The sequence below is a fragment of the Pseudomonas sp. PA-7-1E genome (genome assembly GCF_021605325.1).
Lineage (GTDB): Bacteria > Pseudomonadota > Gammaproteobacteria > Pseudomonadales > Pseudomonadaceae > Aquipseudomonas > Aquipseudomonas fluorescens_BV.
Window position 1 is genome coordinate 226,206 of record NZ_WKFA01000002.1, and the last position, 45,067, is coordinate 271,272.

Below are 45,067 nucleotides of genomic sequence, written 5' to 3' on the forward strand. Positions count from 1 at the left end.
GCCGCGTACCTGCTTTACATTGGCTTCAAGGCCCTGCGCGCCCAGCCGGCCAAGCCTGCGGCCGAGGGCGAGTTGCACCGTGAAGCGGGCGAGCGCACCCCACGCGGCGCGTTTACCGCAGGTTTTGTGACCAATGGCTTGAACCCCAAGGCCACGCTGTTCTTTCTGTCGCTGTTCACCGTAGTGATCAACCCGCACACGCCGCTGGCAGTGCAGGCCGGTTATGGGGTGTATCTGGCGGTGGCGACTGCGTTGTGGTTTTGCCTGGTGGCCATGTTGTTCAGCCAGCAGCGCGTGCGCGCCGGGTTTGCAAAGATGGGTCATTGGTTTGATCGGACGATGGGCGCGGTGTTGATTGCCATCGGGGTGAAACTGGCCTTTACCAGCATGAAATAATCATTTTTCTCAAGTGAGCACCATCCAGATGTGGGAGCGGGCTTGCTCGCGAATGCGGTGCTTCAGTCAAAGATATACCGGCTGACACTCCGCATTCGCGAACAAGCCCGCTCCCACATTGGGTCTCATTAGGTCCTCGGTAATGGCGTAACGCTAGCATTTACTGGCCCCTGCAAATCATTCCTTTGGCTGATTTGGCTGAAACATAAGCGCTCTACAGTGCAGGTCTTCAAGCCAAGACCGTGCAGTCATTAAAGGGATTCTTATGTTGCAGACCCGTGTTATCCCGCCCGCCGAAGGTGCGTACCAATACCCGCTGTTGATCAAGCGCCTGTTGATGTCCGGGACTCGCTACGAGAAAACCCGGGAAATTATCTATCGCGACAAGCTGCGCTATAGCTACCCGACGCTGATCGAGCGCGTCGCTCGCCTGGCCAATGTGCTGACCGAAGCCGGGGTCAAGGCCGGTGACACGGTGGCGGTGATGGACTGGGACAGCCACCGTTACCTGGAGTGTATGTTCGCCATCCCGATGATCGGCGCGGTGATTCACACTATCAATGTGCGCCTGTCGCCAGAACAGATTCTGTACACCATGAACCACGCCGAAGACCGCTTTGTGCTGGTCAACAGTGAGTTCGTGGGGCTCTACCAGGCGATTGCCGGGCAGCTCACTACCGTCGACAAGACCTTATTGATTACCGATGGTGACACCCACACCGCCGAGCTACCCAACCTGATAGGTGAGTACGAAACCCTGCTGGCCGCCGCCAGCCCCACCTATGACTTCGAAGATTTCGACGAAAACTCGGTCGCCACCACTTTCTATACCACCGGCACCACCGGTAACCCCAAGGGTGTGTACTTCACCCATCGGCAACTGGTGCTGCACACCATCGGCGTGGCGACCATCATGGGCAGCGTCGACAGCGTGCGGCTGCTGGGCACCAACGACGTGTACATGCCGATCACGCCGATGTTCCACGTACACGCCTGGGGCTTGCCGTATGTGGCGACCATGCTCGGGCTGAAACAGGTGTACCCCGGCCGCTACGACCCGGAATACCTGGTGGAACTGTGGCGCAAGGAGAAGGTGACGTTCTCCCACTGTGTGCCGACCATTCTGCAAATGGTGCTCAACGCCAAGGCTGCGCAGAACGTGGATTTCGGCGGTTGGAAAATCGTCATCGGCGGCAGCGCCCTGAACCGTTCGCTGTACGAAGCCGCCAAGGCCCGAGGCATTCAACTAACCGCCGCGTACGGCATGTCCGAGACCGGGCCGCTGGTATCCTGTGCTCACCTCAATGATGAGCTGATGGCCGGCAGCGAAGATGAGCGCACCACCTACCGCATCAAGGCCGGTGTGCCGGGGCCGTTGGTCGAAGCGGCAATCATGGACACCGACGGTCGTTTCCTGCCCGCCGATGGCGAAACCCAGGGCGAACTGGTGCTGCGCGCGCCGTGGCTGACTGAGGGTTACTACAACGAGCCGCACAAGGGCGCCGAGCTATGGTCCGGTGGCTGGTTGCACACCGGTGATGTGGCTACGCTGGATGCCTTTGGCGTGATTGATATTCGTGACCGCATCAAGGATGTGATCAAGACCGGCGGCGAATGGATCTCCTCCCTGGCCCTCGAAGACCTGGTCAGCCGTCACCCCGCCGTACGGGAAGTGGCGGTGGTAGGCATTGCCGATCCGCAATGGGGCGAGCGCCCCTTCGCCTTGTTGGTGGTGCGTGAAGGGCATGTGATCGATGCGCGAGAGCTCAAGGAACACCTCAAGCCTTTTGTCGAACTGGGCCATTTGAGCAAGTGGGCGATCCCGAGCCAGATCGCCGTTGTTACTGAAATTCCCAAGACCAGTGTCGGCAAGCTCGACAAGAAACGTATCCGTGTCGACATCATCGAATGGCAGGCCAACAACAGCACGTTCCTGTCCACGCTTTAAACCCTCTCGCCGCGCCCGTTCGGGCGCGGCAATGCTCTATATCAAGCCTTTACTTGTGATTTGCCGAATTTCAGCCATCCTTCCCGCGTCGACCTTCGTCGGCGTGGCGAAAGGGTTGTGGCAGACAGGTTGGTGATGCAAATCACACTTTAGAGGGATCAAGCACTACCCCCCTCTGGCTATAGTCCCTTTCAGAGTTTTTCGCGGATGTTGCGCTTCGAGCCATGGAGGCTCGGTGGCGATGCGGCATTGGAATCGTTGTATCCCGGCCGTTACATCTGAAGAAAGGGCTCACTGCCATAACAATAAAATATGCACATGGAGTAGCGTCGATGACCTCAGTAAACCAGTTCTGGCGCCGGGCAAGACTGCCCCTGGCCGTCAGCCTCGCTTCTACGCTCGCCGGGCCGGCATTCGGCGTCAGTTTCAACATTGGTGAAATCGAAGGGAGCTTTGACTCGTCGCTTTCCGTGGGGGCGAGCTGGTCCACGGCCAAGCCCAATCGTGACCTGATCGGTGCCAACAACGGCGGCAAGGGCCTGTCCCAGACCTCCGATGACGGGCACTTGAACTTCAAGCGCGGCGAAACGTTCTCGAAGATCTTCAAGGGCATCCACGACCTGGAACTGAAGTACGGCGACACCGGTGTGTTTGTGCGGGGCAAGTACTGGTACGACTTCGAACTCAAGGACGAAAGCCGTCCGTTCAAGGACATCAGCGACAACAACCGCAAGGAAGGTGTCAAGTCTTCGGGCGGGCAGATTCTCGATGCATTCGTCTACCACAACTACTCGATTGCCGATGCGCCGGGTTCCGTGCGTTTTGGTAAGCAGGTCGTGAGCTGGGGCGAAAGTACCTTCATCGGCGGCGGCATCAACTCCATCAACCCGATCGACGTGTCGGCGTTTCGCCGTCCGGGGGCCGAGATCAAGGAAGGCTTGATCCCGGTGAACATGTTCTACGTGTCCCAGTCGCTCACCGACAACCTGTCGGCCGAGGCGTTTTACCAGCTGGAATGGGACCAGACCGTGACCGATAACTGCGGCACGTTCTTCTCGCAGCCGGACGTGATCTCCGATGGTTGCAGCAATAACCTGCGGGTACTGAACAAGCGTTCGACCATTCCTGCCGCCGCCCTGCCGACCCTGGGTGCCTTGGGGGTGGACGTGAACAGCGAAGGCGTGCTGGTGCGCCGTGGGCCGGACCGTGATGCCCGCGACAGCGGCCAGTTTGGCGTGGCCATGCGCTACAACTTCGAACCGCTGGATACCGAATTCGGCGCCTACTTCATGAACTACCACAGCCGTGCGCCGATCTTCAGTGCGCAGGGCGCGCCATCGGCGGCCTACACGCGTCCGCTGGGGCCACTGGGGGCCTTGCGGCCGTTGATCGTGGCGGGTAGCTCGAACTACTTCGTCGAGTACCCGGAAGATATTCGCCTCTACGGCCTGAGCTTCTCCACCACCTTGCCTACCGGCACCGCCTGGAGCGGTGAGTTGAGCTACCGTCCGAATGCGCCGGTGCAGTTGAGCACCACTGACATTCTGTTCGCCGGCGTCACGCCGATCCCCGGCTTTGGCAATGCGTCCGTGCTCAAGGGCACGCCAGGCCAAGACCTGCACGGCTACAACCGCAAGGAAGTCACCCAGTTCCAGACCACTTTCACGCACTTCTTCGACCAGGTCATGGGCGCCAGCCGCCTCACCACCGTCGGTGAAATCGGCGTGACCCACGTGGGTGGCCTGGAAAGCAAATCCCAGGCTCGTTACGGCCGCGATCCGGTGTTCGGCCCAGGCACGCTGCCAGGTGGGTTCTGCAACGCCCTCAACAACTCCACCGCCAACGGCGCCGGCTTGCCCAACGCTGCTGGCCTGAACACCAATTGCAATAACGACGGCTATACCACCGCAACGTCATGGGGCTACCGCGCCCGTGCCATCTGGGAATACCCGGACGTGTTCGCAGGCGTGAACCTCAAGCCCAACGTGGCCTGGTCCCACGACGTCAAAGGTTACTCGCCAGGCCCTGGCGGCAACTTTGAAGAAGGTCGCAAGGCGGTCAGCCTGGGCCTGGATGCCGAATACCAGAACACCTACACCGCGAGCCTGGCGTACACCAACTTCTTTGGTGGCAAGTTCAGCACCGTGGATGACCGCGACTTTGTCGCCTTGAGCTTCGGCGCCAACTTCTAAGCACACTCTTTTCAAGTGGCATGTATTCAGGAAGACCAGAGCATGAAAATAACAAAAAGTCTGTTGCACGTGGGTGTGCTTGGGCTGTCGATCCTGGCGAGTAACGTCATGGCGGCAGTCTCGGCAGATGAAGCCGCCAAGCTCGGCACGACCCTGACCCCGATGGGCGCCGAGATGGCCGGTAACGCGGCCGGCACCATTCCAAAATGGTCGCCATTGCCGACCAATGCCGGCGCGGTGGACGCCCGTGGTTTCCTCGCCAACCCGTATGCCAGCGAGCAACCGCAGTTCACCATCACCGCGCAGAACGTCGAGCAGTACAAAGACAAGCTGGCCCCCGGGCAATATGCGATGTTCAAGCGTTACCCGGACAGCTTCAAGATGCCGGTGTACCCGACCCATCGCGGCGCCACCGTACCGGCCGAGGTCTTTGCCTCGATCAAGAAAAACGCCACCACCACCAACCTGGTGTCCGGCGGCAACGGCCTGGAAAACTTCGAAACCGCCGTCCCGTTCCCGATTCCCAAGAGCGGCGTTGAAGTGATCTGGAACCACATCACCCGTTATCGCGGCGGCAGCGTGACCCGCCTGGTTACCCAGGCCACCCCGCAAACCAACGGTTCCTATAGCCTGGTGTACTTCCGCGACCAGTTCGTGTTCCGCGACAAGATGAAGGACTTCGATCCGAAAAACCCAGGCAACGTGCTGTTCTACTTCAAGCAGCAAGTGACTGCGCCAGCGCGCCTGGCCGGTGGTGTACTGCTGGTGCACGAAACCCTGGACCAGGTCAAAGAGCCGCGTTCGGCCTGGGTCTACAACGCCGGGCAGCGCCGTGTGCGTCGGGCGCCGCAAGTGTCCTATGACGGGCCGGGTACTGCCGCCGATGGCCTGCGCACCTCCGATAACCTCGACATGTACAACGGTGCGCCGGACCGCTACGACTGGAAGCTGGAAGGCAAGAAAGAGATGTACATCGCCTCCAACAGCTACAAGGTCGACGATCCCAAGCTCAAGTACGCCGACATCATCAAGGCTGGCCACATCAACCAGGACCTGGCTCGCTACGAGCTGCGCCGGGTCTGGCACGTGGTCGCCACCTTGAAGGAAGGCCAGCGCCACATCTACGCCAAGCGTGACTTCTACATCGACGAAGACACCTGGCAAGCAGCGGTGATCGACCACTACGACGGTCGCGGCCAACTGTGGCGCGTTGCCGAAGCACATGCCGAGAACTACTACGACAAGCAAGTGCCGTGGTACGCCCTGGAAACCCTCTACGACCTGCAGTCCGGCCGCTACCTGGCCCTGGGCATGAAGAACGAAGAGAAGCAGGCCTATGACTTCGGCTTCACCGCCAGCACCAGCGACTTCACCCCAGCGGCCCTGCGCCAGGACGGCGTTCGCTAACTGATCGCTCTCACGCTCTGCGTGGGAGCGCTTCCCGTGACGCTCTGCGTCACGCCTCAAAAGTCGACGCGCAGCGTCGAAGTCTGTATTCCTACGCAGAGCGTGGGAACGATCATTCCTGGATGGGCGCGTTGTTTTTGAGCGCTTCGCGAGCAAGCTCGCTCCTACTTCTTTCCCGGAGGCTGGACGGGATATTTCTTGTCGCAGTTCTTTTTCAGCCATTTGTTGCAAAGATCTACAATCCCGCCGCTTTTACCGCTAGTCTGCGGACATCTGCAATGCCGACAACAGCCTTCTACAAGAGCCCGGCGATGACTGATCTGTCCCGAACCCATGGGCCTGCCAGTGTGGTGATGCCGACCCTGGAAGGCCGCTTCTACCGGCCCCCGCTGCCTGACGGCTACGTGCTGCGCCCGCGCCTGTGCGAACGGCTGAATGCGGGCCTTGATGGGCGACTGTTGCTGGTCAGCGCGCCCGCGGGGTTTGGCAAGAGTTCGTTGGCGGTGGAGTTCTGCCAGGGCTTGCCTGCCCAGTGGCAAAGCCTGTGGTTGGGCCTGAGCCCTCGGGACAGCGACCCCGGCCGTTTCCTGGAGCGGCTGCTCGACGGCTTGCAACAGTATTTCCCGCAACTCGGCGCCCAATCCCTGGGGTTGCTGAAAATGCGCCAGCGTCACCAACCCTTTGCCTTCGAAGAATGGCTCGATGGCCTGCTCGACGAACTGGCAGTGCACCTGTCTGCACGTTCGCCGTTATTGCTGGTGCTGGATGACTATCACCTGGCCCAAGGCCCGGTGCTGGATCGCTGCCTGCAGTTTTTTCTCAATCATTTGCCTGATGGCCTAGTGGTGCTGGTCACCAGCCGGCAGCGTCCGGACTGGCACCTGGCACGCCTGCGCCTGTCGCGGCACCTGTTGGAACTGCATGAGCAAGACCTGCGCCTGACCCATGACGAGTCCCTGGCGGTGCTGGATGGACACGGCGATGCATTGCGCGGCGAGGCGTTGGAAAACCTGATCCGCCGTAGCGAGGGCTGGGTCGCCGGCCTGCGCTTCTGGCTGTTGGCGGCCTCCGAAGCCGGCAGTGAGAGCGCCTTGCCGCAAAGCCTGCACGGTGGCGAGGGTCTGATTCGCGATTACCTGCTCGAAGAAGTCATCGACTGCCTGCCTGCGGAGGTGCAAGCGTTCCTGTACGACACCGCACCTCAGGAGCGCTTTTGCAGCGAACTATGCGACGCCGTCCGCGAGGCCCATGACAGCGCAGAAATCCTGCGCTATTTGCAGGCTCATCAAGTGTTCCTGGTGCCGTTGGATGAGCAGGGCCATTGGTACCGCTACCACCACTTGTTCTCCGACCTGCTGCGCACCCGCCGCGAGAAAAGCGCCACCTTGCCGCCGGCCAGTTTGCACTTGCGCGCCTGTCGCTGGTTTAACGCCCAGGGCTTGATCGACGAGGCGGTGGAGCAGGCGCTGCGGGCCGGGCATCTGGATGTGGCGGCGAACCTGGTGCAGAACCTGTCCGAAGAGCAACTGCTGGCAGAGCAGAATGTGGGCATGCTGTTGCGTTGGAAGATGGATTTGCCCGACAGCCTGCTGATCAGCACGCCACGTTTGATCGTGCTGTATAGCTGGGCGTTGGGGCTGGCGTGCCAATTGGATGCGGCACAGGAGCTGTCCAGTTACCTCAGCCGCTTCCTGCCTGCCCCGTCGGCCACCGCGCAAAAATCCATGTTGGCCCAGTGGTTGGCGCTGAGCGGGATTATTGCCCGTGGGCGTGGGAACCGTGAGCTGACCCAGCGCTATTGCCAAGAGGCGTTGGAAAGCCTGCCGCAAAAGCGTTACGGCCAGCGCCTGATGTGCCTTTCGACCCTGTCCAACCTGGCGATCGTCGATGCCGACCTGTGGCGCGCCCGTGGCCTGAACCGCGAATCGTTGGAACTGGCGCAGCGCGTCGGTAACCCCTTGTTTGAAGCCTTGGCCCATTACGACCGGGCCCGGGTACTGCAGGCGCGGGGGGAGATCCTGCGTTCCCTGGATGAAGTCCGTCAGGGCCTGGAGCGCTTGCATGGGCTCGCCTCCCAACGCCTATATGCCGTGCGCGCGCGCCTGTCGCTGTACGAAGGCTACCTGCTGCTGGTGCGTTACCAGCCCGAGGCCGGCCTGGCGCGTTTGCGCGCCGGCCTGGCCGAGGCCCGTGCCTGCCGCGATATCAGCGTGCTGATCGGGCACTGCGTCATCGCCAGCTTCGAAGGGCGGCGTAGGGAGTTTGCCAATGCTTTTGCCGAACTGGCCGAGGCCGAGCGCTTGATGCACATCTGGGATGTGCCGCCGATCTATTACCTGGCGATGATCACCCTGATCAAATGCGAGTTGTGGCTGGCCCAGGGGCGCACTGACCTGGCCGACGCCTGGCTGGCCCGCCTGGGGCAGACCTACAACGGCGAGCACGCCGCGGCGGCCCCCGAGTTTCATCCGCACCTGCCGCAACATATCGAGCTGCAACAAGCTGCGCTCGATGCCACGCGCCATCAGCCCGACAGCGCGCTGCAACGCCTGGAAGCGTTGGCCCAACAGGCCCATGACAGTGGGCGCCAGATGATTGCCCTGATGGCGCTGGTCCAGCAGGTGCAGTTACTTCTGGATAATGGCCTGGAAGCCAAGGCCCGGCCGGTATTCGCCCGTGCCCTGGAAGCCGGTTCGGGCGGTGCGTTGCAGCCGTTTCAACGGTTGTTGGAGGGTTATCCGCAGTGGATACGCGATCAGTTGGGCAAGGATTCCCATGGGCTGCTCAATCAGAGCTTGCTGGCGTTGCTGCCCCAAGCCAGCGCAGTTGAAGCCACACCTCAACAGGAAACCCTCAGCACTCGAGAGCTGGCGGTGCTGCAACTGATTGCCCAAGGCTGTTCAAACCAGGAAATCAGCAACCAGCTGTTCATCTCCCTGCACACGGTGAAGACCCACGCCAGCCATATCAACAGCAAGCTCGGCGTGGAGCGTCGTACCCAGGCGGTGGCGCGGGCCAAGGCCATGGGGTTGTTGGCCTGAGCCCTGGGTTTATGGCGTGGTCGGGCAGCCTTTGAGTGAGGTGTCGACGGTCTGATTGATCAGCGCCGCGAAACGCTTGAGGTTGTTCTGATGCGCCACCACCAACTCGTCGATGCTCGGCCCGGCAGGTGATTGCAAGGTGGTGCGGCAGGTCAAGGCCGGGCGATCGCCATTGACTTGCCTCACGCGCCAGCGCACATCGAGCAATGCGTACTGCCCCGGTACCGAGTCAAACCGCTGCACGTCTACGCGCAAAGCCACGGCTTGCCGGGCATTGCTGTTGGCTAATTGATCCACCAAGGCGCTCCTCAGTTCATCGGCGAGGGTGGCGGCCCACCACTGGGTTTCAAGAATCGCCAGGCCGCTGTCGCCCTGGCGGATCACGATCTGCGCGCGGTCGACCTGAGGCGGCACGCTGATGCTCTCAATGCGCACACCGCCGGCCTCTGCTCGCGTACTCGGGCTCAAGTGCGCCGGGGTCAGGGTATGAAAAGCGATGGGTTCACTGCGGCAGGCACCGAGCAGCAGCAGGGTGCTCAGCAACGTGATCTTCAACGGCAATGTCATGGCGGCTCCAATGGTCATTTGCGGGGTGGCCCTTGCAGGTCCGTCGGTGCGGCGTTATCGGGGCGGCCGCGAATCAGCGACTCCGGATGCCGGCCCAGGTAATCCGAAAGCTCGCGCAGGGAGCGCGACATGCGCCCCAACTCGTCGAGGGTCTGGGTCAGTTGTTCACGCTGCGGCGAGTCTTCGGCCAGGGTTGAACTGGCCGATTGCAGGGTCTTGCTCACGTCGGCCAAGGTCGTCTGCACACCCGGCAGCGTCTTGGCGTTGAATTGCGCCAGGCCCTTGCGCAGTTCGACCAGGCTGGCGTCGAGGTTGCCGGCAATGCGCTCGACAGGCAGTTGGCTGATCTTGTTGACGATGCCTTCGAACTTCTCTTGCAGTTGTTCCAGGTTGCCCGGGATCGTGGGGATGCCCACGGGGCGCTGGTTCGGGTCGAACGCGACTTTCTCGGCCTTGGGGTAGAAGTCCAGGGCGATGTACAGCTGGCCGGTCAGCAAGTTACCGCTGCGGGCCTGGGCGCGCAGGCCGTTTTCGATGAAGGTGCCGATCAGGCGTACGCCGGCTGCCTCATCGTCAGGGTTATTGTTCATGGCCTTGAGCAACTTGGTGTGGGCCTCGCCGAGCAGTTGCGGGTAGATCACGATGCCGACATTGACCGGGAAGGTGCGTTTCTTCGCATCGAAATCCAGGTTGATCGATACAACCCTGCCGAACTCGACGCCGAGGAACTCCACCGGCGCGTCGACTTTCAGCCCACGCAGGGCCTGATCGAAGCGCAGAACCATGTATTGCCCCTTGCCGTTGGGCGGGGCGAGGGCGCTTTGCTGGTCTTCGAACAATTCAAAGCTGCGACTTTCTTCGGCCGGTTTGTCATTGGGGTTGTAGGGCGGCGCCTGGAAGGCGATCCCGCCCATCAACATGGAGGACAAGGATTCGGTTTTCAGCGCGAAGCCATTGGCACCGACGCTCAAGTCGACGCCGCTGGCATTCCAGAAACGCGTGTTCTCAGTGATGTACACATCATTGGGCGCATGCACAAAGATTTCGACATTCACGCCCTTGCCCTCGTTGTCCAGCTCATAGGCCACTACCTGGCCCACCGGGATCTTGCGGTAATAGACGGGGGAGCCGATATCCAGGGAGCCCAAGGCCTGGGTGTGCAGGGTGAAGCGCTTGCCCGGCTCGCCGTAGGTGATGGGCGGCGGGTTTTCCAAGCCGGTGAAGTGTTTGGCGCGAGTCTCGGACTGGCCAATGTCTGCGCCGATGTAGTCGCCGGACAACAACGTGTCGATGCCCGACACGCCGCCTGCGCCGATACGCGGGCGCACCACCCAGAATTTCGAATCTTCGCGGGTGAAGCTTTCGGCCTGTTTGACCAGTTCGACGGTGGCATTGACGCTTTTCTGGTCATCACTCAGGGCCACGGCGGTTACCTGGCCGATCACCACGTTGCGGTATTTGACCTCGGTTTTGTTGGCAACCAGCCCGCTGCCGGTCTTGAAGTTGAGGACGATGGTCGGCCCTTGTTGCATGACGCTGTGAATCACCAGCGAGATCCCCACCAGTACGGCGACAATCGGCACGATCCAGACCAGCGAGACACTGAAGCGACGCGTCTTGATCAGGGGTTGCCCCGCAGGGGTGTCAGCCTTGGATGAGCTCATCCGAGGTCTCCTCGTTATGTGGATTTTCCCAGATTAGCCGGGGATCAAAACTCATGGCCGCCAGCATCGTAAACACGACCACCAGGCCAAAAAACAGAATGCCCAGGCGCGGTTCGATCGTGCCCAGGGCTTGAAACTTCACCAGCGCGGCCACCAGGGCAACCACGATGACATCGAGCATCGACCAGTAGCCGATCAGTTCGATAAACCGAAACAGCTTTGAACGCTCCTTGCGCGCCCACTGGCTATTGCGCTGCACGGTGACCAGCAGCAGCCCCAGCGACAGGAACTTGATACCCGGCACGGCAATGCTGGCGATGAAAATGATCAGCGCAATGTCCCAGGCGCCATGCTGCCAGAACTCCAGCACGCCACTCATGATGGTGCTGTCTGCGCCCGAGCCGAGCATGGTGGTGTTCATCACCGGCAGTAAGTTGGCCGGGACATAAAAGGCGAGGGCGGTGAGCATGTAGGCCCAGGTTCGGGTCAGGGACTGCACCTTGCGCCGATGCAGTGCGGCGCCACAGCGATCGCACTCGGTGGGCTCAAGGCGCATGTCGCAGGGCTGGCCGCAGGTATGGCACAGGCACAGATTCAGCTCGCGGGCGGTGGGCGGTGAATTCATACGGTGTCCCACAGGTCGCGTACATCGCGCCCGGCAATGCGGATCAGCAACAGGCTCAGGGCGGCCAAGGCGAACAGGCCGGTGCCAGGGATCACATCCAGCATGCCGGCCAGCTTGAAGACCGCGACCATCGCGCCCAGCAGGCACACCTCCAGCATGCTCCAGGGCCGGAGTGCTTCGAGCCAGCGCATGCACAGCTTGAATGCCGGCGAGCGCTTGCCGGCCAACGCGAAACTCAGCACCCAGATCAGCAACAGCAGCTGAAACACCGGCGCGATAATGATGGAAATCGCCGCGACCAAAGCAATGAACGTAATCGGCCCCAGGCTCAATGCAACGACTGAATCCCAGAGCGTGGCGCTGTTTTTCAAGCCCTGCAGGCTGATGCTCATCACCGGATAAAAGTTCGCAAAGGTCCACAGCACTGCGGCGGTCACCGTCAGGGCGAGGCGTTGCTGCACCGACAGGCCGTTATAGCGCTGCAGCACGCCAGAACAACGCACACACAGGGCTTTTTGATGTTTGGCGAGCGTGACTTTCTCGTACACGCAGTCGCAGTGTTCGCAGATGATCTGTTGATTCGCCATGGGTGTTGCTCCAAATGCGACTGACTGCAGCAGGGGATTTCAATGGCGCTTGCGTAGCTTAGCAGCGGATGGACCGCGTAATCGACTCCTTCCAGAGCAGGGCCAAGCTACACCATACTGCACTTGGAACGCGCCAGAGAGCTTGCAGGACACCCATGACTATTGAAAAACAACCGTTGATTCGCGAAACCTTTCCCGTCGGCCCGTTGCAGTGCAACTGCACCATCATTGGCGACCCGATCACTAAAAAAGCCATCGTAGTCGACCCCGGTGGCAATCACGAGTTGATCCTGGCGCGCCTTGATGCGCTGGGCCTGAAGGTGGTGAGCATTATCCACACCCATGCTCACCTCGATCATTTCCTCGCCTCCGGCCAATTGAAAGAAAAGACCGGCGCCACGCTGCATCTGCACAAAGATGATCAATTTCTATGGGACAACCTGGAAATGCAATGCCAGATGTTTCGCGTGCCCTACGTCCCGGTACCGTCGCCGGATCGCTGGCTGGAGCATGACGAAGAACTGGCCTGCGGCTGTGGCGTAGCCTTGCACACCCCAGGGCATACGCCGGGCTCGATGAGTTTCTGGTTCGCCGAGGCCAAGCTGTTGATCGCCGGCGATACCTTGTTTCGTCGCGGCGTAGGGCGCACGGACTTATGGGGCGGCGACCAGGCGACGATCGTGCGGTCGATCAAGCAGCGCTTGTATACGCTGGACGAGGGCGCGACGGTGGTCACTGGGCATGGGCCGGATACGTTGCTGGGCGATGAGATGCGGGAGAATCCTTTCGTGCGTGCGTGATGGGTTGTCGGCTCTGATACAAAGCGGTACAGACACACAGACACAGGCCCGAGCCAAACACAGCTATGCTTTACGCACCCTCCACGGAATTTTTGCCGTTTGTCGCGTTCCAAACTCGGCACAGGTCCATTGCCAATGTCCTCTGCATCACAGAATGCAAAAGTAGGAGCTTCCTTCATGTTCACTCCGCGTCGTCTGCTTGTTGTCGCTACCGCCGTAGCCCTGTTGTCTGGCTGCGCTTCACCTAACCCTTATGACGGCAGCCAGGGACAGGCCAGCAATGGTTCCGAAAGCGGCATGAGCAAAACCGCCAAGTACGGCGGCCTCGGTGCACTGGCTGGTGCATTGGCCGGTGCGGCCATCGACCATAACAACCGTGGCAAGGGCGCGCTGATTGGCGCAGTCGTTGCGGGTGCCGGTGCGGCGGGCTATGGCTACTACGCCGACCAGCAAGAGAAAGAGCTGCGTGAAAGCATGGCGAACACCGGGGTCGAGGTGCAGCGCCAGGGTGACCAGATCAAGCTGATCATGCCGGGCAACATTACCTTCGCCACCAACTCGGACGCGATCTCCAGCAGCTTCTACCAGCCGCTGAACAACCTGGCCAACTCTCTCAAGCAGTTCAACCAGAACACCATCCAGATCGTTGGCTACACCGACAGCACCGGTAGCCGCCAACTGAATATGGACCTGTCCCAGCGCCGTGCGCAGAGCGTGGCCAACTACCTGACCTCCCAAGGCGTCAATGGTGCCAACCTGAGCGCACGCGGTGCCGGCCCGGATAACCCGATTGCCAGCAACGCCGACGTGAATGGCCGTGCGCAGAACCGTCGCGTCGAAGTCAACCTCGGCCCGATCCCTGGCCAGCAATACGGCCAGCCTGGTCAGCAGCAGGCGCCACAGCAGAACAACCAGTTCCAGGGCAATCCGTACCAGCAATACCAGTAAACCCTGGGCACTAAAAAGGGCGCCGTGCAGTCAATGCACGGCGCCCTTTTTTGATCGTTCTCACGCTCTGCGTGGGAATGCCCGCTCGGACGCTCCGCGTCCCACTGATGGCGCAAAAGTCGAGGCTTGTGCGGTGACGCGGAGCGTCACGGGATGCGTTCCCACGCAGAGCGTGGGAACGATCATTGCCAGCAACGCCGACGTGAATGGCCGTGCCCAGAACCGTCGCGTCGAAGTCAACCTCGGCCCGATCCCTGGCCAGCAATACGGCCAGCCTGGTCAGCAGCAGGCACCACAGCAGAACAACCAGTTCCAGGGCAATCCGTACCAGCAATACCAGTAAACCCTGGGCACTAAAAAGGGCGCCGTGCAGTCAATGCACGGCGCCCTTTTTTGATCGTTCCCACGCTCTGCGTGGGAATGCCCGCTCGGACGCTCCGCGTCCCATTCTTGGCGCAAAAGCTGAAGCTTGTGCGGTGACGCGGAGCGTCACGGGATGCGTTCCCACGCGGAGCGTGGGAACGATCAGGCAGCTTCGATCTACATCAGTCGATGTATTCGAATACCTTGACGATCTTCTGTACGCCCGACACACCTTGCACCAGGTTGGCGGCGCGGGTGGCTTCTGCCTGGGTCAGCAGGCCCATCATGTAGACGATGCCGTTATCGGTGACGATCTTGATTCGCGAGCCTGGCACTGCACTGTCGGTCAGCATCTGGGCCTTGATCTTGGTGGTCAGCAAGGCATCGTTGCTGATGGCCAGCAGAGTGATCGGGTCCATGACCTGCAGTTCGTTGTGGACCTTCTTGACGCGTTGCACGCCGGCAGCGGCTTGCTCGGCCTGGGCCTTGAGATCGGCGCGGGGTGTTTGGCCTGCCAGCAGGACCACGCCGTTGAAGCTGGTCACCACGATGCGCGAGGCACCGTTGCCCAGGTCGTTAGCAGCCTTGGCGACGTTGACCTTAACCTTGGTTTCGATCAGCGAATCATCAATGGTGCTGCCGAAGGTGCGCGTGCCCCGGTCGTCCTGAATAGGGGTGTCCCGTGTAGCGGTGATAGCCGAGCTGCAGCCGCTGATGGCGACGCACAGCGTAATGGCCAAAAGACTGAGGCGATTAACGGTCATTCTTCACTCCCGAACAGTTGGCTGTCGATCAGATCGCACAGGCAGTGGATCGCCAGCAGATGAACTTCTTGGATACGTGCAGTGACATTGGCCGGGACGCGAATCTCCACGTCCTCGGGCAGCAGCAGCGAAGCCATGCCGCCGCCGTCGCGACCGGTCAAGGCTACGACAATCATTTCGCGATCATGTGCGGCCTGGATCGCTTGAATAATATTCGCCGAGTTGCCGCTAGTGGAAATCGCCAGCAATACATCGCCCGGCTGGCCTAGGGCGCGGATCTGCTTGGAGAAGATTTCGTTGTAGCTGTAGTCGTTGGCGATCGAAGTGATCGTCGACGAGTCGGTGGTCAATGCAATGGCCGGCAGGCTCGGGCGCTCGCGTTCGAAACGGTTGAGCAGCTCGGAGGAAAAATGCTGGGCATCGCCGGCCGAACCACCGTTGCCGCACGAAAGCATTTTGCCTTCGTTGAGCAAGGCATTGACCATGACCTGACTGGCTTGCTCGATGTGCGGTGCAAGTACGTCCATCGCCTGTTGCTTGGTGTCGATGCTGGCCTGGAAAAGCTGGCGAATTCGGGATTGCATGTCCATCTGTGTGACCTTAAGTAGCGCGGCTGTTTGGCACAGGTAATGTGCAGCCCGCAATGCAAAGAGCAAAAGTGAGTGGTGAGGGTGCCCGGCGAATCAGCTGTCGAAGGCATTTTTAAGCCAGGTCAGATCAGCTGTGCCTGACGGGGTGCTTTCCATGGCAACCACATCGAAACGGCAGGGGCGGTCAGCCCAGTGATGCTCTTTTTGCAGGAAAAACTGCGCAGCGAGTATCAGCTTTTGACGCTTGCGCTCGTCGATACTGGCGAGCGCGCCACCCCATTGTGCGTGTTTTCTGTAGCGGACTTCGACGAATACTACTGTATCGCCGTCAAGCATGACCAGATCAAGCTCGCCGCGTTTACATAACCAGTTCTGCGCCAGAAGGCGCAGACCCTGTTGTTGCAGGTAATCGAGCGCATGCAGTTCGGCATCCTTGCCGCTTTGTGCGCTGGACCGCTGGGGCATCAGCGTGGGGTATCGGGCAGGCGCTGTATTTCGCCGCCGACGAACTTCGCCCACGGCATCTGGCGGTCCACGCGCTGGTTGGCGCTGATGCCCAGGTTGCCCGAGAGGCCGTCGACACGGGTGTCAGGCAGTGCCTTGAGCTGGCCCAGGCGTGGTGCCAGGCGGTAGGCATCGACGCCCATTGCGTAGAGGCGGCCCAGGCTGCCATTGGCTTGCGGCCATTGCGCCGCAACCTGGTTGCGCAGTGGGTCGGTGGTGTTGAGCAACCAGGGGGTTTCGCAGAACATCACGTTGGTCATGTCCAGGTACTGGTTACGGTCACCGCTGGCACTGAACACGTGGGAGGTTGCGTACACCGGCACATCGCCGGCGTATTGGAAGTTCAGGGTCGGCTTGATCTGCTGGGCCAGTTGTGGCGTGACAGCCAGGAAGATGAACTCGATGTCCTGGCGACGCGAAGGCTGGGCGGCTACGTCGGTGCCTACTGTGCTTTGCAGGCTCTTGGCGCGGCCTTCGCTCTTGCGCAGTTGGAACAGATCGGCGATCTGCTGGGCCAGGGCAACAGGCTGATCGACATATTCAACGCCCATGACAGTGCCGCCATTGGCTTCCCAATCCTGGCGGAACGCTTTGTAGACGCGCTCGCCCCATTCGCCACGGGGCACCATGGCGGCGGCACGGTGCAGGCCGTCGGCACGTGCACGGCGCGACACTTCGCGGGCTTCGTCTTCAGCGGCCAGGCCGAACTGGAACAACTGCGCCGGGCCTTGATCGGTCTCGCTGTAGTTCAGGGCGAGGGTGGTGATCGGCAGCTGCGGGCGTGCGCTGAGTTGCTTGACCAGCGGTTTTTCCAGCGGGCCGACCACCAGTTGCACGCCGGCGGCCTGGGCCTTGGCGTAGAAGTCGTCGAGGGAGCCCAGGCGCGAGCTGTCATAGAACTCGATGACCGGTGGCTTCTGCCCGGCTTGTTCAGCCTGGTAGTGAGCCGCCATGAAGCCTTCGCGCAGCGCTTTGCCCACAGCCGCCAGCGGCCCTTCCTGCGGCAGCAGCAGGGCGATCTTGTTCAGGGGCTGGCTGGCCAGTTCCTTGAGCTTGGTCAGCGGCGCTGGCAGTTGCACTGCAGCCGGGTGGCCCGGGTTCTGTGCGCGCCAGGTGTCGATGGCGGCTTGTTGTTGCTCCAGCGTACCGGCGCCCTTGACCGCCTGGGCCAGGGTGATCCAGCCATCGAGTGTCGGGTTGCCAGTGGCTTGCAGCTGTTCGGCTGGCAACGCGGCAATCAATACCCAGATGGCCTCGTGGTTGCTGTTGGCAGCCTCACCCGTCAGCAGGGGCGCCATGGACACCCGCTCGCGAGCGGCGGCGAGGGTCTGCCCATCGGCTTCATAGGCACGTGCATGTACGGTACCGGTGCGGATCTGCTGGTCGGTCGGCAGTTCCTTCAGGCTTTGCAGGCTGGGGTGGTTCAGCGCTGCCAAAGCCGCCTTGGGCTGGTTGCGCCCCATGGCCAGTTCTGCGGCCAGGGTGCTGGCAAATACTTGCGCGGCTGGCTTCAGGGCGTCCAGGGGCACTTGCGCAAGGATCTGCGAGGAGCGGCCGGGGTTGTTCTGCTGGTAAGCCAGGTCCGCCGCGCTCAGGCGCAGCAACGCGGCTTTTTCTGGCGTCTTGGCGTTCGTCGCCTGTTCGAGCAGTTGCTCGATACTGGCATCGGGCGTGCGTGGCAGTTCGCCAAGACTGGAGGAGGGCGAACTGGCGCAAGCAGCCAGCAAGGCAGCGAGGCAGAGGGCGGAGAGCAGCCGCAGGCAAGCGATCATGTAAGTGTTCCTGATACCGATCAAATTAGCGTGGAAGTGTACCCAAGCACTGGCCCAGGCGCGATGTTCATGGCGTTAAACCGTGGATTTAGGTCGTGCAAATGTTGTGTTTAGCTAATGGTGGCTGAAACGGCATCGGCCGTGATGGCATATTTTCAAGGCGTCTACGCGCTACAATGTGGCTTTTGCCAACCATCGAGGTGTGCGCTTTGACTGCTCCAGGTCTTTTGAATTCCACTGCTGGCTCGCTTTTTGTGGTGGCGACGCCCATTGGCAACCTGGACGACATCAGTGCCCGGGCGCTGAAAGTGTTGCGCGAGGTGAAATTGATCGCGGCAGAAGACACGCGGCACTCCCAACGGTTGATGCAGCATTTTGGTATCAGCACGCCATTAGCGGCCTGCCACGAACACAACGAACGTGAAGAGGGTAGCCGCTTTATCACACGTCTTTTGGCGGGTGATGACGTCGCGCTGATTTCCGACGCGGGCACGCCCCTGATTTCCGATCCTGGTTACCACTTGGTCCGCCAGGCCCGTGCCGCAGGTATCAATGTAGTGCCTGTTCCGGGAGCCTGCGCGCTGATTGCTGCATTATCGGCCGCCGGGTTGCCCTCGGACCGCTTTATCTTCGAAGGCTTCCTGCCCGCCAAGGCTGTAGGGCGTCGGGCGCGTCTGCAGGCACTTAAAGAAGAACCGCGCACCTTGATCTTCTATGAGGCTCCGCATCGTATCCTTGAATGCCTGCAAGACATGGAGCTGGTGTTCGGCGGTGAGCGCCTGGCCTTGCTGGCCCGAGAGTTGACCAAGACCTTCGAAACCCTCAAGGGGTTGCCGCTGGAGGAGCTGCGAGCGTTTGTCGAGGGCGACAGCAATCAACAACGTGGTGAATGCGTGGTGCTGGTAGCAGGCTGGACCGCGCCGGAGAATGAAGATGCGGTGGGCAGCGAGGCCATGCGCGTCCTCGATTTGTTGCTCAAGGAAATGCCACTCAAGCGCGCCGCCGCCCTGGCAGCGGAAATTACCGGCGTGCGCAAGAACGTGTTGTATCAGGTCGCGCTCGATAAGCAGAAGGCCGAATAGTTCCTGGGGCAAATCTGTATTTCGTCTGAACGTGATGGCAATGCCGCACTTTTAATACTTGTCCTCAAGCCGCCGTGCCGTTAACCTGCGCGGCGGAGAGTCGATTGGACAGTCGCTGCCCTCTATGAAAATTAGGGGGGGGAGGAAAGTCCGGGCTCCATAGGGCGAAGTGCCAGGTAATGCCTGGGAGGCGTGAGCCTACGGAAAGTGCCACAGAAAATAACCGCCTAAGCACTTCGGTGCCGGTAAGGGTGAAAAGGTGCGGTAAGAGCGCACCGCACGACTGGCAACAGTTCGTGGCTAGGTAAACCCCACTTGGAGCAAGACCAAATAGGGTCCCAAGGCGTGGCCCGCGCTGGGACCGGGTAGGTTGCTAAAGATGTCCAGTGATGGCCATCGTAGACGAATGACTGTTCAAGACAGAACCCGGCTTACAGATCGACTCTCCACCTTTTTTCCTTGCGTTCGAATCTCGTGCGCAAACCCGGTAGTAACGCAAGAATCCCTCCCTGCCAAATCATTGGCAGATGCATCTTCGTAATACCAAAAAAATCTTACTCTTAATAAATTACTTTAACTTTAGCCTCTAGCTCTCTGAGCCATTTGCCGTTGTTGAGTCAAAAACATCGCCAAACTCTCGTTTCTCCTCCTTTTGCACTCCTAAATCTCCGTTCTGTAAGGCTTTTCCTTGAATACGCGCCTTGACGGTGTGGTGGGCGCATTCCTATAGTGTGCGCAAGTGGCGGAAAGTGGCACAAAGTGGGTTTTTTGAACGTAAAACGCTAAAATTTGGAGAAACGCATCTGTGTTTCGCGGAGCTAACGCTATCAGTCTCGATGCAAAAGGCCGTCTCGCCATGCCGAGCCGGTATCGTGACGAGCTCATTTCGCGAAGTTCAGGGCAGTTAATCATCACGATTGACGCCGTTGACCCCTGTTTATGTGTTTACCCTCTCGATGAGTGGGAGTTGATTGAAACCAAGTTGCGCGCGCTGCCTTCATTGCGTGAAGAAAACCGCCGCCTCCAGCGTTTGCTGATCGGTAATGCCGTCGACCTTGAGCTCGATGGCAGCGGTCGTTTCCTGGTGCCGCCGCGACTGCGCGAGTACGCCAGGCTCGACAAGCGCGCAATGCTGGTAGGCCAGCTGAACAAGTTCCAATTGTGGGACGAAGATGCCTGGGATGCTGTGTCTGCAGCGGACCTGGCTGCTATTCAACAACCGGGCGCCATGCCTGATGAACTGCGTGATTTGATCCTGTGACTATTGATAGCGGCTTTAACCACATCACCGTACTGCTTGACGAAGCCGTTGAGGCTCTCGCCGTACGTGCCGATGGCTGCTATGTCGATGGCACATTCGGCAGGGGCGGGCATAGCCGGTTGATACTCAGCCAGCTCGGGTCCGACGGCAAACTCCTCGGGTTCGACAAAGACCCTCAAGCGATTGCCACCGGGCAAGCGCTAGCGGCCGAAGACGGCCGCTTTGTCGTTGTGCAGCGCAGCTTTGCCGAGCTGGGCGCCGAAGTCGGCGAGCGCGGTATGGCGGGCAAGGTGGCCGGGGTTCTGCTCGACCTGGGCGTGTCTTCGCCACAGCTCGACGACCCGGAGCGCGGCTTCAGCTTCATGAACGACGGCCCCCTCGATATGCGTATGGACCCCACTCGTGGGGTCAGTGCCGCACAGTTCATCGCCACCGCGCCGGTGGAAGAAATCGCCCGTGTGTTCAAGGAATACGGTGAAGAGCGCTTCGCCGGTCGAATGGCGCGTGCCGTGGTCGAGCGCCGCGAAATCCAGCCGTTCGAACGCACCGCTGACCTGGCCGAAGTGCTCAAGGTCGCCAACCCTGCCTGGGAAAAGGGCAAGAACCCGGCCACCCGCGCATTCCAAGGGTTGCGCATTCACGTCAATAACGAATTGGGCGATCTGGAGGCTGGCCTCGAGGCGGCGCTCGACGCCCTGGAAGTGGGCGGTCGCCTGGTGGTGATCAGCTTCCACTCCCTGGAAGACCGGATCGTCAAACTCTTCATGCGTCGTCTGGTAAAGGGCGAGTCCGATAACCTGCCGCGTAACCTGCCGGTGCGTTTCGAAGCCTTCGTGCCGAAAATCAAAATCCATGGCAAAGCGCAGTTCGCTTCCGAAGCCGAACTCAAGGCCAACCCACGTTCCCGTAGCGCCGTCATGCGTGTTGCGGAGAAATTGCGGTGAGCAAGCTTTTCGCCAAGCCCCTCCCGGGCGGCAGCTTCTTTATGTTGCTGCTGTTTGTCGGCGTGCTGGTGTCCGCGATAGCGGTGTCCTACAGCGCCCACTGGAACCGTCAGTTGCTCAATACCCTTTACGGGGAATTGAGCGTGCGCGACAAAGCCCAGGCAGAATGGGGCCGGTTGATTCTTGAGCAAAGCACCTGGACGGCCCACAGCCGTATCGAAGTGCTGGCTACCGAACAGTTGAAGATGCACATCCCAGGCGCGGCTGAAGTTCGCATGGTGGCGCCATGATGAAACTCGAAGGGGCACTCTACCCATGGCGCTTTCGCCTGATGCTCGGCTTGCTGGCATTGATGGTGGGCGCGATCGTCTGGCGCATCTTCGACCTTCAGGTCGTCGACCGCGACTTCCTGATCGGCCAGGGTGACGCTCGCAGCCTGCGGCACATCCCGATTCCTGCACACCGTGGCCTGATCACCGACCGTAACGGCGAGCCTCTGGCCGTCAGTACCCCGGTGACCACCCTGTGGGCCAACGCCAAAGAGCTGCAAGTTGCCAAGGACAAGTGGCCTGAACTGGCCGCTGCCCTCGGGCAGGACCGCAAGGCCTTGACCGAACGCCTGGAAGCCCAGGCCAATAAAGAATTCATCTACCTGGTTCGTGGGCTTACCCCTGAGCAAGGCCAGCAAGTGCTCGATCTCAAAATTCCCGGCGTCTACGGCATCGAGGAATTTCGGCGTTTCTACCCGGCCGGTGAAACCACCGCGCACATGGTGGGTTTCACCGACATCGATGACCACGGCCGCGAAGGGGTCGAACTGGCCTATGACGAATGGCTGGCTGGGGTTCCGGGCAAGCGCCAGGTCATCAAGGATCGGCGCGGCAGGCTGATCAAGGACGTCCAGGTCACCAAGAACGCCAAGGCTGGCAAGCCCTTGGCGTTGTCGATTGACCTGCGCCTGCAATACCTGGCCAACCGCGAACTGCGTAACGCGATCATCGAGAACGGCGCCAAGGCCGGCAGTCTGGTGATCATGGATGTGAAGACTGGCGAGATCCTCGCCATGGTCAACCAGCCCACCTACAACCCGAACAACCGCCGCAACCTGCAGCCGGCGATGATGCGTAACCGCGCGATGATCGACGTGTTCGAACCCGGTTCCACCATGAAAGCCATCTCCATGAGCGCTGCCCTGGAAACTGGCCGCTGGAAACCCAGCGACAAGGTCGAGGTTTACCCAGGCACCTTGCAGTTGGGCAAGTACACCATTCGTGACGTGTCCCGCACCGAGGGGCCAGTGCTGGACCTGACCGGCATCCTGATCAACTCCAGTAACGTCGGCATGAGCAAGGTTGCTTTCGATATCGGCGGCGAGACCATCTATCACCTGGCGCAAAAGATCGGCCTGGGGCAACCCACCGGCCTCGACTTCCCGGGCGAGCGAGTCGGTAACCTGCCGAACTACCGCGAGTGGAGAAAAGCCGAGACTGCCACGCTTTCCTATGGCTACGGCCTGTCGGTGACCGCCATCCAGTTGGCCCACGCGTTCTCGGTATTGGCCAATAACGGCCGTATGGTTCCGCTGAGCCTGATCCACGTCGACGAAGCGCCAAAAGCCACCCAAGTGATCCCGGAGAACGTCGCCAAGACCATGCAAGGCATGCTGCAACAAGTGATCGAGGCACCGCGTGGCGTATTCCGCGCCCAGGTGCCGGCGTACCACGTTGCTGGCAAGTCCGGTACGGCGCGTAAGACCTCGGTGGGCACCAAGGGCTATGCCGAAAACTCCTACCGTTCGTTGTTCGCCGGCTTCGGCCCGATGAGCGACCCACGCTATGCCATCGTCGTGGTCATCGACGAGCCTAGTAAAGCCGGCTACTTCGGTGGCCTGGTTTCGGCGCCGGTGTTCAGCAAAGTGATGTCCGGCACCCTGCGCTTGATGAATATCACGCCGGACAACCTGCCGCCGACGCAACAAGCCAACGCTGGTCCACCGGCTGCCGCTGTTAAAGCCAATGGAGGGCGCGGCTGATGTCTCTTAGCCTGAACAAGATTTTTGCCCATGCCGGCCACGATCTGCTTATTCGTGAGCTGACGCTGGATAGCCGTAATGTACGCGCCGGTGACCTGTTCCTGGCGGTACCTGGCGGCAAGCTCGATGGCCGTGCGCATATCGCCGATGCCCTGCAACGCGGTGCGGCTGCGGTCGCCTATGAAGTGGAAGGCGCCACCGTGCTGCCGATCACCGATGTGCCGTTGATTCCGGTCAAGGGCCTGGCAGCGCAGTTGTCCGACATCGCCGGGCGTTTCTACGGTGACCCGAGCCGTCAACTCAACCTGGTGGGCGTGACTGGCACCAACGGCAAGACCAGTGTGACCCAGTTGGTTGCCCAGGCTTTGGACCTGCTGGGTCAGCACTGCGGCATCGTCGGCACCCTGGGCACCGGTTTCTATGGCGCGCTGCAAAGCGGCCTGCACACCACGCCAAACCCGATTGCCGTACAAGCGACCCTGGCCGACCTGAAAAAGGCCGGTGCCAAGGCGGTAGCCATGGAAGTGTCTTCCCATGGCCTGGACCAAGGGCGCGTCACCGCACTGGCTTTTGACGTGGCCGTGATGACCAACCTGTCCCGCGATCACCTCGACTACCACGGCACCATGGAGGCGTACGCCGCCGCCAAGGCCAAGCTGTTTGCCTGGAATGACCTGAAGTGCCGGGTGGTCAACCTCGACGACGCATTCGGCCGCCAACTGGCGGGCGAAGGGAGCGACGCGCGCCTGATCAGCTATAGCCTGCAAGATGCCAGTGCCTACCTGTATTGCCGCGAAGCCCAATTCAATGATGAAGGCGTGCGCGCCACATTGGTGACGCCGCAGGGCGAGCACCACTTGCGCAGCACCTTGCTCGGGCGGTTCAACCTGAGCAACGTGCTCGCCGCTATCGGTGCACTGCTGGGCCTGGACTATGCCCTGGATGAAATTCTGCGCGTACTGCCAAAGCTGGAAGGCCCGGCTGGTCGCATGCAGCGCCTGGGTGGCGGTACACAACCGCTGGTGGTGGTCGATTACGCCCATACTCCGGACGCCCTGGAAAAAGTCCTCGAAGCGCTGCGCCCACATGCCAAAGGCAAACTGCTTTGCCTGTTCGGTTGCGGCGGTGATCGCGATCGCGGCAAGCGCCCGTTGATGGCCGAAATTGTCGAGCGCTTGGCCGATGGCGTACTCGTCACCGACGATAACCCGCGCAGCGAAGACCCGAGCCAGATTTTCGACGACATCCGTGTCGGTTTCAAAGACGCCTCCAACGTCACTTTTGTGGCTGGTCGCGGCGCCGCCATTGCCCAGTTGATCGCCGGTGCCGGCGCGGACGACGTAGTGGTGCTCGCGGGTAAAGGCCACGAGGACTATCAGGAAATCAACGGTGAGCGCCATGCCTTCTCCGATCTGGTCGAGGCGGATCACGCCCTGACCGCCTGGGAGGTCGCCCATGCTTAAGGCGATGACGTTCAGCGAACTGGCCCAGTCCCTGTCGGCCCGTGTGCTGTCGAGCGACTGCACATTCACTGGCGTCAGTATCGACAGTCGTAACATCCAGCCGGGGCAGCTGTTTGTCGCCCTGGCCGGCCCGCGTTTCGATGGTCACGACTACCTCAACGACGTTGCCGCCAAAGGTGCCGTCGGTGCCTTGGTGCAGCGTGAAGTGGCCGATTCTGCCTTGCCGCAATTGCTGGTAGCCGACACCCGCCTGGCCCTGGGCCAACTGGGTGCGCTTAACCGTGCTGCTTTTGATAAGCCGGTGGCGGCCATTACCGGTTCCAGCGGCAAGACCACGGTCAAGGAACTGCTTGCTGGCGTCTTGCGTACGCGCGGGCCGGTACTCGCGACCCGTGGCAACCTGAACAATGATTTCGGCGCACCGCTGACCCTGCTCGAACTGGCCCCGGAACACACGGCGGCAGTGATTGAACTGGGGGCTTCGCGCATCGGCGAAATCGCCTATACCGTGGCGCTGACCCAGCCTCACGTGGCGATCATCAACAACGCCGGTACCGCCCATGTCGGTGAGTTCGGCGGCCCGGAAAAAATCGTCGAAGCCAAGGGCGAAATCCTTGAGGGCCTCGACGCCTCGGGCACTGCGGTACTGAACCTGGATGACAAGGCCTTCGAGACTTGGCGTGTACGCGCCGCCGGTCGCAAGGTCCTGACGTTTGCAGTGCTGAATGCCGCAGCCGATTTCCACGCCTCCAACATCAATGTCGATGCCCGTGGCTGCCCGTCCTTCACCTTGCACACCCCGCAAGGTGATGAGCACGTGCAGTTGAACCTGCTGGGCAACCACAACGTCGCCAACGCCTTGGCCGCCGCCGCTGCCGCCCATGCCCTGGGCGTGTCGCTGTTCGGCATTGCCACGGGCCTGGGCGCGGTGCAGCCGGTCAAGGGCCGCACTGTGGCGCAACTGGCTGGCAACGGCATGCGCGTGATTGATGACACTTATAACGCCAACCCGTCCTCCATCAATGCCGCTGTGGACCTGCTCACAGGCTTCGATGGGCGCAAGGTGCTGGTGCTGGGCGATATCGGCGAGTTGGGCGATTGGGCTGAACAAGGCCACCGTGAAGTCGGCGCCTATGCCGCCGGCAAAGTGGATGCGCTCTACGCCGTTGGCACGAACATGGCCCATGCGGTCAACGCTTTCGGCCCTGGCGCGCGGCATTTCGCAAGCCAGGCCGAGCTGATCCAGGCGTTGACGGCGGCTGAACATGACAAACACACAACCATTTTGATCAAGGGATCGCGCAGCGCGGTGATGGAAAACGTCGTCGCAGCCTTGTGTGGCTCAAGTACGGAGAAACATTAATGCTGCTGCTGCTGGCTGAGTATCTGCAACAGTTCCACAAAGGCTTCGCGGTCTTCCAGTACCTGACCCTGCGCGGGATCCTGGGTGTGCTGACCGCGCTGTCTTTGTCACTGTTCCTGGGGCCGTGGATGATCCGCACCCTGCAGAACCTGCAAATTGGTCAATCGGTTCGTAACGACGGCCCGCAGTCGCACCTGTCCAAGTCCGGCACTCCGACTATGGGCGGTGCGCTGATCCTGTCGTCCATTGGCGTCAGCACCTTGCTCTGGGCCGACCTGCATAACCGCTACGTGTGGGTGGTGTTGCTGGTGACCCTGCTGTTCGGTGCCATCGGCTGGGTGGATGACTACCGCAAAGTGATCGAGAAAAACTCCAAGGGGCTGCCAAGCCGCTGGAAGTATTTCTGGCAGTCGGTGTTCGGCCTGGCCGCCGCGATCTTCCTGTACACCACCGCGCCAAGTGCCGTGGAAACCACCTTGATTATCCCGATGCTCAAGGATGTGAGCATCCCACTGGGTGTCGGTTTTGTGGTGCTGACCTACTTCGTGATCGTCGGCTCCAGCAACGCGGTGAACCTGACCGATGGCCTCGACGGCCTGGCGATCATGCCGACGGTGATGGTGGGCGGCGCGCTCGGCATCTTCTGCTACCTCTCCGGTAACGTGAAATTCGCTGAATACCTGCTGATCCCTTATGTACCGGGCGCCGGTGAGTTGATCGTGTTCTGCGGCGCCTTGATCGGTGCCGGCCTGGGGTTCCTGTGGTTCAACACCTACCCGGCACAAGTCTTCATGGGCGACGTCGGCGCACTGGCGCTGGGCGCAGCCTTGGGCACCATCGCGGTGATCGTTCGCCAGGAAATCGTGCTGTTCATCATGGGCGGTGTGTTCGTGATGGAAACCCTGTCGGTGGTCATCCAGGTGGCGTCCTTCAAGTTGACCGGGCGTCGTGTGTTCCGCATGGCGCCGATTCACCACCACTTTGAACTCAAGGGCTGGCCTGAGCCACGCGTGATTGTCCGCTTCTGGATCATCACCGTGATTCTGGTACTGGTCGGCCTTGCCACCCTGAAACTGAGGTAGAAACGAGTGTCCCTGATCGCTTCAGACCACTTCCGCATCGTTGTCGGCCTCGGCAAGAGCGGCATGTCCCTGGTTCGCTTCCTGGCGAACCGGGGCACGTCGTTTGCCGTGGCCGATACGCGGGAAAATCCACCGGAGCTGGTCACGCTGCGCCGTGACTACCCGCACGTGGAAGTGCGTTGTGGCGAGCTGGATGTCGAGTTTCTGTGCCGTGCCGACGAGCTCTACGTGAGCCCGGGCCTGGCCCTGGCGACACCGGCCCTGCAAGCGGCTGCGGCCCGTGGCGTGAAGCTGTCTGGCGATATCGACCTGTTCGCACGCAACGCGAAGGCGCCGATCGTGGCCATCAGCGGCTCCAATGCGAAAAGCACCGTCACCACTCTGGTCGGCGAGATGGCGGCTGCGGCGGGCAAGCGTGTGGCCGTCGGCGGCAATCTTGGCGTGCCGGCGCTGGATTTGCTCAGCGACGACGTCGAGTTGTACGTGATGGAATTGTCGAGCTTCCAGCTGGAAACCACCCACGACCTGGGCGCTGAAGTGGCGACGGTATTGAACGTCAGCGAAGACCATATGGACCGCTACAGCGGCCTGCCGGCTTATCACCTGGCCAAGCACCGGATCTTCCGTGGCGCCAGGCAATTTGTCGTCAACCGTCAGGATGCCCTGAGCCGTCCGCTGATAGGCGAGGGCATGCCCTGCTGGACCTTCGGCCTGGGCAAACCGGACTTCAAAGGCTTCGGCATTCGTGAAGAGAACGGCGAGAAGTACCTGGCGTTCGAATTCCAGAACCTGATGCCGGTACGCGAACTGAAAATCCGTGGCGCACACAACCAGTCCAATGCCCTGGCGGCCTTGGCGCTCGGTCACGCGGTTGGCCTGCCGTTCGACGCCATGCTCGCGAGCCTGCGCACCTTTGCCGGGCTTGAGCATCGCTGCCAGTGGGTGCGCGACCTCAATGACGTCAGCTATTACAACGACTCCAAAGCCACCAATGTCGGTGCAGCCCTGGCGGCCATCGAAGGCCTGGGGGCCGATATCGACGGCAAGCTGGTGCTGATCGCCGGTGGTGATGGCAAGGGTGCCGACTTCAAGGACCTTAAAGCGCCAGTGGCCGCCCATTGCCGCGCCGTGGTGCTGATGGGCCGCGATTCGGACCTGATCGCCGCCGCCCTCGGTGACGCTGTACCGCAAGTACGCGCAGCTTCCCTGAACGACGCCATTGCCCAGTGCAAAGCCCTGGCCCAGCCTGGCGATGCGGTGTTGCTGTCGCCCGCCTGCGCCAGCTTCGACATGTTCAAGAACTATGAAGAGCGCGGCCAACTGTTCGCCCGCGCCGTGGAGGCTTTGGCATGAGCCTCAACCTGAGAAACATCATCAAGCCATACCCGTCGCCGATCATTACCGGGCGCGGCATTGACCTTGATTTCCCAATGCTCGCCGGTTGCCTGGCGCTGCTCGGCCTGGGCCTGGTGATGATCACTTCAGCGTCCTCCGAAGTGGCCGCCGTGCAGTCGGGCAACACGCTGTACATGATGATCCGCCACCTGGTGTACCTGGTGATCGGCCTGGGCGCCTGCATTGTCACCATGATGATTCCGATTGCCACCTGGCAGCGTCTGGGTTGGCTGATGCTGATCGGTGCGTTCGGCTTGCTGGTCATGGTGATCGTGCCCGGCATCGGCCGCGAGGTGAACGGTTCGATGCGCTGGATCGGCTTCGGCGCGTTCAACGTGCAGCCTTCGGAAATCGCCAAGGTGTTCGTGGTGATCTACCTCGCCGGTTACCTGGTGCGCCGTCAGAAAGAAGTACGCGAAAGCTGGATGGGCTTCTTCAAGCCGTTCATCGTGCTGCTGCCCATGGCTGGCCTGCTGCTGATGGAGCCCGACTTCGGCGCCACGGTGGTCATGATGGGCGCTGCGGCGGCCATGCTGTTCCTGGGTGGGGTCGGGCTGTTCCGCTTCACCTTGATGGTGGTGCTGGCAGTCGCGGCCGTGACCATCCTGGTGCAGGCGCAACCCTACCGGATGGCGCGTCTGATTACTTTTACCGACCCCTGGTCCGACCAGTTCGGCTCCGGCTACCAGTTGACCCAGGCGCTGATTGCCTTCGGTCGCGGCGAGTGGCTGGGTGTGGGCCTGGGCAACAGTGTGCAGAAGCAGTTCTACCTGCCGGAAGCCCACACCGACTTCGTGTTCTCGGTATTGGCCGAAGAGTTGGGTGTGGTGGGTTCGCTGTGCACCGTGGCATTGTTTGTATTCGTCTGCGTGCGCGCCATGTACATCGGCTTGTGGGCAGAGAAGGCCAAGCAGTTCTTCGCCGCCTACGTTGCCTATGGATTGGCCTTCCTGTGGATCGGCCAGTTCCTGATCAACATCGGTGTGAACGTCGGCCTGCTGCCGACCAAGGGCTTGACCTTGCCGTTCCTCAGTTACGGCGGCAGCTCGTTGGTGATTTGCTGCGCCTGTCTCGGGTTGTTGCTGCGTATCGAGTGGGAGAGTCGCACCCACCTGGGCAGCGAAGAGATGGAGTTCAGCGAGAGCGACTTCGCCGAGGAGCCGACCCATGGGCGCTAACGTGCTGATCATGGCGGGCGGTACCGGGGGGCATGTGTTCCCGGCCCTGGCCTGCGCCCGTGAATTCCAGAACCGTGGCTACACCGTGCACTGGCTGGGTACGCCCCGTGGCATCGAAAACGAATTGGTGCCCAATGCCGGTTTGCCGCTGCATTTGATCAACGTCACCGGGTTGCGCGGCAAGAGCAAGTTGTCATTGCTCAAGGCGCCGTTCGTGTTGCTCAAGGCGGTCATGCAGGCGCGCAAGATCATTCGCGAGTTGAAGCCGGTGTGTGTGCTTGGCTTTGGTGGTTATGTGACCGGCCCTGGTGGCGTTGCGGCGAAACTCGCGGGCGTGCCGGTGATCGTCCATGAACAGAACGCCGTCGCCGGTACCGCCAACCGCCTGCTGGTGCCATTGGCCGCGCGGGTGTGTGAAGCCTTTCCGAAAACCTTCGCCGCCTCCGACAAGCTTCGCACCACCGGTAACCCGGTGCGTACCGAGCTGTTCATGGCCATTGCGCGTGACGCGCTGGCGGGGCGCAAGGCTCACCTGCTGATCCTGGGCGGAAGCCTGGGTGCCGAGCCACTGAATAAATTGCTGCCTGAAGCCGTTGCGCAACTTCCTGAGGATGTGCGCCCGGAGATCTTCCACCAGGCCGGCAAGAACCACGATGAAGTCACCGCCGCGCGTTATCGCGAGGCCGGTGTAGAGGCCGATGTACAGCCCTTCATCAAAGACATGGCCCAAGCCTATGGCTGGGCCGACCTGGTGGTCTGCCGCGCTGGTGCGCTGACCGTCAGTGAACTGGCGGCCGCCGGTCTGCCGTCCTTGCTGGTGCCTTTGCCCCATGCCATCGACGATCACCAGACCCGTAACGCCGAATATTTGGCCGGGGAGGGCGCTGCCTTCCTGCTGCCGCAAAGAACGACTGGCGCCGCCGATTTGGCCGCACGCCTGACCGAGGTTTTGATGCAACCGGAACGACTCAACAGCATGGCGAGCACCGCAAGCCGCCTGGCCAAACCTGACGCAACCCGCACCGTGGTCGATATCTGCCTGGAGGTGGCCCATGGTTGAGAATCAGAAAGCCATGCCGCAACCCGAGATGCGCCGCATCCGTCGTATTCACTTCGTCGGTATCGGTGGCGTGGGCATGTGCGGGATTGCCGAAGTGTTGCTGAACCTGGGCTACCAGGTGTCCGGCTCGGACTTGAAAGAGTCGCCGGTCACCGAGCGCCTGAAGTCCTTTGGCGCACAGATCTTCATCGGCCACCGTGCCGAGAACGCCGCCGAGGCTGACGTGCTGGTGGTGTCCAGCGCCGTGAACACGTCCAACCCGGAAGTGGCCACCGCCCTTGAGCGCCGTATCCCTGTGGTACCGCGTGCCGAGATGCTTGCCGAGCTGATGCGCTATCGCCACGGCATCGCCGTGGCCGGTACCCATGGCAAGACCACCACCACCAGCCTGATCGCCTCGGTGTTCGCCGCCGGTGGCCTGGACCCGACCTTCGTCATCGGTGGCCGCCTGAATGCAGCTGGCACCAATGCCCAACTGGGTACCAGCCGCTACCTGATCGCCGAAGCCGATGAAAGTGACGCGAGCTTCCTGCACTTGCAACCGCTGGTCGCCGTCGTCACCAACATCGACGAAGACCACATGGCGACCTACGACGGCGACTTCAACAAGTTGAAGAAAACCTTCGTCGACTTCCTGCACAACCTGCCGTTCTACGGGTTGGCGGTGGTGTGCCTGGACGACCCGGTGGTGCGTGAAATCCTGCCCCAGGTCAAACGCCCTACCGTGACCTACGGCTTCAGCGAAGACGCCGACGTGCGCGCAATCAATGTGCGCCAGGAAGGCATGCAAACCTTCTTCACCGTGCTGCGCCCCGATCGCGAGCCGCTGGACGTGTCGGTGAACATGCCGGGCAACCACAACGTGCTGAACTCTTTGGCGACCATCTGCATTGCCACCGATGAAGGCGTCAGCGATGAAGCCATCGTCGAGGGCCTGTCGCGCTTTGCCGGTGTGGGCCGTCGCTTCCAGGTCTACGGCCAACTGCCGGTTGAAGGTGGTGACGTGATGCTGGTGGACGACTACGGCCACCACCCGACCGAAGTTGCGGCGGTTATCAAGGCCGTGCGCGGCGGCTGGCCGGAGCGCCGGCTGGTGATGGTGTACCAGCCGCACCGCTACAGCCGCACCCGCGACCTGTACGACGATTTCGTCAATGTACTGGCCGATGCCAACGTGCTGCTGCTGATGGAAGTCTACCCGGCCGGTGAAGAACCGATCCCGGGCGCTGACAGCCGCAAGCTGTGCAACAGCATCCGCCAGCGCGGCCAGTTGGACCCGATCTACATCGAGCGTGGTGTGGACCTGGCGCCTATCGTCAAGCCGCTGTTGCGTGCTGGTGACATCCTGCTGTGCCAGGGGGCCGGTGATATCGGTGGCCTTGCGCCCAAATTGCTGGCGAGCCCGCTGTTTGCAGCCGCCGCCAAGGGGAAGTCGAAATGACCACTGATTACGGCTCCCTGTTTTCCACCCTTGCGCCTGCCGACTTCGGTCGCGTGGCCGTGTTGTTCGGCGGCAAGAGCGCCGAGCGCGAAGTGTCGCTCAAGTCCGGCAATGCGGTGCTTGAGGCGCTGCAAAGTGCTGGCGTGAACGCGTTCGGTATCGATGTGGGCGATGACTTCCTTGCCCGCCTGCAGGCCGAGAAGATCGACCGTGCCTTTCTCATTCTTCACGGCCGCGGCGGTGAAGACGGCAGCATGCAGGGCCTGCTCGAATGCGCCGGCATCCCTTACACCGGCAGCGGCATCCTCGCGTCGGCCTTGGCGATGGACAAGTTGCGCACCAAGCAGGTGTGGCACAGCCTGGGCATTCCGACCCCACGTCACGCCGTACTGTGCAGTGAAGACGATTGTATTTCTGCGGCCAAGGAACTGGGCCTGCCTTTGATCGTCAAACCAGCCCATGAAGGCTCCAGTATCGGCATGGCCAAAGTGAACTCGGCCGCCGAATTGATCGACGCATGGAAAGCGGCAAGTACCTACGATTCGCAAGTGTTGGTGGAACAGTGGATTTCCGGTCCCGAGTACACCATCGCCACCCTGCGTGGACAGGTATTGCCGCCCATCGCTTTGGGCACGCCCCACACCTTTTATGACTACGACGCCAAGTACCTGGCTTCCGATACTCAGTACCGGATCCCGTGTGGGCTCGAAGCAACCAAGGAACAGGAATTGATGGACCTCACGGCGAAAGCCTGTGAGGCGCTGGGTATCGCCGGTTGGGCGCGGGCAGACGTGATGCAGGATGACCAAGGGAATTTCTGGTTCCTTGAAGTCAACACCGCACCGGGCATGACCGACCACAGCCTGGTTCCCATGGCAGCCCGTGCCGCCGGTCTGGATTTCCAGCAGTTAGTGCTGGCGATCCTGGCCGACAGCATTGAGCCAAGAGGCTAAACACATGAACGGCGCATCGCTTCGTCATCAGCCCCCACGAGCACCGAGCCGCAAGCCGGTGCCACGGGGTGCAAGCCGAATGGTGGCTAAAGAGCCGATGTCGGCGCGCCTGCCAAAAGCCAACTTTGGTTTTATCAAGGCGCTGTTCTGGCCGGTGCTGCTGGTGGTGCTGGGCTTTGGCACGTACGAAGGCGCGCAGCGTCTGTTGCCGTATGCCGACCGGCCGATCACCAAGATCAGCGTGCAGGGCGACTTGAGCTACATCAGCCAGCAAGCGGTACAGCAGCGCATCGGCCCATACCTGGCGGCGAGCTTCTTTACCATCGACCTGGCCGGCATGCGCTCGGAGCTGGAACAGATGCCGTGGATCGCCCACGCCGAAGTTCGCCGAGTATGGCCGGACCAGGTCACGATTCGCCTGGAAGAACAACTGCCCGTGGCCCGTTGGGGCGATGAAGCGCTGTTGAACAACCAGGGCCAGGCGTTCACTCCGCGTGAGCTGGCCAACTATGAACACCTGCCGCAGCTGTTCGGGCCGCAGCGGGCGCAGCAGCAAGTGATGCAGCAGTACCAGGCCTTGAGCCAGATGCTGCGGCCACTGGGCTTCTCCATTGCACGCCTGGAATTGCGTGAGCGGGGCAGCTGGTTTTTGACGACCGGGGCAGGCAGTTCCGGCCCGGGCATCGAGTTGTTGCTGGGACGCGACCGCTTGGTGGAAAAGATGCGCCGCTTTATTGCCATCTATGAAAAAACCTTGAAAGAACAGATTACGAACATTGCGAGCGTCGACCTGCGTTACGCCAACGGCCTGGCCGTCGGCTGGCGTACACCGGCTGCGCCCACGGCAGCACAACCCGCTGTCGCGAAGAATTAAGAAGAGGCAGGACCCATGGCAAACGTGCAAAGCGGCAAAATGATCGTCGGTCTCGATATCGGCACCTCCAAGGTGGTGGCGCTGGTGGGCGAGGTCGGGGAAGACGGCGCGATCGAAATCGTCGGTATTGGCACGCATCCGTCCCGGGGCCTGAAGAAGGGCGTGGTGGTGAACATCGAGTCCACCGTGCAATCGATCCAGCGCGCCATCGAAGAAGCGCAGCTGATGGCCGGTTGCCGGATTCACTCGGCGTTCGTCGGCGTGGCTGGCAACCACATCCGCAGCCTGAACTCCCACGGCATCGTGGCGATCCGCGACCGTGAAGTCAGCTCGGCCGACCTTGAGCGCGTCCTCGACGCTGCCCAGGCCGTGGCGATCCCGGCGGACCAGCGCGTGCTGCACACCCTGCCGCAGGACTACGTGATCGACAACCAGGAAGGCGTGCGCGAGCCCCTGGGCATGTCGGGCGTTCGCCTGGAAGCCAAGGTCCACGTGGTGACCTGCGCCGTCAACGCCGCACAGAACATTGAAAAATGCGTGCGCCGCTGCGGCCTGGAAATCGACGACATCATTCTCGAGCAGTTGGCCTCGGCCTACTCGGTCCTGACCGACGACGAAAAAGAACTGGGCGTGTGCCTGGTGGACATTGGCGGCGGCACCACCGACATCGCGATCTTCACCGAGGGTGCGATCCGTCACACCGCCGTGATCCCGATTGCCGGCGACCAGGTCACCAACGACATCGCCATGGCGCTGCGCACACCGACCCAGTACGCCGAAGAAATCAAGATCCGCTACGCCTGCGCCCTGGCCAAGCTGGCCGGTGCCGGCGAGACCATCAAGGTGCCAAGCGTGGGTGATCGTCCACCTCGCGAGCTGTCGCGCCAGGCCCTGGCCGAAGTGGTCGAGCCACGTTACGACGAACTGTTCACCCTGATCCAGGCTGAACTGCGCCGCAGCGGCTACGAAGATTTGATCCCGGCCGGCATCGTGCTGACCGGTGGCACCTCGAAGATGGAAGGCGCGGTCGAATTGGCCGAAGAGATCTTCCACATGCCGGTGCGCCTGGGCGTGCCCCATGGCGTGAAGGGCCTGGGCGACGTGGTGCGTAACCCGATTTATTCCACCGGTGTGGGCTTGCTGTTGTACGGGCTGCAAAAGCAGACCGACGGCATTTCCCTGTCGGGCCCGAGCATCCGTGACAGCTACCGCAGCGACGACGAGGCGAAAGCGCCATTGTTCGAGCGGCTGCAGGCTTGGGTAAAAGGCAATTTCTAAAGATTTACCGCGACACCGCAACACCCGCAATAAGCAGTAGGCGAAAAAACTAGAGAAAATGAAAGGAGAGGGAACATGTTCGAACTCGTAGACAACATCCCCGCTAGCCCGGTTATCAAAGTAATCGGTGTCGGCGGTGGCGGCGGCAACGCTGTCAACCACATGGTCAAGAGCAACATTGAAGGCGTTGAGTTCATCTGCGCCAACACTGATGCCCAGGCGCTCAAAAGCATCGGCGCCCGGACCATCCTGCAATTGGGCACCGCGGTGACCAAAGGCCTCGGCGCTGGCGCCAATCCGGAAGTTGGCCGTCAAGCCGCCCTGGAAGACCGCGAGCGTATTGCCGAAGTGCTGCAAGGCACCAACATGGTGTTCATCACCACTGGCATGGGCGGCGGTACCGGTACCGGTGCGGCCCCGATCATTGCCGAAGTGGCCAAGGAAATGGGGATTCTGACCGTTGCTGTCGTGACGCGTCCGTTCCCGTTCGAAGGCCGCAAGCGCATGCAGATCGCCGACGAAGGTATCCGTCTGCTGTCTGAAAGCGTCGACTCGTTGATCACCATCCCCAACGAGAAATTGCTGACCATCCTGGGCAAGGATGCCAGCCTGCTGTCCGCCTTCGCCAAGGCTGACGATGTACTGGCCGGTGCCGTTCGCGGTATCTCCGACATCATCAAGCGCCCAGGCATGATCAACGTCGACTTTGCCGACGTACGTACTGTCATGAGCGAAATGGGCATGGCGATGATGGGCACTGGCTGCGCCAGCGGTCCGAACCGTGCACGCGAAGCCACCGAAGCGGCCATCCGCAACCCGTTGCTCGAAGACGTGAACCTGCAAGGCGCACGCGGCATCCTGGTGAACATCACCGCCGGTCCCGACCTGTCCCTGGGTGAGTACTCCGACGTGGGTAGCATCATCGAAGCCTTCGCTTCCGAGCACGCCATGGTCAAAGTCGGTACCGTTATCGATCCGGACATGCGCGATGAGCTGCATGTAACCGTGGTTGCTACCGGCCTGGGTGCGAAAATCGAGAAGCCTGTGAAGGTCATCGACAACACCCTGCACACCAGCCAGGCCAGCCAGGCAGCTGCCGCTCCAGCCCCTGCTCGCCAGGAACTGCCGTCGGTCAACTACCGTGACCTGGACCGTCCGACCGTGATGCGCAACCAGGCTCAGGCCGGTGCTGCGGCGTCCCGTAGCCCGAATCCGCAAGATGACCTGGACTACCTGGACATCCCGGCATTCCTGCGTCGTCAGGCCGATTAATGGAATGTATCAGGGCTATGAAGGTGATTGGTGTTCAGCAAAGGTCTGGTCTGCTATTATCGCCAGCCTTTGTTGATACCAGTTCGCAATTTGCGCTGAAGCGGTCCAAGCCATGATTAAACAACGCACCCTGAAGAATATTATTCGTGCCACAGGTGTAGGTCTGCACTCCGGGGAGAAGGTATACCTGACCCTCAAGCCTGCACCTGTCGACACCGGCATCGTGTTTGTGCGTGCCGACCTGGACCCTGTGGTGCAGATTCCTGCTCGCGCGGAAAACGTTGGCGAAACCACTATGTCGACCACATTGGTCAACGGTGACGTCAAAGTGGACACGGTGGAGCACTTGCTCTCGGCCATGGCTGGCCTGGGCATCGATAACGCCTACGTCGAGCTCTCCGCGTCCGAAGTCCCGATCATGGATGGCAGCGCTGGCCCCTTCGTATTCTTGATTCAATCTGCCGGCCTGGAAGAACAGGACGCAGCCAAGAAGTTCATTCGCATTCTGCGGGAAGTGACAGTAGAAGACGGCGACAAGCGCGCCACCTTCGTCCCGTTCGAAGGCTTTAAAGTGAGCTTTGAGATCGATTTCGATCACCCGGTATTCCGTGACCGCACCCAAAGTGCAAGCGTGGATTTTTCCAGCACTTCGTTCGTAAAAGAAGTCAGCCGCGCCCGCACCTTTGGTTTCATGAGTGACATCGAGTACCTGCGCAAGCACAACCTCGCACTCGGCGGCAGCGTGGAAAATGCCATTGTGGTCGACGCGGATGGTGTACTGAACGAAGACGGCCTTCGCTATGAAGACGAATTCGTGAAGCACAAGATCCTCGATGCAATCGGTGACCTCTACCTGCTGGGCAATAGCCTGATAGGCGAGTTCAAAGGCTTCAAGTCGGGCCACGCCCTTAACAACCAGCTGCTGCGCAAGTTGATTGAGCAGACAGACGCTTGGGAAGTCGTGACCTTCGAAGATGCCAGCACCGCACCGATCTCTTACATGCGTCCCGTTGCGGCGGTGTAAGTAACAACTCTCTTTCTTTAGTTTTGAAAGGCTGCCTTCGGGTGGCCTTTTTTTATGCCCGGCGAAGATTCAAATGTGGGAGCTGGCTTGCCTGCGATAGCGGCCTGCCAGTTAGCTTATAGGTAGCTGACCCACCGCCATCGCAGGCAAGCCAGCTCCCACACCTGACCTCATCAGTTTGAGGTTTTTGAAACATCCACTATCCGGTTACGGCCGCTGTGCTTGGCCTGATACAACGCCTGGTCAGCCTTGAGCAGCAGGTCTTCAAGGGAAATACGGCTGTGCTTCTGCCAGGTACTCAGGCCGATGCTTACGGTGATCGGTTGCTCATCCCCGGCCACTCTCGGCAAGTGCTGGACCCCCTTGCGGATATGCTCGGCGATCACCCACGCGCCCTTGGCGTCGGTATTGGGCAGCACCACCGCGAACTCTTCACCGCCATAACGCGCCGCCAGGTCGGCAGGGCGGCGGATATGGCTGGCGATCACATGCGCGACTGCACGCAACGCCTCATCGCCGCCCTGGTGACCATGGCGGTCGTTGAAGGCCTTGAAGTGGTCCACATCGATCATCAGTACGCTCAACGACTCGGTGGAGCGTTGTGCCCGGTCCCATTCCAGCCGCAAGCGTTCGTCCAGCGTGCGACGGTTGGCCAGGCCGGTAAGGGCGTCGGTGGCTGCCAGTTCTGACAGCACCTGTTCAGCCCGATGGCGGCGGCGCAACTCCATGCACAGTGCCCAAGTCAGCCACAACAGGCCCACGCACAACACTCCGGTCGCGATGCTGACCAGCCACGCCGCACGCCGCCAGGGTGCGAACATTTCATCGCTGGACAAGGCCACCGCCACGATCAGCGGCAAGTTGCCCACATTCGAAAAACTGTAGAGCCGTGCCTGGCGATCGACACTGGAGATACTTTGGAAGCTGCCGTCCCGTTCGCGCAGCATGCGCGCCACATTCGGGCGCTGGCTCAGGTCCTTGTCGACGATATCTGCTTCCAGCAGAGGCTCTTGCGCCAGCAGGATGCCTTGGTGGTTGAGCAGGTTGATGGTGCTGTTGCTGCCGATGTTCAAGCTGCTGAACAACTGATGAAAGTACGACAGGCGCATGGACGCGACCGCCACTCCCAGAAAACGCCCATCCGGTGACGAAACGCGACGGCTGAACGCGATGCGCCAGGGGTCGGCACACTGGCAGCGCGCCATGAACGGGCGGCTGATATACAAGCCCAGGTCGGGGTTGGTGCGGTGCGCCTGAAAATAGTCCCGATCGGCAAAGTTACCCAGCTTTGGCGTGAGCAGGGACGAATCGGCAATCACCTCGCCGGCCGGGTCCAACAGCAGGATATCGCCCTTGTAGGGCGCCGCTGCGGAACGATCAAACAGCACCAAGTGCCTGATGCTCTCTGAAACGTCTTGCAGGTCGGTGCGCTCGGTGGCGCTGATCAAGCCTTTGAGGGCCATGTCGTAAAGTTCGACATTGCGCAGCACGTCCGCGTCGATCAATTGAGTGATGGTATTGGCGGTGCGCTTGGCCGTCTGCAGGGTGTTGGCATGTTCACGAATCAGCAGCGCAGTGACGACCCCCACGATCAGCAACACTGTGAGCGTACTCCCCAGGATCAGCAGGCGCTCCGGGCGGCGGTTGGGGCGGGTAGGGCTTGAACTCATCGGGCACACTTCTGCGTTGAGAATGCCCTTAGCGTAGTAGCAACTCTTAAATATGGCTGTAGGAGCGAGCTTGCTCGCGAAAAACTCACAGACGCCGCGTTTATTCAGGAAGCACGCGTTATCGTTAACGTTTTTCGCGAGCAAGCTCGCTCCTACCTGTACTCAGAACACGTTGATCGGGTAGTCCACGATCACGCGGTATTCATCCACATCCCGGTCCACCGCCGAGTAGCCATTGCCGCCGCGATTGGTCGCCCATTGCAGGCGCACGGCCAAGTCCTTGGCCTTGCCGCCCTGCACCACATATTTCAGGTCGATATCGCGCTCCCAGTGCTTGGCATCCTTGCCATCGGCGCTGTACCAGTTGCTGTAGCCGCGACTGTTGGGGTCGACCTTGGTCAGGTCGGTCTTGCCGCTGATGTAGGACACGGCGGACGTCAGGCCGGGCACGCCGAGGCCGGCAAAGTCGTAGGCGTACTTGAGCTTCCAGGAGCGCTCATTGGGCCCGTTGAAATCCGAGTACTGCTGGGAGTTGTCCAGGTACACGCTGTCGCCCTGGGTGATGTAGTCGAACGGCGTGTTGCCATTGACCCGCTGATAAGTCGCCGTGACGCTGTGGTTGCCCACGCCCACGGTGAAATGCAGGCTGTAGGTGTTGTTGTCGATATCCCCCAGCAGCGATTGGCCGGTGTCCTGGGTATGGTAGTAGTGCAGGCCGGGGGTCAGGCTGACCAGGTCGTTCAGGGCGTAGGTGTATTCCAGGTCGTAGTAATACTGGTGCCAGACGTCCTTGAGTTCGGAGGCGTACAGGTTGCTGGTCAGCCCCTCGATCCCGCTGAACGATACGCCAGCCCAGTCCAGGTGCTGGCTGTCGGTGTTGGCGGGCAGCGTGCCGTAGCTGGTGCCGATGCGCCGATGGCCGCTCTGGTTGTAGAGCTTGGTGAAACTGGCCTGGCCACCTTCGATCATCCAGCCGTCAAAGCTGTGGTTGGTCAGGCTCACGCCACGGAAAGTCTGCGGCAACATGCGCGTCATGCCGCCGGCGATCACTGGGTTGTTGAGGAACAGGTCGCCGGCTTTCAGTTCGGTGTCGAAGGCGCGCAGCTTCAAGGTGCCGCCAGCCGTCGAGAACGAACCCGGCGCTTTGCCGTTGCCGCTGCCGTACGGAAGGATGCTGGAACCATCCGTACCACCACCGCCGTCGAGCTTGAGGCCGAGCATGGCATTGACGTCCAGGCCGAAGCCGACGGTGCCCTGGGTGTAGCCGGATTCGAAGGTCCCGATAAAGCCCTGGCCCCATTCCTTGCTGTCATCGGTGTGGATGTCGCGCCGGTCGCGGTTCATGTAGTAGTTGCGGGTGTTGATCGTGAGGTGTGAACCCTCGACAAAGCCTTCGACGGGCGGTGCGTCTGCCGCGTGGGCAAGCGGGATGATCGTTGCTGCGATTGTGAGGAATAACGGGGTGAACGTCAGCGAGTTCTTCACCGGTGGAGCTCCTTTGGTCAATCATGAACGGCCAGTGTCGTGGGGTGTGCCCGGCCTTTTTTCACGGCAAAAAAAAGCCGCTGAAGTCAGCGGCTTTAAGACAGATTCCCAGTGTAGAGCCCTGGAAATAAGTCGAGGGAAATTCGGGTGAGTGGTCAGCTGTCTTTGCCGTCGCGCTCATCGATGCGTCAAAGTAACGCAGGAGAGCGGTGCGATACAGAGTGTAACAAGATAATAACTATTGCCCAAATCGCAACAGTGAGGGCCATGGGATCTTCTGTGGGAGCTGGCTTGCCTGCGATGCAGACACCTCGGTATGCCAGGCCTACCGTGGTGATGCTATCGCAGGCAAGCCAGCTCCCACATTTTGACCGAGTTGTTTAGATCGGCAGGGTGATACCAAACGTATTGCCACCGCCTTCACTACGCACAAACACATCCCCCCCATGCATCAACGCAATCGCCTTGACGATGGCCAGCCCCAATCCGTGATTGGCGCCGCTGTTGCTGCGCGATGCATCCACGCGGTAGAAACGTTCAAACAGGCGTGGCAAGTGTTCGCTGGCAATGACCTCGCCGGGGTTGGTCACGCCAATCGCCACCTGGTGTGCCTGCACTTCAATGTGCACGTCGATGATGTGCCCCGGCGCGGTGTGTTGCACGGCATTGCTCAGCAGGTTGATCAGTGCGCGACGCAGGTGGGCCTTTTCGATCTGTACCACGGCATCGCCGTGCACGCGCACTTCGACCTGGGCGTCTTCGAGGATGAAGTCCAGGTAGTCGAGGGTGGTGGCCACTTCATCGGCCAGGGCACTTTCGATCAGCTTGGTGGCCTTGCTGCCCTGGTCGGCGCTGGCGAGGAACAGCATGTCATTGATGATCGAGCGCAGCCGTTCCAGTTCTTCCAGGTTCGATTGCAGCACCTCGAAATATTGCTCCGCCGACCGACCGCGAGTGAGGGCCACCTGAGTCTGGCCGATCAGGTTGGTGAGCGGCGAACGCAGTTCATGGGCGACGTCGGCGTTGAACGATTCCAGGCGCGAATACGCCTGCTCGACACGGTCGAGGGTGGCGTTGAACGAATTGACGAACTGGCTCAATTCCGGCGGCAGCGGCGACAGGTGCAGGCGCCCGGAGAGTTTCGGCGGTGCAAGCTTTTGCGCCTCATCCGAGAGTTTGCCCAGGGGCTTGAGGCCGATACGCGCGACCCAGAACCCCAACAGTGCCGCCAGTACCACACCGACCAGCGCCAGGCTGACCAATGCCACCAGCAAGTGATGCTGGGTGGCGCGGAAGTTCTCCGTGTCGATGGCAATCATGAAGCGCAGCGCCGGGCGCTGTTCCTTGGCTGCAAACTGGCTGACCAGCACCTTGAAGGGATAATCGTGACCCGGCAGGCGCAGGTCGCGCTTACCCGTGGCGCCCTCGGCAAAGGCATGAATCTGCGCATCCGGCTCACCGTATTCGTAGCTCGGGTCGCTGCTGACCACCCAGAAACGGATGCGCTTGTCTTCTTCCCCCAACAGCTTGAGCTTGGACCTGATCTTGGCCCAGTGCTCCGGCGTGCCGAAGCGATTGATCGACGACTCCAGCACGCTGTAGCGCGCATCCAGCTCGGCACCTGGCAACAACCCCAGGCCACGGTCGACCTGCTGGTACAGCGCGCCGCCGATCAACAGAAAGATCAGCAGCGCCACCAGGGTGAACATGCCACTCAGGCGCAGGGCGATGGAATTAGCGACCACTGTGGTTTTCCTGCATGCGATTCTCCAGCACATAGCCCATGCCACGAATGGTGTGCAGCAGCTTGTGTTCGAACGGTCCGTCGAGCTTGGCGCGCAGACGTTTGATCGCCACTTCCACCACGTTGGCATCGCTGTCGAAATTGATGTCCCAGACCATCTCGGCAATTGCAGTCTTGGACAGGATCTCGCCCTGGCGCCGCGCCAATACGCTGAGTAGCGAGAACTCCTTGGCGGTCAGGTCCAGGCGTACACCGTTGCGGCTGGCCTTGCGGCTGATCAGGTCGATCCACAGGTCGGCGACGGTGACCTGCACCGGTTCATGGCCGCCGCTGCGGCGGGTCAGGGCTTGCAGGCGGGCCACCAGTTCCAGGAACGAAAACGGCTTGCCCAGGTAATCATCGGCGCCTTCGCGCAGGCCGCGGATACGGTCTTCCACGCGCTCGCGGGCGGTGAGCATGATCACCGGCGTCTGCTTGCGGGCGCGCAACGCTCGCAATACGCCAAAGCCGTCCAGGCCGGGCAACATCACATCGAGCACGATCACCGCGTACTCATTCTCCAGCGCCAGGTGCAGACCCTCGACGCCTTCACGTGCCACGTCGACGGTATAGCCTTGCTCCGTCAGGCCGCGGTGCAGGTAGTCTGCGGTTTTTTCTTCATCTTCAATAATCAGGACGCGCATGACCGCCTCAGTGTGTGGTCGCCAGCGCCAGCGCTGGTTTGGGCCTGTGGAAAAGCCGTTCGAGGTACAAGTATATGACCGGAGTGGTGAACAGCGTCAGCGCCTGGCTCACCAGCAAGCCACCGACCACCGCGATGCCCAGCGGCTGGCGCAGTTCCGCCCCAGGGCCTGCGCCGAGCATCAACGGCACCGCGCCGAGCAACGCAGCAAGGGTGGTCATGATGATCGGCCGGAACCGCGTGACGCAGGCTTCATAAATCGCATCTTCGGGTGACAGCCCGCGTACCCGCTGCGCCTCCAGGGCGAAGTCGATCATCAAGATACCGTTTTTCTTCACGATGCCGATCAGCAGCACCAGGCCGATCAAGGCCATGATCGAAAAGTCTTGGCCCAGCAGCCACAGCATGATCAGCGCACCGAGGCCCGCCGAGGGCAGGGTGGAAATGATCGTCAGCGGGTGCACAAAACTCTCATACAGCACACCCAGGATAATGTAGACCGCCACCAGCGCCGCGAGGATCAGCCAGGGTTGGCTGGCCAGCGAGCTCTGGAACGCCTGGGCCGCACCCTGGAAGTTGCCGATGATTGTGCTCGGCATCCCGATTTCGTTCTTGGCCTGGTCGAGCATGATCACTGCGTCGCCCAGGGCCACGCCGGGCGCGAGGTTGAATGACAGGTTGGCGGCGGGGAACATGCCGTCATGGCTGATGGACAACGGCCCGACTGTGGGCGGGTCGACTTTGGCCAAGGCCGACAGCGGCACCATTTCATTGGTCAGTGGCGAGCGCAGGTAAAAATAGTCGAGGCTTTCGGCCTTGCCGCGCTGTTGGCTGTCCAGTTCAAGTATCACTTGGTACTGGTTGATCTCGGTCTGGAACTCGTTGATCTGGCGCTGGCCGAAGGCATCGTACAAAGCCTGGTCGACATCGGTGGCGGTCAGCCCGAAGCGCGCGGCGGCCTGACGGTCGATGCTGATATGGGTGATGCTGCCGCCCAGTTGCAGGTCGTTGGACAGGTCGCGAAACGCCGGGTTGGCGCGCAGTTTTTCGGTGAGGCGCTGGGTCCAGGTGTTCAGCGTCGGGCCATCGTTGCTCTTGAGCACGTATTGGTACTGGGCGCGGCTGGGGCCGGAGCTCAGGTTGATGTCCTGGCCGGCGCGCAGGTACAGCACGATGCCCGGCACCTTCGCCAACTGCGGGCGGATGCGGTCGATGAACTGGCTGGCGGACACATCGCGCTCACTGCGGTCTTTCAAGGCGATCCAGAAGCGGCCGTTGGCGATGGTCTGGTTGCTGCCGGTAACGCCCACCGAATGGGAAAACGCCTGCACCGCCGGGTCGGCCTTGACGATCTCGGCCAGGGCCTTGTGCTTGGCGACCATGTCCTTGTACGACACATCGGCCGCCGCTTCGCTGGTGCCGAGCACGAAACCGGTGTCCTGCACCGGGAAGAATCCCTTGGGAATGAACACATAGCCGACCACCGCCAGGGCCAGGGTTACCACGAAGATCGCGGCCATGCTGCGTTGGTGCGCGAGGGCACGGCGCAGGTTGCGCGCATAGCCGGCCAGCAGGCGTTCGCTGAAGCTGGGTTTGGCGTGGGCAGGGTGGGTAGG

General features: G+C 61.1%; 37 protein-coding genes, 1 other RNA gene and 1 pseudogene (1 of these 39 running past the window's edge). 26 read left to right on the forward strand and 13 right to left on the reverse strand.

Features of this window, described 5'->3' with window-relative positions:
- The 5 genes from GIW79_RS02395 to GIW79_RS02415 form a co-directional block, all read left to right on the forward strand.
- Positions 1-396: the 3' portion of a LysE family translocator gene (locus GIW79_RS02395; RefSeq protein WP_014716957.1), read on the forward strand. Its footprint begins 237 nt before the window's first position; 396 of the gene's 633 nt are visible here — the last part of the coding sequence; its start codon lies beyond the left edge, outside the window; its stop codon occupies positions 394-396.
- A gap of 265 nt (positions 397-661) precedes the next feature.
- Positions 662-2,344: a fatty acid--CoA ligase gene (locus GIW79_RS02400; RefSeq protein WP_057976872.1), complete on the forward strand. Its 1,683-nt coding sequence runs from the start codon at positions 662-664 to the stop codon at positions 2,342-2,344.
- 332 nt (positions 2,345-2,676) lie between these two features.
- Positions 2,677-4,536 (forward strand): DUF1302 domain-containing protein, encoded by a 1,860-nt coding sequence (locus GIW79_RS02405; protein ID WP_236453916.1) that lies wholly within the window; start codon positions 2,677-2,679, stop codon positions 4,534-4,536.
- Positions 4,537-4,578: 42 nt separating this feature from the next.
- On the forward strand, positions 4,579-5,943 hold the full coding sequence (locus GIW79_RS02410) for a DUF1329 domain-containing protein (protein ID WP_034126328.1): 1,365 nt from the start codon (positions 4,579-4,581) through the stop codon (positions 5,941-5,943).
- A 311-nt stretch (positions 5,944-6,254) separates the two neighbouring features.
- On the forward strand, positions 6,255-8,984 hold the full coding sequence (locus tag GIW79_RS02415; protein WP_236453958.1) for a LuxR C-terminal-related transcriptional regulator: 2,730 nt from the start codon (positions 6,255-6,257) through the stop codon (positions 8,982-8,984).
- A gap of 9 nt (positions 8,985-8,993) precedes the next feature.
- On the opposite strand, the gene GIW79_RS02420 is transcribed toward GIW79_RS02415, so the two are convergent.
- From GIW79_RS02420 to GIW79_RS02435, 4 genes are read right to left on the reverse strand one after another with little or no spacing between them, the layout of a single operon-like run.
- On the reverse strand, positions 8,994-9,551 hold the full coding sequence (locus GIW79_RS02420) for a PqiC family protein (protein ID WP_057976877.1): 558 nt from the start codon (positions 9,549-9,551) through the stop codon (positions 8,994-8,996).
- A gap of 14 nt (positions 9,552-9,565) precedes the next feature.
- Positions 9,566-11,215: a PqiB family protein gene (locus GIW79_RS02425; protein WP_236453920.1), complete on the reverse strand. Its 1,650-nt coding sequence runs from the start codon at positions 11,213-11,215 to the stop codon at positions 9,566-9,568.
- On the reverse strand, positions 11,196-11,840 hold the full coding sequence (locus GIW79_RS02430) for a paraquat-inducible protein A (RefSeq protein ID WP_014716963.1): 645 nt from the start codon (positions 11,838-11,840) through the stop codon (positions 11,196-11,198). The genes GIW79_RS02425 and GIW79_RS02430 overlap by 20 nt, the downstream gene beginning before the upstream one ends.
- A complete protein-coding gene (locus GIW79_RS02435) occupies positions 11,837-12,427 on the reverse strand; it encodes a paraquat-inducible protein A (RefSeq protein ID WP_057976879.1) in 591 nt (196 codons plus the stop codon). Before GIW79_RS02435 ends, GIW79_RS02430 begins: the two co-directional genes overlap by 4 nt.
- Positions 12,428-12,582: 155 nt before the next feature.
- Between GIW79_RS02435 and GIW79_RS02440 the strand changes: the two genes are divergently transcribed.
- From GIW79_RS02440 to GIW79_RS02450, 3 genes and pseudogenes are all read left to right on the forward strand, one after another.
- A complete protein-coding gene (locus GIW79_RS02440) occupies positions 12,583-13,227 on the forward strand; it encodes an MBL fold metallo-hydrolase (protein ID WP_236453923.1) in 645 nt (214 codons plus the stop codon).
- A 177-nt stretch (positions 13,228-13,404) separates the two neighbouring features.
- Complete coding sequence (locus tag GIW79_RS02445; RefSeq protein WP_236453926.1) at positions 13,405-14,175, forward strand: OmpA family protein; 771 nt, start codon at positions 13,405-13,407, stop codon at positions 14,173-14,175.
- A 184-nt stretch (positions 14,176-14,359) separates the two neighbouring features.
- A pseudogene (locus tag GIW79_RS02450) lies at positions 14,360-14,518 on the forward strand (cell envelope biogenesis protein OmpA); the annotation flags it as partial.
- 202 nt (positions 14,519-14,720) lie between these two features.
- Here GIW79_RS02450 and GIW79_RS02455 read toward each other — a convergent pair.
- The 4 genes from GIW79_RS02455 to GIW79_RS02470 all read right to left on the reverse strand — a co-directional run bounded on the left by GIW79_RS02455 (position 14,721) and on the right by GIW79_RS02470 (position 18,168).
- Complete coding sequence (locus GIW79_RS02455) at positions 14,721-15,302, reverse strand: BON domain-containing protein (RefSeq protein WP_236453929.1); 582 nt, start codon at positions 15,300-15,302, stop codon at positions 14,721-14,723.
- Positions 15,299-15,892 (reverse strand): phosphoheptose isomerase, encoded by a 594-nt coding sequence (locus GIW79_RS02460; protein WP_007904374.1) that lies wholly within the window; start codon positions 15,890-15,892, stop codon positions 15,299-15,301. Before GIW79_RS02460 ends, GIW79_RS02455 begins: the two co-directional genes overlap by 4 nt.
- 93 nt (positions 15,893-15,985) lie before the next feature.
- Positions 15,986-16,357, reverse strand: coding sequence for a YraN family protein (locus GIW79_RS02465; protein WP_054898902.1), 372 nt, complete (start codon positions 16,355-16,357; stop codon positions 15,986-15,988).
- On the reverse strand, positions 16,357-18,168 hold the full coding sequence (locus GIW79_RS02470; protein WP_054919296.1) for a penicillin-binding protein activator: 1,812 nt from the start codon (positions 18,166-18,168) through the stop codon (positions 16,357-16,359). Before GIW79_RS02470 ends, GIW79_RS02465 begins: the two co-directional genes overlap by 1 nt.
- 176 nt (positions 18,169-18,344) lie before the next feature.
- Here GIW79_RS02470 and rsmI point away from each other — a divergent pair, with 176 nt between their 5' ends.
- The 18 genes from rsmI (at position 18,345) to lpxC (ending at position 37,870) form a co-directional block, all read left to right on the forward strand.
- On the forward strand, positions 18,345-19,250 hold the full coding sequence (gene rsmI, locus GIW79_RS02475; protein ID WP_087149550.1) for a 16S rRNA (cytidine(1402)-2'-O)-methyltransferase: 906 nt from the start codon (positions 18,345-18,347) through the stop codon (positions 19,248-19,250).
- Between the two features lie 96 nt (positions 19,251-19,346).
- Positions 19,347-19,700, forward strand: an RNA gene (rnpB, locus tag GIW79_RS02480) — RNase P RNA component class A.
- A 355-nt stretch (positions 19,701-20,055) separates the two neighbouring features.
- Positions 20,056-20,511: a division/cell wall cluster transcriptional repressor MraZ gene (mraZ, locus tag GIW79_RS02485; protein ID WP_004371993.1), complete on the forward strand. Its 456-nt coding sequence runs from the start codon at positions 20,056-20,058 to the stop codon at positions 20,509-20,511.
- A complete protein-coding gene (rsmH, locus tag GIW79_RS02490) occupies positions 20,508-21,455 on the forward strand; it encodes a 16S rRNA (cytosine(1402)-N(4))-methyltransferase RsmH (protein WP_054898900.1) in 948 nt (315 codons plus the stop codon). The genes mraZ and rsmH overlap by 4 nt, the downstream gene beginning before the upstream one ends.
- A complete protein-coding gene (gene ftsL, locus GIW79_RS02495; RefSeq protein ID WP_003188663.1) occupies positions 21,452-21,745 on the forward strand; it encodes a cell division protein FtsL in 294 nt (97 codons plus the stop codon). Before rsmH ends, ftsL begins: the two co-directional genes overlap by 4 nt.
- Positions 21,745-23,487: a peptidoglycan D,D-transpeptidase FtsI family protein gene (locus GIW79_RS02500; protein WP_019816949.1), complete on the forward strand. Its 1,743-nt coding sequence runs from the start codon at positions 21,745-21,747 to the stop codon at positions 23,485-23,487. Before ftsL ends, GIW79_RS02500 begins: the two co-directional genes overlap by 1 nt.
- On the forward strand, positions 23,487-24,950 hold the full coding sequence (locus tag GIW79_RS02505) for a UDP-N-acetylmuramoyl-L-alanyl-D-glutamate--2,6-diaminopimelate ligase (RefSeq protein WP_054898899.1): 1,464 nt from the start codon (positions 23,487-23,489) through the stop codon (positions 24,948-24,950). Before GIW79_RS02500 ends, GIW79_RS02505 begins: the two co-directional genes overlap by 1 nt.
- Entirely contained in the window at positions 24,943-26,313 is a 1,371-nt protein-coding gene (locus GIW79_RS02510; RefSeq protein WP_236453932.1) for a UDP-N-acetylmuramoyl-tripeptide--D-alanyl-D-alanine ligase, read from the forward strand. The genes GIW79_RS02505 and GIW79_RS02510 overlap by 8 nt, the downstream gene beginning before the upstream one ends.
- Positions 26,313-27,395 (forward strand): phospho-N-acetylmuramoyl-pentapeptide-transferase, encoded by a 1,083-nt coding sequence (gene mraY, locus GIW79_RS02515; RefSeq protein ID WP_003188670.1) that lies wholly within the window; start codon positions 26,313-26,315, stop codon positions 27,393-27,395. The genes GIW79_RS02510 and mraY overlap by 1 nt, the downstream gene beginning before the upstream one ends.
- A 6-nt stretch (positions 27,396-27,401) precedes the next feature.
- Positions 27,402-28,748 carry a UDP-N-acetylmuramoyl-L-alanine--D-glutamate ligase gene (gene murD / locus GIW79_RS02520; RefSeq protein WP_197880168.1) on the forward strand — a complete coding sequence of 449 codons (1,347 nt, stop codon included), beginning with the start codon at positions 27,402-27,404 and terminating at the stop codon, positions 28,746-28,748.
- Positions 28,745-29,968: a putative lipid II flippase FtsW gene (gene ftsW / locus GIW79_RS02525; protein WP_003188673.1), complete on the forward strand. Its 1,224-nt coding sequence runs from the start codon at positions 28,745-28,747 to the stop codon at positions 29,966-29,968. The genes murD and ftsW overlap by 4 nt, the downstream gene beginning before the upstream one ends.
- Positions 29,958-31,028, forward strand: coding sequence for an undecaprenyldiphospho-muramoylpentapeptide beta-N-acetylglucosaminyltransferase (gene murG / locus GIW79_RS02530; protein ID WP_236453934.1), 1,071 nt, complete (start codon positions 29,958-29,960; stop codon positions 31,026-31,028). The genes ftsW and murG overlap by 11 nt, the downstream gene beginning before the upstream one ends.
- Positions 31,021-32,469, forward strand: coding sequence for a UDP-N-acetylmuramate--L-alanine ligase (gene murC / locus GIW79_RS02535; RefSeq protein ID WP_003188677.1), 1,449 nt, complete (start codon positions 31,021-31,023; stop codon positions 32,467-32,469). Before murG ends, murC begins: the two co-directional genes overlap by 8 nt.
- Positions 32,466-33,422, forward strand: coding sequence for a D-alanine--D-alanine ligase (locus GIW79_RS02540; protein WP_014716974.1), 957 nt, complete (start codon positions 32,466-32,468; stop codon positions 33,420-33,422). Before murC ends, GIW79_RS02540 begins: the two co-directional genes overlap by 4 nt.
- 4 nt (positions 33,423-33,426) lie before the next feature.
- Entirely contained in the window at positions 33,427-34,296 is an 870-nt protein-coding gene (locus GIW79_RS02545; protein ID WP_236453936.1) for a cell division protein FtsQ/DivIB, read from the forward strand.
- 15 nt (positions 34,297-34,311) lie between these two features.
- A complete protein-coding gene (gene ftsA, locus GIW79_RS02550) occupies positions 34,312-35,574 on the forward strand; it encodes a cell division protein FtsA (RefSeq protein ID WP_003188682.1) in 1,263 nt (420 codons plus the stop codon).
- A gap of 75 nt (positions 35,575-35,649) precedes the next feature.
- A complete protein-coding gene (gene ftsZ / locus GIW79_RS02555) occupies positions 35,650-36,846 on the forward strand; it encodes a cell division protein FtsZ (RefSeq protein WP_003188685.1) in 1,197 nt (398 codons plus the stop codon).
- Between the two features lie 112 nt (positions 36,847-36,958).
- Positions 36,959-37,870, forward strand: coding sequence for a UDP-3-O-acyl-N-acetylglucosamine deacetylase (gene lpxC, locus GIW79_RS02560; RefSeq protein ID WP_003171886.1), 912 nt, complete (start codon positions 36,959-36,961; stop codon positions 37,868-37,870).
- Between the two features lie 173 nt (positions 37,871-38,043).
- On the opposite strand, the gene GIW79_RS02565 is transcribed toward lpxC, so the two are convergent.
- The 5 genes from GIW79_RS02565 to GIW79_RS02585 form a co-directional block, all read right to left on the reverse strand.
- Entirely contained in the window at positions 38,044-39,540 is a 1,497-nt protein-coding gene (locus GIW79_RS02565; RefSeq protein ID WP_181123744.1) for a GGDEF domain-containing protein, read from the reverse strand.
- A gap of 162 nt (positions 39,541-39,702) precedes the next feature.
- Positions 39,703-41,025, reverse strand: a complete 1,323-nt coding sequence (locus GIW79_RS02570; RefSeq protein WP_236453943.1) for an OprD family porin — start codon at positions 41,023-41,025, stop codon at positions 39,703-39,705.
- Between the two features lie 380 nt (positions 41,026-41,405).
- Positions 41,406-42,770, reverse strand: a complete 1,365-nt coding sequence (locus tag GIW79_RS02575) for a heavy metal sensor histidine kinase (RefSeq protein WP_236453946.1) — start codon at positions 42,768-42,770, stop codon at positions 41,406-41,408.
- Entirely contained in the window at positions 42,760-43,452 is a 693-nt protein-coding gene (locus GIW79_RS02580; RefSeq protein ID WP_057976884.1) for a heavy metal response regulator transcription factor, read from the reverse strand. Before GIW79_RS02580 ends, GIW79_RS02575 begins: the two co-directional genes overlap by 11 nt.
- Positions 43,453-43,459: 7 nt before the next feature.
- Positions 43,460-45,067: efflux RND transporter permease subunit (locus tag GIW79_RS02585; RefSeq protein ID WP_236477356.1), on the reverse strand; the 1,608-nt coding region annotated here is incomplete at its 5' end.

Bases quoted from the DNA above. Each gene is read 5' to 3' on its own strand.
- rsmI (WP_087149550.1), top strand. From the start codon at position 18,345: ATGTGGCTTTTGCCAACCATCGAGGTGTGCGCTTTGACTGCTCCAGGT.
- GIW79_RS02465 (WP_054898902.1), bottom strand. From the start codon at position 16,357: ATGCCCCAGCGGTCCAGCGCACAAAGCGGCAAGGATGCCGAACTGCAT.
- GIW79_RS02455 (WP_236453929.1), bottom strand. From the start codon at position 15,302: ATGACCGTTAATCGCCTCAGTCTTTTGGCCATTACGCTGTGCGTCGCC.
- GIW79_RS02410 (WP_034126328.1), top strand. From the start codon at position 4,579: ATGAAAATAACAAAAAGTCTGTTGCACGTGGGTGTGCTTGGGCTGTCG.
- GIW79_RS02435 (WP_057976879.1), bottom strand. From the start codon at position 12,427: ATGGCGAATCAACAGATCATCTGCGAACACTGCGACTGCGTGTACGAG.
- murG (WP_236453934.1), top strand. From the start codon at position 29,958: ATGGGCGCTAACGTGCTGATCATGGCGGGCGGTACCGGGGGGCATGTG.
- GIW79_RS02405 (WP_236453916.1), top strand. From the start codon at position 2,677: ATGACCTCAGTAAACCAGTTCTGGCGCCGGGCAAGACTGCCCCTGGCC.
- GIW79_RS02460 (WP_007904374.1), bottom strand. From the start codon at position 15,892: ATGGACATGCAATCCCGAATTCGCCAGCTTTTCCAGGCCAGCATCGAC.
- GIW79_RS02420 (WP_057976877.1), bottom strand. From the start codon at position 9,551: ATGACATTGCCGTTGAAGATCACGTTGCTGAGCACCCTGCTGCTGCTC.
- GIW79_RS02540 (WP_014716974.1), top strand. From the start codon at position 32,466: ATGACCACTGATTACGGCTCCCTGTTTTCCACCCTTGCGCCTGCCGAC.
- GIW79_RS02505 (WP_054898899.1), top strand. From the start codon at position 23,487: ATGTCTCTTAGCCTGAACAAGATTTTTGCCCATGCCGGCCACGATCTG.
- GIW79_RS02545 (WP_236453936.1), top strand. From the start codon at position 33,427: ATGAACGGCGCATCGCTTCGTCATCAGCCCCCACGAGCACCGAGCCGC.
- ftsA (WP_003188682.1), top strand. From the start codon at position 34,312: ATGGCAAACGTGCAAAGCGGCAAAATGATCGTCGGTCTCGATATCGGC.
- GIW79_RS02415 (WP_236453958.1), top strand. From the start codon at position 6,255: ATGACTGATCTGTCCCGAACCCATGGGCCTGCCAGTGTGGTGATGCCG.
- GIW79_RS02440 (WP_236453923.1), top strand. From the start codon at position 12,583: ATGACTATTGAAAAACAACCGTTGATTCGCGAAACCTTTCCCGTCGGC.
- GIW79_RS02510 (WP_236453932.1), top strand. From the start codon at position 24,943: ATGCTTAAGGCGATGACGTTCAGCGAACTGGCCCAGTCCCTGTCGGCC.
- mraY (WP_003188670.1), top strand. From the start codon at position 26,313: ATGCTGCTGCTGCTGGCTGAGTATCTGCAACAGTTCCACAAAGGCTTC.
- ftsW (WP_003188673.1), top strand. From the start codon at position 28,745: ATGAGCCTCAACCTGAGAAACATCATCAAGCCATACCCGTCGCCGATC.
- lpxC (WP_003171886.1), top strand. From the start codon at position 36,959: ATGATTAAACAACGCACCCTGAAGAATATTATTCGTGCCACAGGTGTA.
- GIW79_RS02425 (WP_236453920.1), bottom strand. From the start codon at position 11,215: ATGAGCTCATCCAAGGCTGACACCCCTGCGGGGCAACCCCTGATCAAG.
- GIW79_RS02500 (WP_019816949.1), top strand. From the start codon at position 21,745: ATGAAACTCGAAGGGGCACTCTACCCATGGCGCTTTCGCCTGATGCTC.
- GIW79_RS02470 (WP_054919296.1), bottom strand. From the start codon at position 18,168: ATGATCGCTTGCCTGCGGCTGCTCTCCGCCCTCTGCCTCGCTGCCTTG.
- GIW79_RS02445 (WP_236453926.1), top strand. From the start codon at position 13,405: ATGTTCACTCCGCGTCGTCTGCTTGTTGTCGCTACCGCCGTAGCCCTG.
- GIW79_RS02400 (WP_057976872.1), top strand. From the start codon at position 662: ATGTTGCAGACCCGTGTTATCCCGCCCGCCGAAGGTGCGTACCAATAC.
- GIW79_RS02565 (WP_181123744.1), bottom strand. From the start codon at position 39,540: ATGAGTTCAAGCCCTACCCGCCCCAACCGCCGCCCGGAGCGCCTGCTG.
- murC (WP_003188677.1), top strand. From the start codon at position 31,021: ATGGTTGAGAATCAGAAAGCCATGCCGCAACCCGAGATGCGCCGCATC.
- GIW79_RS02580 (WP_057976884.1), bottom strand. From the start codon at position 43,452: ATGCGCGTCCTGATTATTGAAGATGAAGAAAAAACCGCAGACTACCTG.
- GIW79_RS02430 (WP_014716963.1), bottom strand. From the start codon at position 11,840: ATGAATTCACCGCCCACCGCCCGCGAGCTGAATCTGTGCCTGTGCCAT.
- ftsZ (WP_003188685.1), top strand. From the start codon at position 35,650: ATGTTCGAACTCGTAGACAACATCCCCGCTAGCCCGGTTATCAAAGTA.